This is a genomic window from Geothrix sp. 21YS21S-2 (assembly GCF_030846775.1).
In the GTDB taxonomy this organism is placed as follows: domain Bacteria; phylum Acidobacteriota; class Holophagae; order Holophagales; family Holophagaceae; genus Mesoterricola.
Genome location: NZ_CP132910.1, coordinates 4,719,698 through 4,776,281, shown reverse-complemented (window position 1 = coordinate 4,776,281; position 56,584 = coordinate 4,719,698). Strand labels below are relative to the sequence as shown.

Sequence of the window (56,584 nt, the reverse complement as noted above, 5' to 3'; positions counted from 1 at the left end):
GGCGTCCCCCCCGGGCGGGAAGGGCAGGAGGCTGAGGTCCGCGTCCCCGCCCCCGAAGGCCTTGCCGATCAGCGCGAAGGGCGAAGTGGCGATCTTGGCGAAGACGTTGATGACGGCGCGCCAGATGACCCGGCCCAGCTTGAAGTCGGGGGAGGCCAGGTCCCCGCGCACGGGCACGTCCAGGTCGATGACGCCGTGGCGGTCCCGCAGCAGGGCCAGGCCCAGCTTCACCGGCACGTGCACGGCCTCGGGGCTCTCCACCGCCCCGCCCAGGGTGAACTGGTCCATGCGGATCCGGTTCTCGCCCTCGAGCTTGCGGTCCTGCACGAGGTACTTCATGTCCAGTTCCAGCTTGCCCTTCTCGATGCCGTAGCCCACGTAGCGGCCCGAGTAGGGACTCAGGGGCGACAGGTCCATGCCGCCCATGACCAGGGCCACGTCGGTGTAGGCGGCCTGGGACAGGAGGTTCACGGTGCCCTTGGCGGTGAAGGGCGCGGCGCCGTCCACCAGCGCCTTCAGCTCCATGGAGGCCCGGGACCCGGGGTCCGAGGAGAGCCGGCCCACCTGGCCGTCGATATGGTCCAGGGAGAGGGCCACCACCGGCTGCAGGCTCCGGTCCAGGAACGTGAAGGAGCCTCCCTTGAACCGGAAGGCGCCGATCTCGGCCTTCACCGGGGCACCGGGCGCGGACTTCTCCGCGGGCTTTTCCGCCGGCACCGCTGGGGCCGCGGCGGTGCGCACGAACCTGAAGGCGGGCCGGTCCCAGTCGATGGATGCCAGGGACACGGCCATGGGGCTCGAGGCGGCCCTGATTCCGGCCACGCGCAGGGCTTCCCAGGCCACCTCGGCGTTGCCCGCGACCGCCTTGAAGCCGTCCACACGGGCCTGCCCCCGGAAGGCGTACCTCGCGGCGGGAAGGTCGAAGTCCGCGTGCCCGGCCAGCCCCAGGCGCCCGGAGGCGAGGGTGGCGTCCGGCGCCGCATAGCCGTCCAGGGGCGCCAGGTCCAGGTCGTCCACCTTGAGCTCCAGGGCCCCGGCGGACTTCAGCGGCGCCGCGGTGCCCGCGGCATGGACGCGTCCCCTGCCGTTCCACCGCAGATCCAGGTCCACGTCGCAGAGCCTGGCCGGATCCATGCTGAATTTCCTTACGGTGAGGGCCAGCTGGTCGAGGGTCAGGTCCACGGGGCGTCTGGGCACCAGGTCCCGGAAGGCGACGGACTGGTTCTCCACGCGGAGTTCGTCCAGGTCGAAGGTGAAGGGTTCGGCCTTCTTCGGCTTGGCGGGCACGCGTGGCGTGGCCATGCGCATGAGGTTGATGCTGCCCGCGGCGTTTCGCTCCACCTTGAGCCGGCTGTTGCGCACGGCGAGGGAGGCCACGTGGAATTTGGATTCCAGGAGGTCCGCCTCCAGGCCCTTGACCCGCACCTCGGCCAGGTCGACGGCGGAGCCGGGCACGCCGGTCTCGCCCAGGGAGAGGTTGTCCAGGCCCGCCTCGCCCTTGTGGAGGCGCACGGCGTGGCTGCCTTCGCCCCACCGGAACTCGTAGTCGGCCTTCACGTCCAGCGTGCCGGACATCAGCTCGACGTCCATCCTGTCACGGTAGTACGGGGCGTACTTGGGCAGGTGGAGGCCCCCCACGAAGAAGCTTCCCTGGCTGCGCAGGGGCTCCACGAAGAAGTGGCCCCGCCACCCGAAGGTCTCGCCCCGCTCGGTGCGCCCCGTGAAGGCGTACGGGTTGTTGTTGTCGGGCTTCAGGCGGAAGCCGTCCAGGTCGAGGCTCAGGGGGCCCAGGACCGTGGTGAAGGCGGGGGTGGTGGAGCGGTCCGCGAAGTCCACCCGGGCGCGCACCACGGTGAGCTTGCGGATGCGGATGTCCGGGAGGGGCCCCGCGGGCCTGGGGGGCTCGGGGGAGGCCACCAGCAGGTCCTGGAAGGTGGGGTTGCCTTCCCTGTCCAGCACCACCTGCGCGTGGAAGCCCTCCAGGCGGATCTCCTGGAAGACCGGGGCCAGCCGGAACAGGGTGGCGGCGCCCAGGTTGACGTAGAGCCGGTCCCAGCCCAGCAGGGCCGAGCCGTCCTTGTCCTTCACCAGGAAGCCCTCCAGCGTGACGGAGAGGGCGAAGGGGTTGACACGCACCCGGGCCACCGTAACTTCCCGGTGGAGCATGGGCGCCAGCCGCTTCGGAAGCTGCGCCCGGATCAGGGCCGGTGCGAGGAGGAACCCGGCCGCCGCATAGAGAACGACCAGGAGAGCGAGGGCTTGGACCCACCGCCGTCCCAGGACCTGACGGAGCAATGTTGATGCATTCATGTGGAAAGACTAGCACTTTTCCGGCCCCGGAAATCCTCCTGATCCGGTCATGTATACCAAAAGTCACGATGCATGTGACAAACCGGTTTAAAGGGCTAACATTGCCGCATAACCATGGTCCCGAGACCATGACTACCCATTTCGGGTGTGTCGGTAATTCGGTCGACCCACAAAGGGAGAATTGAATGTCCACCCCGCGTCGTGTCGTCATCCTGGGAGCCGCAGGCCGCGACTTCCACAACTTCAACACCGTGTATCGCGACAACCCCGACTACCAGGTCGTCGCCTTCACCGCCACCCAGATCCCCGGGATCGACGAGCGGATCTACCCCGCCGTCCTGGCCGGGAAGCTCTATCCCGCCGGCATCCCCATCGTCCCCGAGCAGGAGCTGGAACAGATCGTCAAGCGCGACAAGCCCGACGTGGCCGTGTTCTCCTACTCCGACGTGACCCACGAGTACGTCGGCCACATGGCCAGCCGCTGCATCGCGCTGGGCCTGGACTTCGAGCTGCTGGGCGCCGACAAGACCATGATCAAGTCCAAGGTCCCCGTCATCGCCATCACCGCCGTGCGCACCGGCGCCGGCAAGAGCCAGACCACCCGCTACATCTCCAACATCCTCAAGGGCCTGGGCAAGAAGGTCGTGGCCATCCGCCACCCCATGCCCTACGGCGACCTCGCCAAGCAGGCCTGCCAGCGCTTCGCCACCTACAGCGATCTTGACCTGCACGAATGCACGATCGAGGAGCGGGAGGAGTACGAGCCCCATATCGACAACGGCTTCATCATCTACTCCGGCGTCGACTACGAGCAGATCATCCGCAGCGCCGAGAAGGAAGCCGACGTGATCCTGTGGGACGGCGGCAACAACGACCTGCCCTTCTACGCCTCCGACCTGCACATCGTCATCGCCGACCCCCTGCGCGCGGGCCACGAGTCCATCTACCACCCCGGCGAGGCCAACTTCCGCATGGCCCACGTCATCGTCATCAACAAGTGCGACTCCGCGAAGGAAGAGGACATCAAGTCCATCGAAGCCGCCGCGGCCCGCCTCAATCCCAAGGCCGTGGTCATCCGCGCCAACTCGCCCGTCACCTGCGAGAAGCCCGAGCTGGTCAAGGGCAGGAAGGCCCTCATCATCGAGGACGGCCCGACCCTCACCCACGGCTCCATGAGCTACGGCGCCGGCGTCGTCGCCGCCAAGGCCGTGGGCGTCGGCACCATCGTGGACCCCACCCCCTACGCCGTGAAGTCCATCGCCGCCACCTACGCCAAGTATCCCAACGCCAGGGGCATCCTCCCCGCCATGGGCTACGGGGCCGAGCAGGTCGCCGACCTCGAGCGGACCATCGAAGCCACCCCCTGCGACGTGGTCATCTCCGCCACGCCCATCGACATCACCCGCGTCCTGAAGGTCTCCAAGCCGATGGTGCGCGTGGCCTATCAGCTGGCCGAAGTGACCCCCGGACAGCTGGCCGTGCAGGTCAAGGCGGCGGTGGAAGCGGCCGTGGCCGCACACTGACACGAATGAGCATGAAAAGAACGGGCACCTTCGGGTGCCCGTTTTTTTTCTCCGCGTTGTTCGGGAAATGGACAAGTGCACCGGCCGGTTGTTCACAATCGATTCGACCCGTGCGCCTGCTTCTGAAATAAGCACGGGCTAATAAGCACTTTAGATATTGGAACAAGACCTGCATTACCGGACCAGGAGCTTCCCATGACCGATTCCTCCATCCGTGACCAGGTGCAGTGGCTCGTCGACCGCGCCCTCATCAGCGACCTGCTGTTCAGCTTCGCGTCCTGCCTGGACGCGAAGGACTACGAAGGCTATGCGGCCAACTTCGCGGAGGGCGGCTACGTGGAGCTTCCCGACCCCACCACCGGCGGCACGTTCCGCATGCCCAGGGAGCGCATGCCCGAGCTGATGCCCCACGGCCTCGCCAGGTATTCGGGCACCCACCACATCAGCACCAACCACCAGATCACGGTCGACGGCGACACCGCGGCATCCCGCTCCTGCCTCCAGGCCGTCCACGTGGGCGCCACGCCCTTCGAGCACTGGGACGGCGGCGGCTGGTACGACAGCACGTACCGCCGCACGCCCCAGGGCTGGAAGTTCGTGAGCGTCAAGCTGGGCATCCTCTGGCTGACCGGGACGCCCGAACGGATGGAACCTAGAACGTGATGAGCAGGCCCAGGCCCATGCCCGTGGTGTTCGCGCCCGGGGCGACGGTACCCACCGGCGGGAACTCGGCGAGGGTGCCGGAGCGGCCGTTGGTCATGCCGTAGTACGACGCGAACAGGTCCACGTTCTTGGCGATGGCGTAGGAATAGCCCGCGCTCCACTGGGTCCCTTCCAGCCCGTCCGTGGAGGCGGCGGCGCCGCCGTTGCGCTGGGCGGAACCGGCGCTGCCGCGGCCGAAAGCCGCCCACACCTGGTGCCTGCCGAGCTGCTGCTGGACCAGGGTGTACCAATTGGTGCGCTTGTACTGGCGGAGGGCGCCGGCGGCGGTGTCGTCGGTGTCGTACGTGAGCTGCTCCACCACCGCGGAGACCTTGGTGCCGGTGCTGAAGGCGTAGGACGCCACCAGTTCCTGCCCGGTGTCGGAAGAGGCCTTGTTCGTCAGGGTGGCGCCAGCGTTGCCGCCCAGCTGGGACAGGCCGAAGTAGTCGTTGTGCCGCTCGAACCCGTAGCTGACCTTCACGGGGCCCTGGGCATAGGTCACGAGGCCGGAAAGGATCGTGGGACTCACGGAGGGCGCGGCGGCGGTGGCGACGGTCTTCCCCTCGTCCACGGAGACGCCCACGCGGGCGGAGAAGCCGTTCCACACGGGGGACCAGTACTGGATGCTGTTGCCTTGCCGGCGGTTGAAGGCGGCATCGGCCTTGCCGTTGACGCGGCCGCTCTGGGTCGTGGTGCCGGGCACGTTGAAGCCGGGGTTGGCGGTGAGCGCGTTGTCGAAGGGGCTCAGGCCGCGCAGGGGGCCCACGGCCAGGAGAGGGAACTTGTAGGGCGTGTCCCAGTTGCCGTAGAACGCGGTGCCCCAGCTGCCCTTGAGGCCCACGGCGGAGTTGCGGCCCGCCAGGGTGTTGGGGGCGTCGCCGTCGGGGCTGATGGCGTTCTCGATCTGCCAGAACACCTGGAGGTCGTCGGCCACCTTCCACGCGCCCCGGAAGCCCAGGTTGGAGGTGCCGGAGGTGATGCGCAGGCGGGAGGGGAGGTCGAGGCCCGTGTAGGCCGAACCCGGAACCTGGCTGGCGCCGCCCAGGGCGGGCGTGAGGCCCGCGGGCGTGGCGCCCGTGGTCCTCACGCTCTCCAGGAAGGGGAGGAGCGTGGCGTAGATCTGCACGTCGGCGGCCTGGGCGCAGGCGCCGATGGACGCCAGCGCGAGCAGGGACAGGGTTGGGTTGCGGCGCATGGGGGCGCTCCTCGGAAAGTGGGTGGACGTTTCCCCCGGCGGTACAGGCCGCGGCACGGGGACATTCGGAGATCGGGGCGCTTGCCCCGGAAGGAAAAAAATGGGTCACTATGGGAATACGCCCAGTCGGGGATGCGCCCTAATACCGTTTCGCACTGGGGACCATTGCAAGCCGATATGAGGGAAGCCCCATGGACACCAAGCGGCTCACGTACTACTGCACCATCGTCGAGCAGGGCCAGATCAGCCGCGCCGCGCGGCTCCTCAACATGTCCCAGCCCCCGCTGAGCCAGCGCCTCAAGGAACTGGAGGACGAGCTCGGCGTCCAGCTCATCATCCGCGAGGGCCACGCCTGGCAGGTGACGGAGTCCGGACGGATGCTCTACGAGCGGGCCCGGCAGGTCCTGGACCAGCTGGGCGACATCCCCTCCGAAGTCAAGAACGTGGCCGACGGGCTCTCGGGGACGATCCGCATCGGCACCTCCAGCGTGTGCGCGTCCCACTTCCTCAAGCTGCTGCCCGGGTTCAACGCGCGCTTTCCCAGGCTGAAGTTCAGCCTGCTCATCTCCGACAGCTCGGACCTGGCGACCCACGTGGAATCCAGGGAGCTGGACTTCGCGATCCTGCTCCTCCCCGTGCCGAAGGAAGGCAACACGGTGCGCCTGCTTCCCACGGGCAACCTCTGCGTGGTCATGCCGGCGGGGCTGGCACCCGCGGGCCTGCCCGCGCGGATCGGCGTCGAGCACCTGGCCGGGATCCCGCTGATCTGCATGCGGCGCTGGACCGGTGGAGGCACCTTCGAATTCCTGCTGAAGGCCTTCCAGGAGAAGGATATCGAACCCCGCATCATCCTGGATTCACCGGATGTGCGGACCCTGCTGGGCTGCCTTCTGCGGGGTCTGCAGGCCGCCGCCATCATCCCCGCCTCGGAGATCCCCGGGACGCTCGGGGACCGCTTCGAGATCCACCCCCTGGACCTGCCGGGCCTGACCCTGCACCCCGCGCTCATCCACCGCACGGACCGGTACCTGTCGCAGGCCATCCGCGACGTCATCGAGGCGATTGTGGCCGGGTAGCTCCATATCGAAGGACAATGGACCGCAGTTGGAAACGGTATTATCCGCGGGAAATCGTCTGCGGTCTGATGGGGAATCCTAAAAGGAGGACCCAGATGTCGCCAATAGAAACCGCCGTCACCGTCCACGATCTCCGCTCGGCCATCGAGCTCCTGGAGCAGCACGAGGGGCAGCTGCACCAGACCGACGTGGAAGTGGACCCCATCGCCGAGCTCTCCGGCGTCTACCGCTACATCGGCGCGGGCGGCACCGTCATGCGCCCCACCAAGCTCGGCCCCGCGATGCTCTTCAACAACATCAAGGGCTTTCCCGGCTCCCGCGTCTCCATCGGCATGCTCGCCGACCGCAGGCGCGTGGCCCTGCTCCTGGGCACGACCGTGGAGAAGGTGGGTTCCATCCTCTGCGACGCGCTCAACGCCCCCATCGTTCCCAAGGTCGTCAAGGCCGGCAGCGCCGTGTGCCAGGAAGTGGTCCACAAGGCCTCCGAACCCGGCTTCGACATCCGGACCCTCATCCCCGCCCCCACCAATACCCCCGAGGACGCCGGCCCCTTCATCACCATGGGCCTGTGCTACGGCAAGGATCCCGAGAACGGCCAGGAGGACGTGACCATCCACCGCCTCTGCATCCAGGGCAAGGACGAGATCTCCATGATGTTCGTCCCCGGCCGCCACCTGGACGCCTTCCGCATCAAGGCCGAGAAGGCCGGCCAGCCCCAGCCCATCTCCATCAGCATCGGCCTGGACCCCGCGGTGTACGTCGCCGCGTGCTTCGAGGCCCCCTCCACGCCCCTGGGCTTCAACGAGCTGGGCATCGCCGGCGCGCTGCGGGGCAAGGCCGTGGAAGTGGTCGAGTGCCTCACGGTGGACGCCAAGGCCATCGCCCACGCCGAGATCGTCATCGAGGGCTTCCTCCAGCCCGACGTGCGCGTCGTGGAGGACCAGAACAGCCACACCGGCAAGGCGATGCCCGAGTTCCCCGGCTACAACGGCCCCGCGCACCCGAGCCTGCCCGTCATCAAGGTCACGGCCGTCACCCACCGCGTCAATCCCATCATGCAGACCACCATCGGTCCCTCCGAGGAGCACGTGAACCTCGCGGGCATCCCCACCGAGGCCTCCATCAAGATGATGGTCGGCAAGGCCCTTCCCGGCTTCCTGCAGAACGTCTACGCGCACCCCTCGGGCGGCGGCAAGTACCTCGCCATCCTCCAGGTGAAGAAGGCCGTGCCCTTCGACGAGGGCCGCCAGCGCCAGGCCGCGCTCCTGGCCTTCTCGTCCTTCTCCGAGCTCAAGCACGTGATCCTCGTGGACGAGGACGTGGACCCCTTCGACACCAACGACGTGCTGTGGGCCATGACCACCCGCTTCCAGGCCGATGCCGACGTCATCGCCATCCCCGGCGTGCGCTGCCACCCCCTGGACCCCTCCCAGACCCCCGAGATGAGCCCCTCCATCCGCGGCAAGGGCATCACCACCAAGGCCATCTTCGACTGCACCGTCCCCTTCGAGCTCAAGGCGAGGTTCCAGCGCGCCCAGTTCATGGAAGTCGACTACAAGCGCTTCCTCTAGGCCGACCCGCAACCCACCTTCTTCCGGAGCACATATGATCGGTCCTTTCGTCAACGGCGCGTCCGTGGTCCTCGGCAGCCTCACCGGCGCCTCCATGGGCAACAAGATCAGCGAGAACCTGCGCACCAAGATGCCCCTGGTCTTCGGGGTGTCCTCCATGGGCCTGGGCATCGCCATGATCGTCAAGGTCAAGTTCCTCCCCGCGGTGATCCTAGCCCTCCTGGTGGGCACCGCCATCGGCGAGCTCCTCCACCTGGAGGACTACATCATGAAGCTCGCCAGCAAGACCCGCGGCTTCATCGACAAGTTCGCCAAGCCCGCCGAGGGCATCACCCACGAGGAGTTCCTCGGCAAGTTCGTGGCCATCCTGGTGCTCTTCTGCGCCAGCGGCACCGGCATCTTCGGGGCCATGAACGAGGGCATGACCGGGGACACCTCCCTGCTCATGGTGAAGTCCTTCCTGGACCTCTTCACCGCGGCCATCTTCGCCACGGCCCTGGGCTATTCCGTGGCCACCCTGGCGATCCCGCAGTTCGTCATCCAGGGCAGCCTCTTCCTGCTCGCCACCAAGATCCTGCCCATGACCACGCCCTTCATGATCGCGGACTTCTCCGCCTGCGGCGGCCTCATCATGGTCGCCACGGGCTTCCGCATCGCGGGCATCAAGCCCTTCTCGGTGGCGAACATGCTCCCGGCGCTCTTCATCGCCATGCCCATCAGCGCCCTGTGGGTGCGGTTCATGGTGCACTAGGATGACCGGTCCCAAGCGCCTCGTGGTGGGCATCAGCGGCGCCAGCTGCGCGAACCTGGCCATCCGGCTCCTGCACGCGATGCGGGAGCAGGATGGCTGGGAGACCGACCTGGTCACCACCGACGGCGCCCGCCGCACCCTGGAGCACGAGCTCCACCTGCCCCAGAGGGAGCTGGAGGCGCTGGCCACCCGCACCCACGACGTGAGGAACATCGGCGCCACCATCGCCAGCGGCACCTACCGCACCGAAGGCATGGTGGTCATCCCCTGCAGCATGAAGACGGTGGCCGGCATCGCCCACGGCTATTCCGAGAACCTCCTCCTGCGCGCCGCCGACGTGACCCTCAAGGAGCGCCGCAAGCTGGTTCTCATGGCCCGGGAGACGCCTCTCAGCGTCATCCACCTGAAGAACATGCTCGAACTGGCGAAGATGGGCGTCGTGATCATGCCGCCCGTCCTCACCTCCTACCACGGTCCCGCGTCCGTTGAGGACATGGAGGACCACCTGGTGGGCAAGGTGATGGCGGAGTTCGGCATGGAATACGCCCATTTCCGGAGATGGAAGGGCTGAACCGCCCTCCCTGCCTTCCTTGGCGGTCCTCGGCCCCTCGGCCACCTCGGCGATGCATTCCGCCGAGGTGGCCGAGGGGCCGAGGATCGCCGAGGAAGGGCTATTCCCTGGCCAGTCTTTCCAGTGCCTCGCCCTCGACCCGGCAGTGCAGCCATTCCCGCATCACCTTGGCTCCCTGGCGCTCGTAGAAGTCGATGGAGGGCTGGTTCCAGTCCAGGACGGCCCACATGTAGCGCGTGCAGCCCTTCTCGAGGGCGATGGCGGCGAGGCGCTTCAGGAGGGCCTTGCCGATCCCGTGGCCACGGAACTCGGGCCTCACGAAGAGGTCCTCCAGGTAGAGCGAAGGCTTCCCCTCCCAGGTGCTGAAGTTGTAGAACCACAGGGCGAAGCCGGCGGGGCGGCCCTCCCACTCGGCCAGGATCACCCAGGCGTAGGGGTGCTCCCCGAAGATCGCCCCGCGCATGTCGGCATCCGTGGCCACGGCCTTCTCGGGGGCCTTCTCGTACAGGGCCAGCTCCCGCACGTAGGCGAGGATGAGGGGGATGTCCCCGGGGGCGGCGGGACGCAGGGTGAGCATCACTTCACCGGCTTCGCGGCGTCCAGTTCGGCCGCGAGGATCTCCATCTCGGCCTGGGTCAGGCCGGGGGCGCCGTCCTTGAGCAGCGAGACGAAGGCCTGGATCTCCGCGGGGCTGCCGGGATAGCCGATGTTCTCGGCGGGGCCGCCGGCGATGGGGCGGATGGAGGTGGAGCGCGGCGCGCCCTTGCCGTCCAGCACCAGGTAGAAGGGGATCCCGGTCTTCACGCCGCCGGTCCAGGTGGCGTACAGCTCGGCGGCGCCGGGGTTGTCCAGCTCCTTCTTCGGTCCCCGCTCCTGGATGGTCAGCCACTGGGTGACGAAGTGGCGGTCCATGACCGCCTTCACCGCGGGGCGGGCCAGTACGGCCTCCAGGCGCCGGCACCAGCCGCACCAGGAGGCGTGGAAGGCCACCAGGACCGTCCGGCCCGCGGCCGCGGCCTGGGCCTCCTTGAGGAGCTCCTGGGCGGGGCGGGCCTGCGCGTGGAGGAGGGGGCTGGCCGCCAGGGCCACGAGAACGGCTGGGAGCAGGGGCATGCGGGGCACGGGGAGGTCCTTTCGAGGCTTCCCGATTCTAGCCTATCCGGCGGTGCGCGCGTCCAGGTGCGCCTGGAGGTCCCGGATGCCGAAGGGCTTGCCCAGCAGCGAGACGCCGGTGTGGGAGGCCACCAGGTCCAGGGCGTTCTGGTCCACCCTCCCCGTGACCAGGAGGACCGGGACGTCCGGCTCGATGAGGCGGAGACGCGGCAGGGTGGCCCCCCCGTCCAGTCCGGGCATGTTCATGTCCAGGAGCACCACGTCCGGGCGCAGGCCGGCTTCGAGCGTGGCAAGGGCCGCCTCGCCCCCTTCCGCGAGGGCGCAGGCGTGGCCCAGGGCCTCAAGGAGCGCCTCCAGGGACTCCCGCACCAGCTCGTCGTCGTCCACCACGAGCACCTTCAGGGGCCGCCGGGAGGGCCCGAGGGCCCCTGCCGCCGGCGCTCCGGGGAGGGCGGTCTCCAGGCCCGGAAGGCGCAGGCGCACCTGGGTGCCTCGTCCCGGCCGGCTCTGGATGTCCAGGCTCCCCTTGTGGGCCGCGAGGGTCGCGAAGGCGATGGAAAGGCCCAGCCCCGTGCCCTGCCCTTGGGGCTTGGTTGTGAAGAAGGGATCCATGGCCCGCGCCAGGACGTCCGGAGGCATCCCGGTCCCCGTGTCGGCCACTTCGAGGATCACGGTCCCCTCCGGGCCGTTGAAGGTGCGGATCAGCAGGGAACCCCCGCCGGGCATGGCGTCCACGGCGTTGAGGCAGATGTTCATCAGGGCCAGCCCCAGGGCCGCCGGGTCCCCCCGGACCTGGCGGATGCCGTCGCCCAGATCGGTCTCGAGGATCACCCGCCGGAGGGTGGTCCTCTCCAGCAGTGCGATCTGCTCCCGGGCCAGGGCGTTCAGGTCCACGTCCCGCTCCTCCGGCACGCCCTTCCGGGCGAACCCCAGGAGGCCCTTGACCATGCTTCCGCCGCGTTCGCAGGCGAGGCGGATCGTCCCCATGTCCCGCGCCTGGTCCGAGCCCGGCAGCGCCCTGTGCTCGTACACCGAGGCCAGGCCCAGGATCGCGCCCAGGACGTTGTTCATGTCGTGGGCGATGCCTCCCGCGAGGCTGCCGAGGCTCTCCATCTTCTGCGCCTGGAACAGCCGGGCCCGGGACTCCGCCAGTTCCGCCTCGGCCCTCCGGCTGTCCTCCAGGGCCTGGCGCAGCCTCGCCTGCTCCCGGTCCAGCCCGCCCAGGACGTACCCGAGCATCAGGGAGCACACGAGGAGGGAGATGGCATAGCCCGTGGTGAGGTCCAGGAGCCGTCCGGAAGGCCAGCGGAAGGGGTAGGCCAGGTCCGGCCAGGCCCGCTCCGCCAGGAGCAGGGCCGTGACGTTGGCCACCAGCAGGGCGATGCCGGCATACCGGAAACGCCCCCTGAAGAACAGGACCAGTCCCAGCCCGGCCTCGAAGAAATGGAGCCCGACGCTGCCCTGGGAGCCGCCGTTGGGGAACCACAGCAGGTCGAGGCACGCCACGTAGGAGAACAGCATGGTCTTCTTCAGGTAGCGGCCCTGCCGCGCCTCCCAGTAGATGGCCAGGGACACCACGCCGAAGCACAGGCTCACCGCGTCCACCCACGGACCGAGGTCCTGGAAGAGGTCCAGGGGGATGACCACGAAGATCGAGACCAGGGCCGCGAGGAGGCAGAGCCCCTGGAAGAAGCGCTGCTCAAGGCCCAGGGTGCGGTCCGGGAGCAGGCGCTCTTTGAGGGACTCGAGGCGGGGGATCATCGGACGCCTTTCCGGCTGTCGGATCTTGATTGGGTTTATATGCCCAATCTTGATCTTCTCCCTGCGCGGAGGGGAAGGGGCGAGGGCGCCCAATTCCCCGGGACCTTCCGCCGGCACAGGGCCAGATTTGAATTAAATATAACAAAATATTTGTGTTAACTAATTCACACCAAATGCGTGCTCTTTGTGTTGACTTCGCCACAGGTCGCACTACCATTCCTCGAGTTTCCACTTCTAATTGAATGATTTATAAGACCGGGTCTCAATCTCAACACCAGAGGAGGCTGCATGTCTGTTTCACGGGAATCCCTGTGGGAGACCATGAAGGAGAAGGGCTATAGCCGCCGGGAGTTCATGGAGTTCTGCGGATTCGCGGCCGTGGCGGCGGGACTGGGCACGCAGGCCACCGCGGCGGTGGCGGCCACCTTCGAGAAGAAGGGCCGGCCTCCGGTGGTGTGGCTCCACTTCCAGGAGTGCACCTGCTGCAGCGAGTCCTTCATCCGCGGCTCCCACCCGGTGGTGGCCGACGTGCTCCTGGACGCCATCTCCCTCGACTACACCCAGACCCTCCAGGCCGCCGCGGGCACCGCGGCCGAGAAGTGCCTGCACGACACCATGAAGAACTATGCGGGCAAGTACATCCTTCTGGTGGAGGGCTCGGTGCCCACCGGCGCGGACGGGGCCTACTGCTGCATCGCCGGCGAGAGCGCCGAGGAGATCCTCAGGAAGGCCGCCCGGGACGCCGCGGCCATCATCGCCTGGGGCAACTGCGCCTCCTTCGGCTGCGTCCAGGCCGCAAAGCCCAACCCCACGAACGCCACGGCCATCTCCAGGCTGGTAGGAAAGCCCGTGATCAACGTACCGGGATGCCCCCCGATCGCCGACGTCATGGCCGCGGTGGTGACCCACATCCTCATGTTCGGGCGCGGGCCCGAGCTGGACGCCCTGGGCCGCCCCAAGGAGTTCTACGGGCGCCGGGTGCACGACACCTGCTACCGCCGCCCCTACTACGACGCCGGACTCTTCGTGGACGCCTGGGACGACGAGGGCGCGCGCAAGGGCTACTGCCTGTTCCGCATGGGCTGCCGGGGTCCGGTGACCTACAACGCGTGCTCGGTGACCAGGTGGAACGGGGGCGTCAGCTACCCGATCCAGTCCGGCCACGGCTGCATCGGCTGCTCGGAGAACGGGTTCTGGGACAACGGCCCCTTCTACCGGCACCTGCCCAGCACGCCGGGCTTCGGCATCGAATCCACCGCCGACACCATCGGCCTGGGGCTGGGCATCGGAGTCGCGGTGGGGGTCGCGGCCCACGCCGTCACCACCAACATCCGGAAGCGCCCCCTCATCGCCGAGACGGTGAAGGAATCCTCTCCCGCGGGCCAGACTGAAGACGAAGGGGCCAAGTGATGAGCAAGCGCATCGTCATCGATCCTGTCACCCGCATCGAGGGCCATCTCCGCATCGAGGCGGTGGTGGAGAACGGCGTCGTCAAGGACGCCTTCAGCGCCGGCACCATGGTCCGGGGCATCGAGAAGATCCTCAAGGGCCGCGATCCCCGCGACGCCTGGGCCTTCACCGAGCGGGTCTGCGGCGTATGCACCACGGTCCACGCCCTGGCCAGCTGCCGGAGCGTCGAGGACGCCCTGGGCATCGAGGTTCCCAGGAACGCCGAGCTGGTGCGCAACCTCATGTTCTGCGCCCAGTTCGTCCAGGACCACGTGGTCCACTTCTACCACCTGCACGCACTGGACTGGGTGGACGTGGTGAGCATGCTCAAGGCCGATCCCGTCGCGGCCTCGAAGATCGCCCAGTCCCTGTCCGCCTGGCCCAGGTCCAACCCCGGCCACTTCGCCGCGGTGCAGACGCGCCTGAAGAAGTACGTGGAGAGCGGCCAGCTGGGGATCTTCGCCAACGGCTACTGGGGCCACAAGGCCTACAAGCTCCCGCCGGAAGTGAACCTCATCGCCGTGTCCCACTACCTGGACGCCCTCGAATGGCAGAAGGAGATCGTCAAGATCCACGCCATCTTCGGCGGCAAGAACCCCCACCCCAACTACCTGGTGGGCGGCGTCCCCTGCTCGTTCAACATCGACGAGGTCAACGCCATCAACACCGAACGCCTCAATCACGTGGCCAGCCTCATCAAGGACGCCATCACCTTCGTGGAACAGGTGTACGTGCCCGACCTCCTGGCCATCGCCGGCTTCTACAAGGACTGGGCCGCCATCGGCGGAGGGCTGGAGAACTACCTGGCCTACGGCGACCTGCCCACCCGGGGCATCCGGGACGTGGGCTCCTACCTGCTGCCCCGCGGCGCCATCCTGGGCCGCAACCTCAACGAGGTCCATGAGGTCAACGGCAAGGACGAGAAGGAGATCAGGGAATACATCTCCCACTCCTGGTACAAGTACGGCGGCGGCGACGAGGTCGGCCTGCATCCCTTCAGGGGCGAGACCGAGTTCAACTACACCGGGCCCAAGCCGCCCTACGACCAGCTCAACGTCGAAGGGAAGTACTCCTGGCTGAAGACCCCGCGGTGGAAGGAGCACCCCATGGAAGTGGGTCCCCTGGCCCGCATGCTGGTGGCCTACGCCAAGGGGAACACGGACGTGAAGGAGCTGGTGGGCGTCGTGCTCGGCAAGCTCGACGTGCCCGTCACCGCCCTCTTCTCCACCCTGGGCCGCACCGCGGCGCGGGGCGTGGAGACCCAGATCGTGGCCCACTGGATGAAGGGCTTCTTCGACGAGCTGGTGGCCAACATCAGGAACGGCGAGGTGCGAACCCACACCCGCTACCACTGGGATCCCGACACCTGGCCCGCCGCGGCCGAGGGCGTCGGCCTCACCGAGGCGCCCCGCGGCGCCCTGGCCCACTGGATCAGCATCAAGGACAAGGCCATCGACAACTACCAGCTGGTCGTTCCCAGCACCTGGAACGCCTCCCCCCGCGACACCAAGGGGCAGCGGTCCTCCTACGAGGCCTCCCTCATCGGGACGCCCGTGGCCAACGTGGACCAGCCGGTGGAGATCCTCCGGACGATCCATTCCTTCGATCCCTGCCTGGCCTGCGCCGTGCACCTTTACGACCCCAGCGGCAAGCAGATCCACCAGGTGCAGTTCAACTGAGCGGAGGGGGACATGCACGCCACCAACGCCACCTACAAGCGGGTGTACGTGTGGGAGCTGCCCGTGAGGGCCTTCCACTGGATCAACGGTTTCGCCGTGACGGCCCTGGCCGTCACGGGCTACTTCATCGGCAACCCCATCCACGTGGGGTTCGCCCAGGAGGCCTCGGGCCAGTACTGGTTCGGCACCCTGCGCTTCGTGCACTTCGCCGCCGGCTACGTCTTCCTCATCAACTTCCTGGCCCGCATCTACTGGGGCTTCGTGGGCAACCGGTACGCCGACTGGCGGCAGTTCATCCCCACCTCCAGGAAGAACCTCGACGAGATCGTGGACGTGCTCAAGGTGGACGTCTTCCAGACCAAGCTCAAGGGGCCCGTCCACGTGGGGCACAACCGCCTGGCGGGGACCATCTACTTCGCCACCTTCTTCGCCTTCCTGTTCCAGGTGGCCACGGGGTTCGGGCTGTATGCCCCCATGAGCCGCTCCATCGTCGGAAAGGCCTTCGCCTGGGTCGTGCCCTTCATGGGCGGCGACCAGAACACGCGCCAGTGGCACCACGCCATGCTCTGGTTCTACGTGCTCTTCACCCTGGTGCACGTGTACCTGGTCTTCTACCACGACTACATCGAGGGGCGGGGCACCACCTCCTCCATGGTGGGCGGCTGGAAGTTCGAGAAGGACAACCGTGACGCCTGACCGGATCCTGGTGCTGGGCATCGGCAACACGCTCCTCGGCGACGAGGGGGCCGGGGTCCACGTGGTGCGCAGGCTCATGGAGGCCCCCGCCCCGCCCGGCGTCGAGTTCCTGGACGGGGGAACCGGCAGCCTGGTGCTGCTCGAGCCCATGCAGGACGCGCGCCGCATCATCCTCGTCGACGCCACCGCCGACGGCGAGCCCCCCGGCACCCTGCGGCGCCTGGCCCCGAAGTTCGCCAGCGACTTCCCCCCCAGCCTGGCCGCGCACGACATCGGCCTGAAGGACCTGCTGGACAGCTTCTACCTCATGGACCTGGGGGAGCCCGACGTGGTGCTCTTCACCCTCAGCATCGCCCTGCCCCAGGACATGACCGTGGACCTGAGCCCCGCCCTGGCGGAGGCCGTGCCCGGGGCGGCGGCGGCGGTGCTGGCCGAACTCGCTACCTAGGCGCCCAGAAGGCCGGGTCGCTGGCGATGGTGCTGGGCCCCGCGAAGGTGAGCTTCGGGTTGAAGGAGAAGATCTGGTTCTCCACGAACTGCACGCTGTCCCCGAAGACCTTGGAGAGGGCCTTGCGGCCGTCCTCCCCCATGACCTCCAGGAACGCCTTGTCGGCCGCGTCCGCGAGGTCCATGTCGCCCAGGGACTTCATGGGGCGCAGGATCACGAAGGTGGGCGAGGGCTGGCCCGCGACCACCTCGTAGGTGGCGAAGGAGAACGGATACCTGCTCTTGGCATACCCTTCCAGGGCCACCTTGAGGCCGTCCTCGAAGGGCCTGTTCTGGCCCTGCTTGACGCGGAAGGTGCGCACGCGCATGTACCGCATCTTGCCGATCTCCACGTCGGGTCCGAAGCTCAGGTCCTTGCGGCGGGCCCCCACGAAGGTGCGGGCGCCGCTGAGCAGCTCCCCGTCCTGTTCGGCGATCCTGGCGATCTCCTTCTTGAGGTCGGGGTTGGCGTCGAACTCGTTCTGGGCGCCGCCCCATTTCGCGAAGGAGCCGTAACCGGCGAGGAACCAGGCCTCCGAAGGGCCGGTCAAGGCCTCCATGCCCAGGTAATAGTTGGTCGATTTGCCTTTGATCATGGCTTGGGTCCAGGCGGCCTCGGTGGCTTCGTGGGCCGCTCCCTTCCCGGGCTTGACCTCCTCCCGGATGAATACCATCACCGGGGGCGGCGGCTGGGGGCCCGACTGGGCCATCAGCGCGGGTGCGATGAGAAGAGCGAACGTGGGGACATGCGCAGAGAGGGAACGAAGGTTCATGGTTGCCCACCTCCAGAGGGCGGGGTCGATCGTAGCCGCGGATAGAGATCATCCATAGAAAATTAATGTTGTAACATGAAAGTTTATTCGTTTTTTTCCATATGATTCCAACGTATCACGAGGTCTTGACAGCGCCCCATGCCGGATCACCCCTTGAGCTCCCGCCCCACCCTGGATTACGGCGCCGACTGCCTCTAGTCTCATGGGATGACCCATCTCTGGCGTGAACTTACCGTTCTGGCCGCGGCCTTCGCCGCGGGCACCATCAATTCCATCGCGGGAGGAGGCACGCTCATCTCCTTCCCCGCCCTGCTGGGCATCGGCCTCACGGGGCAGCAGGCCAACGTCACCAGCACCCTGGCCCTGTGGCCCGGGTCCATCGGCGGGTTCGTGGGCCACCGGGAGGACCTGAAGGGGACCCGGCGCTTCGCCCTGCGCCTGGTGCCCCCGTCGCTGGGCGGCGCCGCGCTGGGCGCGTGGCTCATGCTGGCGACCCCCGCCAAGACCTTCGACCTGCTCATCCCCTGGCTGATCCTCACCGCCACCCTCCTGATGGCCGCCAACGACTCCATCTCCAAGGCCCTCGGGCACGTGCACGGCGGCGAGCGGAGCCGGACCTGGTGGATGGGCGCCATCTTCTTCCAGTTCCTGGTGGGCATCTACGGGGGCTTCTTCGGCGCGGGCATCGGCATCCTCATGCTCGCGGCCCTGAGCCTGCTGGGCCTCACGGACATCCACCAGATGAACGGCCTCAAGAACTTCCTGGCCCTGTCCATCAACGGCGTGGCCATCCTGCTGTTCCTGGGCGCGGAAGTCTTCTTCCACGGCCGCAACGTGGTGTGGGGCACCGCCGGCCTCATGGCGATCGCGGCCATGGGCGGAGGGTTCTTCGGATCCCACATGGCCCACCGGGTGGGGCGGAAGACCGTGCGCGCCATCGTCGTGGGGGTGGGGTTCATCCTGACGGCATGGTACTTCTACAAGATCCACGGCATTTGAAGCACATGAGTTGAAGTAGGGCCCGTTGGGGTTCGGGAATCATCCCCTTTCATTTCCCGGCGAACCTCGGCCCGCCGAGGAGAAGAAGGAACGGGTTCCCTTAGCGCGGGGGGCCCAGGAACGTCCACGGGTCCTTCAGGAACTCCCGGCCCAGCCAGCTCAGTTCATGGAAGCCCGTCACCCCGCGGGCCCTCATGGCCGTCTTCAGGGCCAGGTGGAACGACACCCCGAAATTGCACACCCCGATGATGACGATGCTGAGGAGCCCCCAGGCGATGTCCCCCCAGCGCGGCACGTCCTCCACGGCGCAGAGGGCCAGGGACGCGGCGTTGAGGGTCACGTGGCGAACCTCCACGGGCAGGCCCGCGAAGGCGAAGGCCACGGGGAGGAAGCCCAGGAGGAGGCCCAGGGCCACGTAGCCCGCCACGCCGCTGAAGTGGTGCTCCACCTGCCTGCCCAGGGCCTCGGCCCGGGCGGGGCCCAGCCAGAGACGGAGGCGGCGGTGCGTCGCCACGGCCTCGGGCAGGCGGCGGAATGCGCTCCAGTTGGCGGCCCAGCCCGCGGCCAGGCTGGACATCCAGAGGAGGACCCCGGTGAGCATGGCGAAGGGGATGGTCCAGGAGCGGAAGGGGTGGAGTCCGTGGAGGCTGTGGGCGGCGGTGGCCGGATCCACGAAGGGCCGGCCCAGGGCCCAGCGCCACGCCAGGGCCAGGGCGAGGGTCGCGGGGATCGCCACCAGGACGTTGCCGGCGGTGGCCATGACCTGGCTGCGGGTGATCCCGGCCACGAGGTCCTTGAGGCCGGCCCGGGAGCGGCTGTCCTCCAGGGCGCCGGCGAGGCTCGCGGCGGTCATGGCGGGCTGCTTGGAAGCGAGGGTCAGGCCCAGGAACTGCATGGCCACGAAGCTGAGGGTGTAGTTGGCGGCGAAGCCCAGGCCGCCCACCAGGGGCGCCAGGGCGGCCGCGGCCAGGGCGTACTTGAAGAGCGCGGTGAAGGCCGTCAGCGCGCCGCCCCCGGCCGCGGACCAGAACGTGCTCGCCCACTCCCCGCGGGACTCGGCGATGTAGTGCTCTCCGGTGCGCCCGGTGTGCTCCACGACCTTCCGGGCCATGAGCCTGACGCTGCCCTTGACCAGCGTGCCCAGGCGCCGGCCCCGGGCCTTGCTCCGGATCAGCTCGGCGGCGAACGCCCGGCCGCCGAGCCTGCCCTGGATGACGTCCACCAGCTTGCCGCAGCGCTCCAGGTAGGCCTCCAGGAGATCCAGGCGGTACACCAGCTCCGAGCTGGTCCCGTGGGTCTCGAGGTGCTCCAGGGCCCTGGCCATGCGCGCGCGGCAGTCCTCCAGGAGCGCGGCCCAGCCCGGATCCCCGCCCACGCGCAGGGCCGCGGCGGCCTCGGGGAGCCTGGCGAAGGGCGAGTCCAGTTCGCGTTCCTGGGGGCCCAGGCCCAGCAGGTCGCGAGCCAGGCCCAGGGCCGCGGCCCGGTAGGCCAGGAGCTGGACGGCGTCCCAGCGGGCCTCGGCAGGCACGGAGAGGAGCCCGTCCCAGAGGCCGTCCCCCTCCGGCAGGGCCTCGACCCAGTCCCCGTCGGCCTCGTCGAGCTCCAGGCGGTGAAGGAGCGCGGAGAGGTCATTCTCGGGATCCAGGCTGGGCACGAACCGGTCGACCAGGAGCTCCACCGCCTCGCGGAGGAAGGAACCATGGGTGGGCAGGCCCGCATCGGCCAGGAGGCCGACAGCGCTGGTATGGCTCCAGACCGCCTGGATTCGGGCCTTCCACTCAGGGCCCGAGGGGCGGAGTTCGAGGTGTTCCTGGAGCTCCTGCAGCCGGCGGAAACGGGCGGAGGTGAGGCCGCCTTCCGGGTCCCCGTCCATCACCCACCTCAGCAGCCCCTCGAACCAGGCCTCGTCGGGGACGGGAGCGGCGAGCACCTTCGTCAGGAGTATCGAGGCCATCAATCATCCTCTCTGGGCGCGCCCTTCATGGCCGTTCATGACATGATGTGGGACGCTTCGGAGAATACCATGCCGCCGGAATGGGGTTCGCGGGAAACCATCCTCGTGGTGGACGATGACCGGGCCGTCAGCGCCGCCCTCAAGCGCCAGCTGGGCCGCGGCGGCTACATCGTCCACTGCGTCGGGGACGGTGCCGCCGCGCTGGCCTTCGCGCAGGGCGGCACGGTCGATCTGGTCATCCTGGACCTCGTCATGCCGGGCATGAGCGGCATCGAGACCTGCCGGGCCCTGCGGCTCCTGCCGGGATGGGGCGAGATCCCCGTCCTGGTCCTCACGGGCTCCTACGACGAGAAGCTCTATGCCGAGGCCCTGGACTGCGGCGCCGACGACTTCCTCACCAAGCCCGTTCGCACGGAGGAACTGCAGCTGCGCGTGAAGTCCCTCATCCGCATCCGGGGGCTGATGACGGACCTGCGCACCAGCGTGGCCACCATCGGGGCGCAGAACGAGATCATCCTCCGGACCCGCGAGGAGCGGGAGAGGCTCCAGGCCTTCCTCCTCCACGACCTCAAGAACCCCATCGCCGGAATCCTCCTTCAGGCGGAGATGATGGTCACCCAGGAGACCCGGCCCGCCGCGGCCTGGAACCGGGTCCTCACGGGCGCCGAGCACCTCCTGCGGCTGGTCACCTCCTGGATGGACCACATCAAGGCCGAGCACACCGGGATCCGGCCCTCCCTCGCCGAGGTGCCGCTCCGGCCCTTCCTGGAGGGGATCCTGGCCCGCCACGACCTCTGGCTGAAGGTGCGGAAGATCCACGGCGTGGTGGAGGTGGAGGACGCCGATCTCCACCACCCCATGGACCCGGTCCTCATGGACCGGGTGCTGGGCAACCTCCTGGACAACTGCCTGCGCTACTCCCCCGACGGCGGAACCCTCCTCCTGGGCGCCGGGCGCCACGAGGGCGACGGGCTCCACCTGTACGTGTCCGACCAGGGCCCCGGGGTTCCCGAGGCGATGCGCGAGGGGATGTTCGACCTCTACGTCCAGCTGGAGACCTCCGCCTCCCACGCCCACAACCGCCACAACCGCGGCCTGGGCCTGGCCTTCTGCAAGGCGGCGGTCGACTCCCACGGGGGCCGCATCTGGGTGGACGACAATCCCGGCGGCGGCAGCCGCTTCAACATCGTGCTCCCTATTCCTCGCCCAGCCGGTCCAGGATGAGCTTCCAGGCCTCGTACCTGGGTCCCACGGCATCCTCGAGGGTTCCCGGGTCCCAGACCCTCTGGACGCCGAACACCTTGCAGTCGCCGACGGCCGTGGAGAGCGTCTCGGCCGCGTGGACGACGCGTTCGGGCGTCATCCCGATGGACGGGCGCGGGCAGTGATGGTGGGCCACCGCCTCCACGACGGCGCCGGGCAGGCCCCATAGACCCAGGAGGTGCGCCCCCGCTTCGCCGTGGTGGACTCCCAGCACCTCCATTTCCGCATCGAGGATCTCCATGGAGCTCGTGGCGAGGAGCCCGGCGATCCGGTGGTACTCGGAGGGGAACCCCGAAGCCAGCAGGAGCAGGCCGACGTCGTGGAGGAGGCCCCCCGTGAAGCAGTCCGCCTCCAGTTCACGGCCCAGGCCCTCCAGCCTGGCGATCTCCCGGGAGGCCGCGGCCAGCTGGAGGCTGTGCTGCCAGAGGTGGGCGCCGTTGAAGGCCTGCGGCAGCGCGCGCACCTGACTGAAGATTCCGTGGACCAGGGCCAGCGACTTGAGGGTGTCGACCCCCAGGAAGGACACCGCCTCGGCCGGGTCCGAGACCCGCTGGCGCAGGCCGAAATAGGCGGAATTGACCAGCTTGAGGATGTTGCCGGTCATCCCCGGGTCCTTCTGCACCACCCTGCCCAGGTCCTCCACGGTCGTGGCCTCGATGGCCAGGAGGGCCAGGATCTCCTGGTAGGCGGCAGGCAGGACCGGGAGGTGGGCGATCCCGCCGAGGACCCGGCGGATCTCCTCGCTGCGCAGGCGGCCTCCGATCTCGCTGGCGGCCTGGATCACGGTGCGCAGGATGCCGGGGTCGCAGGGCTTGGAGATGAACTGGTGGGCCGCGCCTTCCACCTGGAGGATCAGGTCGGAATCCGCCTGGCCCGAGAGCACCAGCCGGATCGTGCCCGGATGGAGCCGCATGACGCGGTTGAGGAATTCGGCTCCATTCATGCCCGGCATGCGCATGTCCGCGACCACCACGTCGAAGGGGGACCGGGCCAGTTCCTCCAGGCCCTCGGCGCCGCTGGTGACGAAGACCATGTCCCACTCGGCCCGCATGTTCCGCAGGAGCCGCTGGAGCCCCTGCAATACGAGCGGTTCATCATCAACAAACAGTATCCGGGTCCTGACGGCCATGGCTGCTTCGCGATCCTCTCTACCTTATCGTGCGGATTTCCTTGGCCCTGAATTTCATTCCCGGGCGGAAGTGGACGATACCATCTAGCAGGTCCCGCCCAAGATGCCCGAAACCCCCCTGGAAGCGCCCCAGCCCCGAACCCTCCTGATCATCGAGGACGACCCTCTGTTTTCGGGCACCCTGGCCGACCTCGCCGCGGCGGGGCTGCCGGGGACGGCCGCCTCCAGCGCCGCGACCCTCGGGGAGGGCCTGCGGAGGCTCCGGGGCGGCGGCATCGACCTGGTGGTCCTGGGCGCAGGCCTGGGTGGCGGTCCGGGCCTTCCCGCCCTGGACATGATCTGGCGGGACGGCGGGGACCTCGCCATCGTCCTCGTGGCGAAGGACGGCGCCGACACGATGGCCCGCCTCGCCATCCGGAGGGGTGCCGAGGACTTCCTGGCTCCGCCGGACCTCTCACCCGGGCGCTTGGCCCACTGCCTCCTCAGCGCCTTCGAACGCAACGCGCGCAAGCGGGAATCGGAGCAGCGCCTGCGCGAGAACGAGGAGATGTTCCGGGTGATCTCCGAGAACGCCGGCGACCTGGTGGCCCTGCTGGACCAGAGTGGCCGGCGGCTCTTCCAGAACTTCGCCCATGCCCGGACCCTGGGCTTCACCATGGAGGAACTCAACGAGTTCCCCCCCATGTTCCTGTTCCATCCCGAGGACCGGGACCGGCTCCAGGCCGAGCTGGCCGAGCTTTTCCAGGGCGGGCGCGAGGACACCACCGAGTTCCGCCTGCTCCACAAGGACGGCACGTGGCGCCATTTCGAGGGCCGGGCGGCGATCGTGCGCGGCAGGACCGCCTCCGGAGACCTGGCCATCATCGTCTCCCGGGACATCACGGCACGGGTGAAGGCGGACACGGAGCTGCTGAAGGCCCACGCCATCAAGAACCTCATCCTAGAGAACTCCACCCTGGGCATCGCCTTCGTGCGCGACCGAGTCTTCGAATGGGTCAACTCCCGGCTGGCGGAGATCCTGGGGCGGCCCCTGGCCCAGCTCCTGGGCGCCCCCACCCGGATCCTCTACCCCGACGGCGCCTCCTACGACGAGATGGCCCGCTCCACCTACGACGCCATGCGGCGCGGGGAGCGCGCCGACGTCACCTGGCAGCTCCTGCGGGGCGACGGGTCCTCGTTCTGGTGCCGGATGATCGGGAGGCCCCTGAACCCCGCCATACCCCACGAAGGGTCGGTGTGGCTGATGGAGGACACCACAGAGAACCGAAAGATCGAACAGGCGCGCCTCTCCCTGGAAGTCCAGCTGCGCCACGCGCAGAAGCTGGAGGCCATCGGCCAGCTGGCGGCTGGCATCGCCCACGAGATCAACACGCCCACCCAGTACATCGGCGACAACACCAAGTTCCTCGCCGAGGCCTTCCAGGACCTGCTCAGGGTGGTGGAAGGGCTGGAGGAGGCCCTCCCGGAGCCTGCGGGTCCCCTGGCTCGGATCCTGGAGGAGGTGGACCTGCCCTACCTCAAGGAGGAGATCCCCAGGGCCATCGAACAGTCCGCGGAAGGCATCGCCCGGGTCACCCGGATCGTCAAGGCCATGAAGGACTTCTCCCACCCCGGCAGCGAGGAACCGGTGGATGTGGACCTCAACCGCTCCATCGAGAGCACCATCACCGTCTCCCGCAACGAATGGAAGTACGTGGCCAACCTCGTCCTGGAGCTGGATCCCAACCTCCCGCCGGTGCTCTGCTACCCCAACGAGATCAACCAGGCCGTCCTCAACCTCGTGGTCAACGCGGCCCACGCCATCAGCGACGCGCAGAGCGCCGATCCCGAGACCAAGGGGACCATCACCGTCTCCACCGCCCTGGACGCGGGCATGGCCGAGATCCGGGTGCGGGACACCGGCACGGGCATCCCCGAACATGTGAGGCCGAGGATCTTCGATCCCTTCTTCACCACCAAGGAGGTCGGGAGGGGCACCGGCCAGGGCCTGGCCATCGTCCACACCGTGATCGTGGAGCGCCACAAGGGCACCGTGGCCTTCGAGACGGAGACCGGGTCGGGGTCCGTGTTCATCCTGCGGGTACCCGTCACCCGGGACCGGGAAGGGGGGCGCCTTGGCTAGGCTTCGCATCCTGCTGGTGGACGACCAGCAGCTGATCCTGCTGGGCCTCGAGCGCATGCTGCGCCGCATGCGCAACCTCTGGGAGGTCGTCGTCGCGGAGTCCGGCCGCAAGGCCCGGGAGCTCCTGGAGGTCCAGCCCTTCGACGTGCTGGTCACGGACCTCAACATGCCGGGCTACAGCGGCGTGCAGCTCATGGAATGGAGCCTGGAGCACCGGCCGGAGATGGTCCGCATCGTGCTCTCGGGGCACCAGGACACCGCCATGCTCCACGGCGCGGCGCGGTACGCCCACCGCTTCCTCACCAAGCCCAGCGAGCCGGGCCTCCTGCTGGCGGCCCTCGTCCAGGTGTCCGAGGTCAAGGACCTCGGACAGGGCGAGATGGACCTGCTTCCGGTGGTGGCCGGCATGGGCCAGCTGCCGGGAAGCCCCGTGACCTCCCACCGGGTCCGCGCGTTCCTGGACGATCCCGCCGCCCAGCCTGTGGCCCTGAGGGGCCTGGTCTGCCGGGATCCCGGACTGGCCGCCAAGGCCCTGAAGCTGGTCAATTCGGCCTTCTACGGACCGCCCAGGCCCACGGTGGACCCCTGGGAGGCCGTGCAGCTCCTGGGCCGGGAGGAGCTGGCGGATCTCGTAATGGGTCCCGCGGCCCCCGAGGCTGAGGCCCGGCTCAGGCCCCTGCGCGAGGCCCACCTCCGCATCGCCCGGCTCGCCCTCGCCATCGCGCGGGCGGAGGGGGCCCCGGCGCCGGTCCAGGATCTCGCCTACGCCGGGGGCCTCCTTTCGGCCGCGGGCCCCATGATCCTGGCCCTGGCCCGGCCCGGGACGGAGGACCGGGACGAACGCCGGGTCTTCGGCGCCGAAGCCCCCGAGGTCTCCAGGCTCTACCTGACCCTCATGGGCCTTCCGGCCCCCCTGCTGGACCTCGTCGGCAACCTGCGCTCCCCGTCCAGGGCCCGGCTCGCCGATCCCCTGGCCATGGCGGCGGTGCACGTGGCGGCGGGCCTCCAGGACGGCGAGTTCCTCGCCGGAGCAGGCCTCCAGGACCGCGTCCCCGCCTGGCTCACCCTCGAACCCGCAGAAAAGGACACCCCATGAGCCCCAAGGTCCTCCTGGTCGATGACGACCCCAACATCCTGGCCGCCTACACCCGGACGCTGCGCAAGCGCTTCCAGTTCGACACCGCCCAGGGCGGCGACGAGGCCCTGGCCTGCATGCGCGATAACGACCCCTACGGGGTGATCCTCTCCGACATGCGCATGCCCGGCATGGACGGCATCCAGTTCCTCTCCCGGGCCAAGGAGCTGTCCCCGGATTCCGTGCGCATCATGCTCACCGGCAACGCCGACCAGAACACGGCCATCGAGGCCGTCAACCAGGGGAACATCTTCCGCTTCCTCACCAAGCCCTGCGACCCGGACACCCTGGCCCTCTCGCTGGAGGCCGGACTCAAGCAGTACCAGCTGGTGACCGCCGAGCGGGAGCTGGTGGAGGGCACCCTCAAGGGCAGCCTCGCCCTCCTGGTGGACCTGCTCTCGATCGCCGACCCCGTGGCCTTCGCGCGGTCCCAGCACCTGGCCCCCCTGGCCCAGAAGATCGCCAAGGTCCTGGAGCTGGAGTCCACCTGGGTGGTGACGGTCGCGTCCATGCTCAGCCAGATCGGCGCGCTCACCGTCCCCCCCTCCGTCATGGCCAAGGTGCGCTCCGGCGGCCTGATCACCACCCACGAGCGCGAGACGGTCACCCGCCTCCCGGAGATCAGCTCGGGCCTCATCCGCCACATCCCGCGCATGGAGGAGGTCGCCCAGGCCATCCTCTTCATGAACAAGAACTACAACGGCTCCGGGTTCCCCCTCATCCACGTCCGGGAGGACGAGATCCCCCTGGGCGGCCGCATCCTGAAGGTCGCCTCGGACTTCCTCGACCTGGAGGAGAAGCGGGGCAACGCCCAGTCCGCGCTGGCCGAGATGAGCCAGACCTCCCTCTTCTACGACCCGAAAATCCTCCAGGCCCTGGCCCGGACCCTGGAGATGCCCGACGAGGCGCTGGCCGAGGACAAGGACCTGCCCCACCTCGCCACCCACGACACCGTCCAGCCCGGACAGATCCTCGTGGAAGGCGTCGAGACGAGGGAGGGGATCCTGGTCTATCCCCCCCTCACCCGCGTCGGGGAGAGCCACCTGGAGCGCCTGAAGAACTTCGCCCGGCTCGTGGGACTGAAGGAGCCCTTCCTAGTCCTTGGCTGAAAGGGGCAGGCGCACCGTGAAGGTGGTGCCCTTCCCTTCCTCGGACTCGAAGCCCACCGTCCCTCCGTGCTTGGCCGCGACGGAGTGGACGATGGCCAGCCCCTGGCCGGTGCCCTTGCCCACGGCCTTGGTGGTGAAGAAGGGGAGGAACACCTGGTCCCGGATCAGCTTCGGGATGCCCGTGCCGGTGTCCTCCACCTGGAGCACCGCCCAGTCGCCTTCCTGGAACGTGCGCACCCGGATCGCGCCCTTGCCTCCCGAGCCGCCCAGGGCCGCCTCGATGGCGTGGGCCGCGTTGATGATCAGGTTCAGGATCATCTGGTTCACCTCGCCGGGGTAGCAGGTGATCTTCGGCAGGTCCGGGGCGAGGTCGGTCTCCAGGACGGCGACGTACTTCCACTCGTTGCGGGCCACGATGCAGGTGGTCTCGACGCACTGGTTGAAGTCCACCGCCACCCGCCCCGCCACGCCCGGGTGGCTGAAGATCTTCATGGCCTTGACGATGCTCGACACCCGCGTGAGGCCCTCCAGGGACTGCTGGATGGCCCGGGGGACCTCGCCCAGGAGGTAGTCCAGGTCCTCCCGCTGGATCAGCTCGCGGATGCCCGCGGCCCGGGCAGCCAGGGCCGCGTCCTTGGCCGCCGCGTCCAGGAGTCCCCCCTGCTCCCTGAGGATCTCGGCGAGGCTGTTGAAGGCCTCCTCCAGGAACCGGACGTTGTCGCTGATGTACTGGGTGGGGGTGTTGATCTCGTGGGCGATGCCCGCCGCCAGCTGGCCCACGGCCTCCAGCTTCTGGGCCTGGCGCAGCTGGACCTCCATGGAGGCCCGCTCCAGCTCGGCCTGCTTGCGGCTGGTGACGTCGCGGGAGATGAGCAGCACCGTCTCGCTGCTGGCCGAGGCCGTCTCCACCACCGCCGCCCGGCCCTCGAAGATGCTCCAGGTGCCGTTCCGGTGGAGGATGCGGTATTCGAAAAAGGGACTGAGCCCCGACTTGAAGGCGTCCCGGATGTGCTTGAGGTAGCCGGCGGCGTCCCCGGGGTGGATGAGCTCCTCCAGCCGCAGCGCCTTCCACTCGGGCTCCGAGTAGCCCAGGACCTTCGGGTGGGAATGGCTCGTGAAGACCACCTTCCCGTCGGTGTCCAGCACCGAGATGAGGTCCAGGGCGTGCTCGGTGGTCGCCTTGAACAGGGTCTCGGCCCTGCGCAGGCGCTGCATGACCACCATGCGTTCGGTGAGGTCGGTGTGGTGGAAGGCCACCATGCCCCCCGAGCGCACCGCAAGGACCCCGAACCACTGGGTGGCGTCCCCCTTGAGGGGGAATTCCAGGCGCAGGCGGGGCACCTTGCCCTTGAGCACGGCCAGGAGGCCCAGGGCCACGATGGAGAGGTTGCCGTCGGCCGACCCGGTCACCTTCTGCACCGCCGCGCCGTAGTCGTTCCCCGGGCCCAGGCCGGCCACGAAGGGGTTGGCCCCCTCGTAGGCGGTCCAGGAGCGGTTGACGACGGTGATCACCCCGGCGGGATCCACCAGGGCGGACCAGGAATCGAGGGAATCCAGCAGCGCCTCCAGCGCGCCGGGAACGGCGTTGCCAGGGGTTTCAGGAAGGCCGGGCCGGGTATCCATGAGCCATTGTCAGGCCGGACAAGGTTCCGGTCCATGCCGCTTCGCCGGATTTCAAGCATCCCCTGGCACGGGATCCGGCCAAAAAGGGAGCAACCGGATGGTTGCCCCCCTTTCCGCGGGACGGACATTTTTTAGCACAATTTGCTATATTTTTCGGGGCAAAATCCCCAAAAGCAGCCGCCGGCTCGGCGGCGGCGGTCATCCCGGCCCTACTTTCCGTCGCCGGCGGGGGCGGTCAGCTCGCGGCTGGCCTTCTTGAACTCCTGGATGCCGCGGCCCAGGGACTTGCCGAGCTCCGGCAGCTTGGAGGGCCCGAAGAAGATCAGCACCGCGACTCCGATCAGGAGGATTTCAGTGATTCCGAGGTTACCCATGATGGTCTCCGGGGTCCGGGCCCAGGGCGCGGATCTGTTGAAGGAATGGAAGGTGGGACCGCGGCCGCCCGGAGGTTTGCGGGCGGCCGCGGCGAAGGGTGCGGGTCAGGGCACCTGGAAGTTGAACGCGTGGCAGGGAAGGCAGAGGTTTTCCGAGGCCGCGTGCTCGTGGTGACAGCGGTTGCAGTCGGCCTCGGTGCCCAGGTGCCGGTTCTCGTGGGGGTTGTTCGGCTTGACGTCGGCCGTGCGGGCCGCAAGGTCCTTGGTCTCCCCATGGCAGGTGAGGCACTGCTTCTTGGGAACCACGGCCTTCTTGCCGGTCTTGCCGTGGCACTGGGCGCAGGTGATCCCCTTGTCGGCATGTTTGGACATGCGGTCCGCCTTTCCCTGGGGCGCCGCGGCGGCGGCACTGGCCGCGCCCATCAGCACCAGGAGCGCCGCGAGGGGCGCCGCAGCCCATTGTCTAGCAGTGATGCGGTTCATATCTTCTCCGATCGGATGGGTGGTTGGCGGGGGGGCCTAGAGCTTCGCGACGTGCCTTCCGGTGAGGTACCCGAAGGTGTAGCAACGGCCCAGCGACAGTCCGAAGACGGTGAGCGGATAATCCACGCCCCCGTAGAACCCGCCCCCGAGGTTGCCCACCAGGAACAGGCCCTTGATGGGCCTGCCGTCGGCGTCCAGGGCCTGGTGGTTCTCGTCCACCAGCATGCCGGAGCAGATGGCCGAGAGGCGGACACGGCGGTGGATGCCGTAGAAGGGGGCCTTGAGAACGGGGACGAGGCGGTCGGAGGGCTTGCCGAAATCGCTGTCCTTGCCCGAGGCGACCAGCTCGTTGTAGCGCTTGACGGTGGCCGCCAGCGTCGCGGGGTCCGCCTCGATCTTGCGCGCCAGGTCCTCGATCGTGTCGGCCACGTGGGTGTTCACCTGGGAGGCGAACACGCCCTTCTTGGCGCCGGGATCATCGGGCATGTAGTGCTTCAGGCCTTCGGGGGGGACCAGCTTGCCGGGCCATTTCGCGGCCTGGGTCATGTAGTCCGCGTCGAAGATCTGGGAGTAGTGGCCGGCGTTCCCCGGGTCCTTCAGGTAGTTGTTCATGAGCGACATCTCCACGGTCTCGTTCACGAACCGGCGGCCCTTGCGGTCCACGGCCAGGAAGGGCATGTCGCACATGGAGGCCGGGCCGGCGTCGAAGTCGTGGAGCATCTTGGTGTGGCCGATGGGCTCGAAGACCCCGCCCGCCCAGTAGGCCAGGACGAAACCATCGCCGTTCCTGTCCAGCTGCTTGCGCCCCAGGTGCTTCACGTCCGGGATGAAGTAGTCGGACATGGCCTTGTTGTTCTGGTAGTCGCCCGTGGCCAGGATCACGCCCTTGGTGGCGAGGAACTTGACGTACTGCCCGTCGGGGTCCTTGGCGATCACGCCCAGGATTTCGCCCGCCTTGTTCTGGACCAGCTGGACGGCCGGCATGTTGTAGAAGAACCGGACGCCCGCCTTCTCGGCGGTCTTCGCGAGGGCGCGCATGCCGTCGCCCGTGGTGTAGGGCTTGGGTCCGAAGAAGGACGTCACGTACCCCATGCCGTAGCCGTTGACCTTCAGGATTGCGCGCTGGGCGCCGCTTCCCTGGTCCACCACCGGGGACCCGCCCTGGCGGGCGCGGTCGACGACCCACTTGACCGCTTCGCCGGAGTGGTAGGCCCACTGCCGAACGAGCTTGGGATTGCAGCGGTGGTTGCTGTCGGCGATGAGCCGCGCCACCAGGGCCTCAACGCCGGCCTTCTCGCTCGTGGCCAGGTCGACGCCGGCCCCGGTATTGCCCTGGGACAGGGCGAAGGGGGCCTTCTGGATCACGGCGACCTTGGCCCCGTTCTCGGCGGCGGAGAGCGCCGCGGGAACCCCGGAGGCGCCAGCGCCGACCACAACCACGTCGAAGGTCAGGGTCCGCTTGATCTCCCGGTCGTGGATGGGCCTCGGCTTGGGGAGGAAGGACAGGGTGGCGCCGCCGTCGGCGCTCTTGCCGAAGGCCGCGTCCGGGCCCGGGTTCGGGGTCTTGGCCGCCCGGGCCCCGGCCGCCAGGGCCGGGGCGCCCGACAGCCCGAAAAGGCCGGCCGCGGCCGCACCGCCCGCAGCGCGGGCCAGGAAACTGCGCCGTGACAGGCCGCTCTCGAGCACCTGCTGCGTATAGGGATCGGGTTCCTTGTCTTCCTTGAGGTGGTCCTGACTCATGTCTCATACCTCCTGAGTGGATGGATTCATGGATGGAGCGAAGGGACGGCCCCGGAAGGCCGCCCCATCGATGCGTTGCCTACCTGGCCTTCTCCCTGGACGCGTCCAGGCCGCCGGCGGGCGCCGAGAGTTCCCGGCCGGCCTTCTTGAATTCCTGGATGCTCTTGCCCAGGGACTTCCCCAGCTCAGGGAGGCGCGAGGGCCCGAAGAGGAGCAGCAGGCCTCCCCCGATCAGAAGGATTTCCGTGATTCCAAGATTGCCCATGGGACGCTCCTCCGGGGGTTCGAACTAGAAGGTGTAGAGGATGCCGACGCCGAAGCCGGTGGTGGAGGCGCCGGGAGCCACCTTCCCCACGGGGGGGAACAGGGCGTAGCTGGCGGAGCGCTCGTTGTTCATGCCGTAGGCGGAGGCATAGAGGTCGACCGTCTTGGCGAGGCTGCGGACGTAGCCCACGCTCCACTGGGTGCCGCCCAGGCCGTTGGTGGTGGCGGGGCCGCCGCCCCGGACGGTGACGCTGCCCGCCCCGGCCTTGCCGTAGGATCCGAACACCTGGTTCATGCCCCAGCGCTGCTGGACCAGGAGGTACCAGGCATCGCGCTGGTAGTGGTCCACCTTGCCGGTCACGGTCTCGTCCGTGTCGTAGGTGAGGCGCTCGACGATGGCGGAGACCTTGGTGCCCGTGCTGAAGGCGTAGGCCGCCACCAGCTCGTGGCCCACGTCCTTGGAACCGGCGTTGGTGGCCGTCGCGCCCGCGCTGCCGCCCATCTGGGCCAGGCCGAAGTAGTTCTTGTGCTCCTCGAAGCCGTAGGTGACGTTGAAGGCGCCCTTCCTGTAGCTCAGCGAGGCCGACCACAGGTCCGGGCTCACCGAAGGGGCCGTGGCGGTGGCCGCCGACTTGCCCTCGTTCACGGAATAGGCGATCCGCCCGGAGAACCCGTTCATGTCAGGGGTCCAGTACTGGACGCTGTTGCCCTGGCGGCGGTTGAAGGCCGCGTCGGCCGCGGTGTTCACCCGGCCGCCCTGGGTGGTGGTCCCGGGCACGTTGAAGCCGGGGTTCGCCGTCAGGGCGTTGTCGAAGGGGTTCAGGCCGCGCAGGGGGCCCACGAACAGGAGGGGGGCCTTGTAGGGAGTGTCCCAGTTGCCGAAGAACACGCGGCCCCAGTTGCCCTCCAGGCCCAGGCAGCTGTTGCGGCTGGTCAGGCTGTTGGGGGCATCCCCGTCGGGGCTGACGGCGCTTTCGATCTGCCAGATGACCTTCAGGTCACCGCTGATGCGGTAGCTGCCCCTGAAGCCCAGGTTGGAGGTGCCCGAGGTGAGGCGGTTGCGCCCGGGCACGTTGCCCAGGTCGCCGGTGTAGGCCGTGGCCGCGACCTGGGTGGCGCCGCCGGTGGCGGGGGAAAGGCCGGGCGCGGTGGCCCCGCTGGTCTTGATCTGGTCCAGCAGGGGCAGGAAGGTGCCATAGATCTGGACCTCGCTGGCCTGCGCGGAAGCCTGGAAAGGCAGCGCGCAGGCGCCGGCCAAGGCGAAGAGAAGGGACTTGGATTTCAAGACAGGCCTCCGGTTAGTTGCCTATTGGCAGCAGTTGTGAGAGTGGTTGAGTTGACTACCTACGGGTCCTTAATTTCTCGGGACTAGGCAAGCGTAAATCCATTCGATCTTTTTTTCTTGGTACCCAGACGCCCAATATTGGTAGATTCCGGACTGGACCGTCCCGCATGGGGCGGTCGCGCGAAAGGGAAGACCCCTGTCAGTCCTTGCCGGGGTTGCCGTCCCGGGCCAGGCTGCGCGCCTTCCGGAAGCTGGTGGGGGTTTCGCCGGTGGCCTTGCGGAAGGTCTTCGTGAAGTTGGACTGGTCCTCCCAGCCCAGTTCCGCGGCGATCTGCTGGATGCTCAGGTCCGAGTGGACCAGAAGGCGCTTGGCCTCCAGCATGCAGCGCTCGATGACGATGAGCTGCGGCGTCTTGCCCAGCACCAGCCTGCAGGCCGCATTGAGCCGCCTGGGGGTGCAGCGCAGGCGCTGGGCGTAGAACCCCACCTCCTTCCCGGTCCGGTAGTGCCCGTCCAGTTCCTGCAGGAACGCGTGGAAGAGCTTGAACTCGCCGGTGAGGTGGGCCTGGGTCTGCGTGGCCTGCGCGTGGATGCGCGGCTGGAGGAGGTGCAGGAATGCCGACATCAGATGGCGCAGCACAGGCCGCGATTCGGCGGTCCCGGACTTCGAGATGTTCCACATGAGCCGCGCCAGGGTCCCGATCTGGCGGCTGAGGGCGTCCCCCGGCAGGGGCAGGTTGGGCGAGGCGAGGAAGTCGGAGAACACCCAGGAGGCGTCCTGGTCCAGGAACTCCTCGCCGAAGTCGATCATCCAGCCTTCGTCCTGGGCGTCGGGCATGTAGAAGTGCTTCTTCCCCTTGGCGACCAGCATCACCCAGGGTCCGAGGATCCGGGTTTCCACCCCGTCCACCAGGTGGGTGCCGGATCCCCTGAGGATGAGGATGACCTGGTGGTGGGGATGGCAGTGGGGCTCCGGCAGCCCCTTCTTCCAGTTCACGTGGCTACGCTCGTCGAGGAGCCAGACCTTGAAAACGGTTTCCATGGCCAAGAGTTTAGAGGATGGTTTCGTCAATTGGCCGATAAATATTGGGATGTCGGAAGTCCGAATTTTTCCCCCCGACGAAAAGGGGAGCCACCGGATGGTTGCTCCCCTTTTGATCTAAGTGGTCGGGGCGAGAAGATTCGAACTTCGGTTCGCTGCCGCTCACCCGCGGCACTGGCTGCGCACGGGAATCCGGCTTCGCCGGACCGGCGGTCACGCAGGGCGTGACCGCCTTTCCCTACCTGCGCGCCATTGCCGATCGGAAGTCCGAATCTTTCCCCCGACGAAAAGGGGAGCAACCGGATGGTTGCTCCCCTTTTGATCTAAGTGGTCGGGGCGAGAAGATTCGAACTTCGGTTCGCTGCCGCTCACCCCGCGGCACTGGCTGCGCACGGGAATCCGGCTTCGCCGGACCGGCGGTCACGCAGGGCGTGACCGCCTTTCCCTACCTGCGCGCCATTGCCGATCGGAAGTCCGAATCTTTCCCCCGACGAAAAGGGGAGCAACCGGATGGTTGCTCCCCTTTTGATCTAAGTGGTCGGGGCGAGAAGATTCGAACTTCCGACCTCTCGGTCCCGAACCGAGCGCTCTACCAGGCTGAGCCACGCCCCGACGAAGCATCGATCTTAACCTGAACCCGCCCTCCGGGTCCATCACCCTTTGTGCCGGGCCCTCAAAAGCTCAAGGACGGCCTTGAAGGCGTCGGGCTCCCGGCGCGCCGGCGCTGGTTTATCGGCCTCGGGCGGGTCGCAGGGGACGATCTCCATGGCGCGCATGTCGAGTTTCCACATGCGCCGCAGGCGCTCCTGGACCTGGGGCCAGACGGCCTCGACGGACTTCCGGAGGCTGGGGATGATCTGCGGCTGCCAGCAGCCCACCACCAGGGTGCCCCGGCTCACGCGCAGGAGCCGTGTGTGCTTGACCAGGGCGGGGCCCACCACCAGGAGCCAGCCGTGGCGCAGGCGGGCCTCGACGCGGGCCTGGGGATCCGCGGGGAGGCCGGAGGCGGCCCGCAGGGGGACGAGGTCCCGGGATCCGGGGCGCCTCATTCCGGAAGCCGGGGCGGAGGGATCCGGGACCGGGCCCGCAGGTCGTTGAAGAGCACGGGGGAGGCCAGCATGGGGATCATGCGGCCCCCGGCCTCGTCGTAGAGGGTCGTGACGAGGTGGTGCAGGTTCCCGGCCTCGCGGAAGAGGACGTCGTCCACGGTGCGCACCCGGCTGGCCGGGATGGCGTGGTGGTCGCAGAAGGTCGTGGCGGCCTCCACCGTGGACCTGCGGAAATGCGCCTCCAGGATCGGCAGGAGCCGCCCGCGGTCCGTGACGCGGCCCCGGTTGGAGCGCCACCCGGGCTCCCGCTCCAGGTCGATGCCGGCCCACATGGCCAGAAGTTCGAACTGGCGGTCGCTGCCGCAGCCCAGGGCGATGTTTCCGTCGCTGCACGCGAAGGTCTGGTAGGGGACGATGTGGGGGTGCCCGTTGCCCATGCGCCGGGGGGCCTCCCCGGTCATGAGGGTCTCGGCGGCCACGTTCACCAGGGAGGCCAGGGCGGCTTCCATCAGGGGCACCTCCACGTGGATCGCCTCGCCGGTGCGCTCCCGGTGGAGCATGGCGGCCTGGATCCCGTTGGCGAGGTAGAGGCCCGCGATGACGTCCACCACGGCCACGCCGGTCTTCATGGGGGCGCCGGGGGCCTCGCCGGTGATGGACATGAGGCCGCTCTCGGCCTGCAGGACGAAGTCGTAGCCGGGGCGCCTCGCCGCGGGCACGTCCGAGGCGAAGCCGCGCACCGAGGCCACGATGAGCTTGGGATACCGGTCGTGGATCTGCTCCCAGGTGAGGCCCAGGGCCTCCGCGGAATCCGGGAGGAAGTTCTCCACCAGCACGTCGGCGGTGGTCATCAGCTCGGCCAGGATGGCCTTGCAGCCCTCGTCCTCCAGGTCCATGGCCAGGCTCCGCTTGCCGCGGTTGGCGCAGCGGAAGTAGGCGCTCTCGCCCGTGCCCGCCTCGAAGGGCGGGCCCCAGCCCCGGGTGGGGTCCCCCGAGGGGGGCTCGATCTTCAGGACCTCGGCGCCGAAGTCCGCCAGCAGCTGCGTGGCGAACGGTCCCGCCAGGATGCGGGAGAAATCCAGGATCTTGTAGTGGGAGAGGAGGTGTGACACGGGGCTCAGGGGAGAGTCTTGAGGATACGCTGGATCGACTGCGCTTTCCGCCCTTCCGTGACGACCAGCACACCGTGGAGCTGGGGATCCCCCTCCGCCACCTCCCACTTGTCCCCCTTGGCCTTGAGGAAACGGCTGAGGCTGGACTCCTTCGTCATCCCGATGACGCCCGCGTAGGGGCCCGTCATGCCCACGTCGGTGACGTAGGCGGTGCCCCCGGGCAGGACCTTGGCGTCCAGGGTGGGCACGTGGGTGTGGGTGCCCAGCACCGCCGCGACCCGGCCGTCCAGGTACCAGCCCATGGCCTGGGCCTCGCTGGTGGCCTCGGCGTGCATGTCCACGATGACGATGTCGGCCCGCTCCCGGGCCAGGATGGCGTCCGCGCAGCGGAAGGGATCGTCGCACACGGGCATGTGGACCCGGCCCATGAGGTTGACGACCAGGATCTCCTGGCCTCCGGGGGTGTGCAGCTTGACGTACCCGTTGCCCGGGGTCCCGGGGGGGTAGTTGGCGGGCCTCAGGAGCCGCGATTCCACCTGGAAATAGGGGACGATGTCCTTGACGTCGAAGGCGTGGTTCCCGGTGGTGATGACGTTCACCCCCAGCTCCTCGAACCACTGGCGGGCGATGCGCTCGGTGATCCCGTGCCCGTGGGCGGCGTTCTCCCCGTTGACCACGATGAAATCCAGGGCGAGCTCGCGCTGGAGCGCGGGCAGATGCGCCTCCACCAGCCGCCGGCCGGCCTCACCCACCACATCTCCCAGGACGAGAATCCTCATCCGAAAACCTTAACAGGCGGCCCTCCCTAGGACTTTTCCAAAAATTTTCAACTTTTTCAGGCACCGGACTGTCCATGGCGGCACCAGAGAGGGAACATCCCCCTGCCGGTCCGCCCGGGCCGATCCTGCTAGGCTTAGACTTTTAAGAGTGCCGCATGCCCTTCCCCTTGAGATCCTTGATCATTTCATCCTTCCTGGCCTTCACCTGGCCCCTGGCGGCCCTCGCCGCTGAACCTCCGGCCACCATGGGGATGAACGAGATCCGCACCGGCATGAAGGGCGTGGGCCGCACCGTCTGGCAGGGCGGGAAGATCGAGACCTTCGAGTTCGAGGTCCTGGGCCTCCAGAAGAACTTCGCGCCGGGCCGGAGCCTCATCCTGGTGCGCGCCAGCGGGGGCCCCCTGGCCAACACCGGGATCCTCGCGGGCATGAGCGGCTCCCCCTGCTACATCGGCGGCAGGCTCATCGGGGCCCTCTCCATCGGCTTCGCCTTCGAGAAGGAGCCCATCGGCGGCATCACCCCCATCGGGGAGATGCTGGACGGCCTCAAGGATCTGTCGGAGGCCCCCTCCACCCGCACCCCCCTGATCCTGCCCCGGATGGAGCCGCCCAAGGTCCTCAAGTCGGCCCTCCTGGGGCACATGGTGCCCATCGGCGAGATCCTGGGCACCACCGAGGCCCCCGAGGGCGGCCAGCTGCTGCCGATCCCCGTGTTCGGGGCCTCCACCGCCCCCGAGCTGCAGTCGCTCTGGGCGGGGCTGCCGCTCCGGCCCATGGGCGCCATGGCGGCCGGGACCGGCACCGGCGAGGCCAGCCCCCTGGAGCCCGGCGGCATGGTGGCGGTGAACCTGGTGCAGGGGGACCTGGAGATGTCCGCCTCCGGCACCATCACCTACGTCTCGGGCCGGAAGGTCCTCTGCTTCGGCCACCAGCTCTTCAACCTGGGCGCGGTGGACCTGCCCCTGTGGTCGGCCTCGGTGGCCGTGTGCGTGCCCAACTACAACAGCTCGTTCAAGCTCTCCCAGTCCGTGGCCCCCGTGGGCGCCCTGCGCCTGGACCGCAGCATGGGCATCGCCGCGGTCCTGGGCGCCGAGCCCCGGATGGTCCCCATGCGCGTGGGCCTGAACCTGGGCGGCAAGCGCACCCTCAACTTCAAGTTCGAGCTCATGGACCACCCGGTGGTCACGCCCAACCTGGCCGCCATGGTGCTGGGCCAGACCATCTCCACCTACGTGCGGGGCGCCGGCTTCCAGAGCCTCTCCCTGCAGGGCAACATCAAGCTCGCCGGCCACCCGGCCATCGAGATCGAGAACATGGTGGCCGACCTCAACGCCAACCGCATGGCCATGTATCTGGGCGGCATCCTCCAGATCCTCACCATGAACCCCTGGGAGCGCCCGGTGGTCGAGGGCATCAGCCTCACCGTCAAGGCCGAGGAGCGTCTCGACCTCACGGCCATCAGCGGCGTGCGCACCCTGAAGGCCCGGGTGAAGCGGGGCCAGACCCTGCCGGTGTACGTGGTGCTGCAGAACATCCAGGGCACCAAGGAGACCACCACCATGAACCTCTTCGTGCCGCCCTCGGCCCGGCCCGGCAAGGCCACCCTGCTGGTGGGCGACGGGTTCAGCCTCATCAACGCGGACCCCGACGAGAGGGCCATCGACATCGCGGGCCTGGGCGACCTGGTGCGCATGCTCAACGGCGGCATGCGGAACAACCACGCCTATGCGCTCCTGGTGCAGACCCAGCCCGGCGCCGGGTTGCGGGGCGCGCGCATCGAGGGCGTGCCCCCGACCATCACCGCCATGCTGGGGGCCGACGGCGACCTGAACGCCAACCGCCTCCAGCGCCAGATCATCAGCCGCGGCGTCCTGCCCCTCGAGTCCGAGGTGCGGGGCCTCATCAGCATGGAACTTGAAGTCGAATAGGCGCACGTGGAGACCATGATGAAGAACCTCACCACCGTACTGGGCTCGATCCTCCTCGCCTCGGCGGGCATCGCCTCGGCCCAGCAACCCTCGGCCACGTTCGCCTCGTTCAACGACTGGCTCACCTCCGACGCCAAGGGCGTGCGAATCGGCGCGGACGGCAAGCTCCGGCTCGCCCCCGGCCTCCGCCGCGTGGGCACGCTCCCCGAGGGCATCGTGTGGGCGGCGGTGTCCGACGGGGCCGCGGGCGCCTACCTCAGCGCGGGCAACGAGGGCAAGCTCTTCCACTACACCGCCGGCCAGGTGAAGCCCCTGGCCCAGGTGAAGGGCGGCATCGTCTTCGCCATGGCCCGCCTGGGCCAGGACCTCATCGTCGCGCCCAGCGGCGAGGCCAAGCTCTTCCGGGTGACGCCGGGCGGCGAGGTGAAGCCCTTCGCGGACATCGAGGCGCGCCTCGTGTGGGCCATGGCCGTGGACGGCACCGAGCTGGTGCTGGCCGGGGGCGGCGAGAAGGGCGCGGCCCTGGTGCTGGCGCGCGAGGGCCACAGCCGCAAATTGGCCGAGCTCCCCGAGGAGACGGCCTTCACCGCCCTGGCGCCGGACGGCAAGGGCGGCTACTACCTGGGCTCCCACGGCCGGGGCCTGGTGCTCCACTACACCGGGGTCCGCACCGGGGACCGCATGGAGACCCTCATGGCCACGGGCTTCGAGGAAGTGCGCGCCCTGGTGGTGAACGAAGGCGAGGTGTTTGCCGGGGCCACCAACGGGATCTCCAGCAAGTTCGCCGCCGGCAGCCTCGAGCGCCGGGAGGGCTACCTGGCCGAGACCGGCACCACGACCAGGTCGGCCGTCATCCGCCTGGACAAGGACCGGGTGCCCCAGACCCTCTGGCAGAGCGCCCAGAACCAGATCTTCGCCCTGACCGCCTGGAACGGCCAGCTCCTGGTGGGCACCGGCAACCGCTCCCGGCTCTTCGCGCTGCCGCTTTCCGGGCGGGCCCGGGGCGAGTCCCCCTTCAGCGTCCTCCAGGACCTGGGCGCCGCCCAGGCCACGGCCTTCCTGCGCGCCGGGTCCGACCTGATGGTGGTGGCCTCCAACCCCGCCGAACTGCACATCCTCAACGAGAGCCAGGCCACGGAGGGCACCATCGAGAGCAAGGTGCTCAAGGCCTCGCCCCTGGCCGACTGGGGCCGGGCCTACGTGGAGGCCGAGACGCCCCAGGGCACCACCGTGGACTTCCAGTTCCGCACCGGGTCCACCGAGACCCCCGACGGCACCTGGTCCCCCTGGACCCCGCCGCTACTCAGCGGCGAGCGCCCCCACCTGGCGCCGGCCCGCTTCGCCCAGTTCCGCCTCAAGCTCGCCAGCTCCCGGGGCGGCGCCACGCCCACCGTGGAGGGCGTGCGCATGCATTGGGCCAACCGGAACCTGGCGCCCATGTGGGAGTCCGCGGAGATCATGCCCCCGGGCCTGGTCATCACGCGCACCGCGCCCCCCGACGACATCGGCATCGAGCGGGTGCCCCTGGAGACCCAGAAGCTCATCCCCGCCCTGGGCTACGCCGGAAGCGAGAAGCGCAGCTTCCGCCGGGGCGCCCAGGCCTTCGTCTTCCACGTCTCCGACCCCAACGGCGACCAGCTGGAGTTCGGCCTCCGCCTCCTGCCCGAGACCGGCGCCCCCATCGAGCTGGAGCGGGCCTGGAAGGAGCGGTTCTTCACGTTCGACACCCTCGGGGTCCCGGACGGCAGGTACCGCCTGGAGATCACCGCCTCGGACGCCCCCAGCCAGCCCCTCAATTCGGCCCTGGCGTCCGTCCTGCGCACCGCGCCCTTCCTCATCGACCACACGCCGCCCGTGATCAGCGACCTCACCGCCACGCCCGAGGGCGAGGGCGTGCGGGTGCGCTTCAGCGCGAAGGACCAGACCTCCGTGCTCAAGGACGCCGCCATCTCCGCCGACGGCGACGGCTGGGTCCAGGTGGCCCCCGAGACCCGGGTCTTCGACACCAAGGAGGCCACCTTCGACGTGCTGGTGCCCCGCGCCCGCATCAAGGGCAGCCGCGTGATGGTGAAGGTGGCCGATCTGTCCAACAACGAGCAGACGGCCAGCGTGGCGATCGGGGAAGTCCGGAAGAAGTAGCGGCTGGACAGGGTCAAGCCCCTTACAGGAGAAGCGCTTCCTTGAAAGGGAATACGAATCAGGCCAGTTCCACCACCGCCAGCACGCCCCGGCCCAGGACCTCCGCCCCGCCCTGCAGCTCCAGCAGGTCCCAGGGCCCCAGCGCCTGCCCCGCGATCTCGACCGCGCCCTCCAGGCACACCACCACCAGCACCGGCGCCACGGGCAGCGCCGCGGGCGCCGTGACGACGCCGAGCCGGTGCCGGGCCCGGCCCCTCGCGGACATGACGTTGAAGTCGCGGCAGGGCCCGTCCAGGAGGCGGCCCGTGGTGGCCCAGTCCCCGGAGAAGGTCACCGGCCGCAGGGGTCCCTCCAGCTTCTGGAGGCCGTGCCCGCCGTGGTCCAGCTCCAGGCTGCCCGACAGCAGCATCAGGCTCCGGTCCACCCCGGGGAAGGCGGAGAAGGGCCCGGACGCGGGCACGTCGGCCATGCTGATGCGCCACAGGAAGCCCTCCGCCAGCGTGGCGCCCGGGGGATGGATGAGGAGCTCCGTGGTGGAGCCCCCTCCGTCCTTCCAGGGCATCACGCGGTAGTCGGCGGGGCCCAGCCTGCGCATCACCGGATGGTGAGGTCGTACGGCATGCGGGCGTAGATGCCGCGGGGGTCGCTGAAGGCCTCCAGGCCGCTGATGACGTGCTGGACCTGCCCCTGGAGCGTGTCGGCCGAGCTGCGCGTGAACTGGCGCTTGCCGCCGCTCAGGGCCTTGAGGAGCTTCTCCACGGCGGTCCTGGGCTCGGAGGGACCCTCCAGCCGGTAGTCGGACTCGATCTTCGCCTTCTTCGCGGCGTAGGACACGGCGTCCTGCAGGCTCCCGATCTCGTCCACGAGGCCGATCCGGATCGCGGAGGACCCGGACCACACGCGGCCCTGGGCGATCTCCTGCACCTGGTCGCGGGTGAGCTTGCGGCTCTCGGCGACCTTGGTGACGAACAGGTCGTAGATCCAGTCCACCATGACCTGGGCCCGCGCCAGCTCGGCGTCGCTCTTGGGACGCGAGATGGTGAGGGAGTTGGCCAGCTTCGCGGTCTGGACGCCGTCCCAGGTGATGCCGTGCTCGTTGGCCAGGGACTTCACGTTGGGCAGCAGGCCGAAGACGCCGATGGAGCCGGTGATGGTGGTGGGCTCGGCGAAGATGCGGTCCGCATAGGTGGAGATCCAGTAGCCGCCCGAAGCCGCCAGGTGGCCCATGGACACGATGACGGGCTTGTCCTTGCGGGCCAGCACCAGCTCGCGCTGGATGAGCTCGGAGGCCGGGGCGCTGCCGCCCGGGCTGTTCACGCGCAGGACGATGGCCTTGACGCGCTTGTCCAGGCGCAGGCGCCGGAGCTCGTTGCTCAGCGATTCCCCGCCGATGCTGCCGGTGGTGCCGAAGCCGTCCACGATGGAGCCTTCCGCGAACACCAGGGCGATGCGGTTCGAGCCGGTGGCCTCGGGGAGGGTCTTGGCGTAGGTGGCCATGTCGATCTGTGGGAAATCACGGTCGCTGGCCTTCTTGCCCGCGACCTCCTTGAGCTCGTCCAGCACCTGGTCGTTGGCCAGGAGCTTGTCCACCAGGCCCGCCTTGAGGGCCTCGGGGGAGGTGAGGGTGCCCTGCTCGTCGGCGATGGCCTGGAGCTGGTCGGGGGTGAGCTTGCGGTCCGCGGCCACGGCCGACTTCCACTCGGTCCACAGGTCGCCCATGAGGACCTGCAGCTCCTCCCGGGCGGGATCGCTGAGCTTCTCCAGGACGTAGGGCTCGACGGCGCTCTTGTACTTGCCCACCCGGGTGACCTGCACGTCCACGCCGTACTTCTTGAAGGCCTTGCCGTAGAAGGTGATCTCCGAGGCATAGCCCGTGGCGTCCAGCACCCCCAGCGGGTTCATGTAGACCTTGCCCACGCCGGCGCAGAGGTACAGTTCCCGCTTGGTCCAATACTGGTTGTAGGCGATCACGGGCTTGCCGGAGACCTTCCTGAATCGCAGGATGGCCTCCCTCAGTTCCTTGAGGGCGGCGGGGCCGGAACCGACGCCCTCGGGACGCACGATGCCGGTGATGTAGAGGGCGCTGAGGCCGGCGTCATGGGACGCACGGTCGAGGGCCTGGACGAGCACATGGAGGGGGATGCCCTCCGCCTGGCCGCCACCCGCGGCCTTCTGCAGGAGCTCCGCAGGTCCCGGTTCGGGGTAGGAATCCGTGAAGTTGGTGTTCAGGTCCAGGATGAGCACGGCCTTGGCGGGGACAACGGGCTTGGTGGGCCCCATGGACGCGGCGATGATCACCAGGAGCACCAGCCCGCCCCCCACGAAGAGGGACAAGGCCACCAGCGACGCCAACAGCGACTTGAAAAAGTCTTTCATGAATCTACCCCCGGTCCGTTTCCACCATGGTAATGCCCCCACACGCCCGTTTGATACCTCTTTGGCAATGGTGACAAAACAGGTAAACTATCGGAGAACGAGGAGACCCCGTGGCAAACTACCCCGAGTACATGGTCGCTCCCATGAGGGAGGAACTGAGTCAGGCCGGCTTCCAGCACCTCATGACCCCCGCCGAGGTGGACGAGGCCCTCCAGCGCCCCGGCACCACCCTGCTCATCGTGAATTCCGTATGCGGCTGCGCCGCGGCCGGGGCCCGCCCGGGCGTCGTCAAGGCCCTGCGCGAGAAGGGGCTCCGGTTCGACCATCTGGTCACCGTGTTCGCCGGCATGGAGACCGAGGCCACCCAGCGGGCCCGCGAGTATTTCGAGGGCGCCCCGCCCAGCTCCCCCCAGGCCGCGATCCTCCGGGACGGGCGGCTGGTCCACCTCATGGGCCGCATGTCCTTCCTGGACCGCACGCCGGACATGATCGCCGAGGAGCTCTGCGCGTCCATTTCGTGACCGCTGACCGTTCGCCCGTGCTTACCATGGTTCCATGCGCATGTGGCGACTCCTGGCCCTGATCCCCTTCTGCCTCCACGGGCAGGAGCTTCCGCCCCCGTCCACCCTGGCGGCCCCCATCCGGGTGGACCTGGCCCCCATGTTCGCCGCCGCGGAGCGGACGACCCCCGTGACGCCGCAGGGGGTGGAGACCTGGACCAACCTGCCCGGGGTCGCCCAGGGGAGCCCCGCCTACCGGTTCAACCTCTACCGGGAGCCGCTGTACTTCGTCCTGAAGGGCAACCGGGTCTTCATGCACACGACGGTGAACTACTGGTTCGAGGTGGGTCTGCGCATGGGCACCTACGTCAGGGGCATGGGTTCCTGCGGGCTGCCGCCGGAGACCTTCCGCAAGGCCCGGCTGGGCATCCAGGCCGAGGTGGCCCTCACACCGGACTGGGGCCTCGACCTCAAGCTCACGCCCGAGGAACCCCTGCGCATCGACGGCTGCCAGATAACGTACCTGGGCTACGACATCACCGACAAGGTGCTGGCGGGCATGAAGGAGAACCTCGCCAAGGCCACCCAGGCCCTCCAGGGGCAGCTCCAGGAGGCCACCCGGCTCCGGCCCCGGGCCGAGGCGGCGTGGCTCCAGGCCCAGCAGCCCGTGGAGCTCGCCCCGGGGGTGTTCCTCATGCTCAACCCCGAGCGCGTGCGCCTCAGCCCCTGGTCCAGCCTGGGCAAGGTGCTCACCCTCACGCCCGAGATCCAGATCCGGCCGACGGTGTGCCTGGGGGAGCGCCCCCAGCGCGTCCCCCGGCCCCTGCCCCCCCTGGACCTCTCGCCCCAGCCCATCGCGCCGGGCTTCAGCCTCCAGATCGACGCGGACCTGAGCTTCGAGCACGCCTCGCGCCAGCTCACCCAGCAGCTCGGCGCCCAGCCCCTGGAGACCGACAAGGGCCGGTTCGAGGTCACCCGCGCCGCCGTGCGCGGCAAGGACGGCTGGGCCTACCTGGACCTGGACATCAAGGGGAAGATCACGGGACGGCTGACCCTCAAGGGCCGCCCCGTCTTCAACGAGATCCTGGGCACCCTCCACCTGGAGGACCTGGATTACACGCTCGAGACGAAGAGCTGGATCACCAGCTTCGGGGAATGGATCTACCGCGGCACCCTGCGCAAGACCCTCGCCGAGAAGTGCAGCTTCTTCCTGGACAAGAGCCTCAAGGACCTGAAGGAGCGCACGCAGCAGGGCCTCAACCGCCCCCTCACGCCCCAGGTGGCCCTCACCGGCGTGGTGGACGCATTCCGGGTGGGCAGGGTGGAGGTGCTGGAGGACCGCTTCAAGGTGGTGGCCCGCATGGAAGGCATGGTGCAGATCGGGGTCACTCCCGATGCGCGCTGAGGAGGCCAGGGAACTCGCCCTGCGGGTCCTGGCGCGGATCCGGGCGCTGGCGGTCCCTGCGGGCTCCCGGCTCTGGAACCGGATCCGGGGGTTCCTGGACGAAGTGGGCCAGGGGCTCGCCGCCCACCGGTTCCGCAGCACGGTGGCCCTCCTGATCCTCGCGACGGCACTGCTGGCCGGAGCCCGTGCCCTGCCGGTGGTCTACGGGCACTATGCCCTGCGCCATGCCGCGGGGATCGCGGCCCGGCAGTCCCGCATCAAGGGCGAGGAGGGCGCGCGGGCATCGCTGCGCCGCCGCGCCTTCGACCTGGGCCTCACGGAGGCGGCCCTGGATGCCGACAGCTTCAAGCTGGAAACCGGCCTCACCGAGGAGGGGCCCGTGTGCACCGTCTCGTACGATTTCACCCACCAGGTGGATGTCTACGGCGTCTTCACGCTGCCCGTGCGCTTCCGGGGCAAGGTCACCGGCATCCAGGTGGATCCCCTCCCCAACCCCCTGGCCGTGGACGGGGACGAGAAGGAGCCGCGTCGATGAGTTTGATTTATAAATTATGTGACTAGCCTGGGGCGTTCCAGCGGACCGGCAGGAGACGCCCATTCCCCGAAACCTTCCCATTCTCCCGCGGCGCCTTCGCCAAGGGGCTGGTCCGGTCCGCGGCGGCGGGGGGGTCCTAATCAACGGCGACTGGGAGGTTATCAGCCGCTTCGTGAAGTTCGTGAACGACGGCCGGGCCGAGGATCCTGTCCTGAAAACCTAGAAGTCCAGCACCTTGCGCATCCCGGCCAGCACCTTCTCGGTGTTGGGCAGGATGGCCCGCTCCAGGATGCGGTTGAAGCCCACGGGGGTGAAGGCGGATCCCACGCGGCCCACGGGCGCGTCCAGCCACGGGAAGCACGTCTCGGAGACCTGCGCGGCCACCTCGCCGCCGAATCCGCCGAAGACCTTGTCCTCGTGCACCACGATGGCGCGGTGGGTCTTCCTGACGCTGGCGAAGATGGTCTCGGTGTCCAGGGGGCTGAGGCTGCGAAGGTCGATCACCTCCACGCTGCGGCCCTCGGCCTCCAGCTTGTGCGCGGCCTCCAGGGCGAAGTGCACGGGGGTGCCGTAGGCGAGCACCGTGAGGTCCGTGCCTTCCCTGCGCACCCGCGCCTTGCCGAAGGGCACGGCGAAGTCGGCGGGGATGTGGGCCTTGCTCTGGGCGGCGTTGTAGAGGAACTTGGGCTCCAGGAACAGGCTCACGCCCCGGCTCCGGATGCAGGTGCGCAGCAGGCCCGCGGCGTCGTCGGCGAAGGCCGGCACCACCACGCGGATGCCCGGGATGGTGGTGAGGAAGCCCTCGATGTTCTGGCTGTGGTAGAGGCCGCCGCCGATGTAGCCGCCCGAGGCCAGGCGGATGGTGATGTTGGGCACCTGCTTGCCCATGCTGCGCCAGGACTCGTGGGAGATCTCGATGAGCTGCTCGGTGGCGGGCCAGAAGTAGTCGGCGAACTCGGCGCCCTCCACGACCACGCGGATCTTGTCGTCCAGCCGGGAGAAGCCGTTGGCGGTGCCGGTGATGAAGTCCTCGGCGATGGGCCCGTTGAAGACGCGCTTGCGTCCGAACTCCTGCTGCATCCCCTTGGTGATGTTGAAGATGCCGCCCTTCTCCTTGTTGGCCACGTCCTGGCCCCAGATGTAGGTGTCGGGGTTGGCCCGGAACTCCTCCTTCAGGGTCTGGTTGATGGCGTGGAGCATGGTCTCCTTGGCGCCGTCCTCGTCGTGGGTCCCGTCCGGGAACAGCGGCGTCACCCAGGGCTCGGGCACCAGGTGCTCGAAGATGGCCGCGGGATCGGGATCCTTGGAGGTGATGGCGGTGTCGGAAGCCGCGTTGTAGATCTCCATGTTGGCCTTCTCGATCCCGGCCAGGTCCTCCTCGGCCACGCCGTGCTCGAGGCAGTAGCGCCGGAAGCGCGGGAGCGGGTCCTGGGCCCTGGCGGCGGCCAGCTCCTCCGGGGACCGGTAGAGCTCGTGCTTGTCGCTGTTGGAGTGGCTGCCGATGCGCACGCAGTCGGCCTGGATGATGGCCGCGCCCGCGCCGGACTTGGCGTAGGCCACGGCTTCGTCCATGGCGCGCATGGAGTCGATGGGGTCCTTGCCGTCGCACTTGAGGATCAGCAGGTTGGGGAAGCCGCTGAAGTTGTCGCACACGAACTCGTTGGCGGTCTGGTCGGACTTGGGCACGGAGATGCCGTAGCCGTTGTCCTGGAACACGAAGACCACCGGCAGCTTCTCGAGGCTGGCACCGTTGATGGCCTCGTACACGTAGCCCTCGGAGACGCTGGACTCGCCCTGGCTGCTGAACACCACGGCGTCCCGGCCGTAGGTCTTGACGGCCCTGGCCAGGCCCACGGCGTGCTGGGTGTGGTTGCCGGTGCAGCTGGAGACGTTCTGGATGTGGATCTCGGGCTTGCCGAAGTGGTTGGACATGTGGCGCCCGCCGCTGGCGGGGTCCCCGGCCTTGGAGATGCCGTTGAGGATGATCTCCAGGGGCGTCAGGCCCCCGGCGAGGCAGGTGAGCAGGTCGCGGTAGTAGGGGAACAGGTAGTCCTGCCCGGCCCGGAACGTGAGGCCCAGGGCAAGCTGGATGCCGTCGTGGCCCGCGCAGGGGGCGTGGTAGGACCAGCCGATGGCCTGCTTCAGGTAGTTGGGCGCCTTGTCGTCCAGGACCCGCCCCATGTGCATGGTGCGGTACCACCCCTTCAGGGTCTGGGCGTCCGGGCCCTCTGCCACCTGGGCCCCGGGGCCCGCATTGTTCGCCTTCGTCTCGATCATCGCCGGTCCTCGTTCAGACTACACTCGGTCCATCGGCCGCTGACGGCCGTTCAATAACTAATGACCCGGATCTGGGGGTCCACTTCGTCCTGCAGGAGGCCCTCGATGAAGCGCAGGGTCCCCCCGCCGGAGCTGGGGCAGGAGCCGCAGGCTCCGTGGTAGCTGATCTGCAGGGTGTTCTCCTCGAACGAGAGCACTTCCACCCCGCCGCCGTCGCCGGCGAGGCCGGGCCGGATGCGCTCGTCCAGGATCTTGTTGATGCGCGCCAGCTTCTCGTCGTCGGCCAGCGAACTGCCCGGGGCCGGCGCGTTGCCGTCCACGGCCTCCATCTCCAGGTCCTCGATGGCCTCGCAGATGGGGTCGATGAGGCCGCTCCATTCGTCGTCCGGGGCCTTGTTCACGGTGACGAAGCGGTCCATGTAGAAGACCGAGGTGATGCGGCCCAGGGCGAAGAGGCTGGAGGCGAGGGGATCCCCCACCGCGGCCCCGAAATCCCGGAAGGAGCGCGTCCCCGACCGGAGAATGGGCCGCTGCACGATGAACTTGAGCGCATCGGGATTGGGAGTGGGTTCGATGTTGACGACCTTGGGCATACGGTAACCTCGCCACTGACTTGAATAGTTTACTAGAAATGTCGGGATTATCCAGTCCAAACTGTGGGAAAGCCCCAGGAGAAGTGCGGGCAATCTGAAAGATGGAGAATCCCAATGCTCGAAGCCGAACGTGAAGCCTGCATAGCTGCTGCCCAGGCGGGTGGAAGAATCCTCCTGACCTATTTCCGCAAGTTGGATCCACGCACCATTTCCGAAAAATCGAAGAACGACCTGGTGAGCGAAGCCGATCGGGCAAGCGAGGCCGCCATCCAGAAACTTCTGGCCGATCGTTTCCCCGCTTATGGCTTCCTGGGCGAGGAAACCGGGGCCACCGGTCCCGTGGAAGGCCGCGTCTGGATCGCCGATCCCCTGGACGGCACCCTCAACTTCATCCAGGGGTTCCCCCACTGGTGCGTCTCCGTGGCCCTGTGGGATCCCCAGGGGCCCCTGGCGGGCTGCATCTACGATCCCCTGCGGGAGGACCTCTTCGTGGCCGTGCGGGGCGGGGGCGCCACCTGGAACGGACAGCCCATGGCCGTCTCCGGTCAGCCCGGCCTGACGGGGGCCTTCCTGGCCACCGGCTTCGCCTGGCAGCTGGGCGACCGCTTCGAGCTCTTCGCCCGCACCCTGCCGGCCATCTTCCACCGCGCCAAGGCCATCCGCCGCGGCGGTTCCGCGGCCCTGGACCTGGCCCACACGGCCTGCGGCATCTACGACGGCTACTACGAGATGGGCCTGCGCAAGTGGGACTTCGCCGCCGGCGTGCTCCTGCTGCAGGAGGCCGGGGGATGCGTCACCGACTGGCGGGGAGGCGACGCCTGGGTGGAGACGGGCGACGTGGTGACCGGCAACCCCCAGGTCCAGGAGGAGCTTCTGGAAGCCCTGCGTCACTGAACCGCCGCAGGCCTCCCCAGGGTCGCCACCAGGGCGCAATAGGGCCCCAGCGTCGCGGGCAGGCCCTTGGCCGGGACGCGGCCCGTGGCCAGGAGCACCTGCGCCGGTCCGCCCAGGCCGAGGTCCAGCCTGCGCTCCCGGCCCGAGAGGTTCACGGCCACGAGGATCGTCTCCTCCTCGACCACCCGGAGGTAGGCGAGGATGTCGGGGTCGTCCGGGGCCAGGGGCCGGTAGGCGCCGTCCAGGAGGGCCTTCCTCGACCTGCGCAGGGCCAGGAGCGCGCGATGCCAGTTCAGCACGGAGCCGGGGTCCCGGCGCTCGGTGGCCACGTTGTGGGAGCGGGCCCCGGGAGGCACCGGGAGCCAGGGCCGGCCGGTGGTGAAGCCCGCGGCCTCGGTGGCGTCCCACTGCATGGGGGTGCGCTCCCCGTCCCGCCTCTTGGCGCCGGGCCAGCCCGCGCGGCCCATGGGGTCCATCACGTCCTCCCGGCGCGTGGGGTCGGTGTTGACCATGCCCAGCTCGTCGCCGTAGTAGAGGATGGGGGTGCCCCGCAGCGTGAGGAGCAGCGTCCCCAGGGCCTTGGCGATGGCGTCGTCGTGGACCTTGTCGCCGTAGCGGCTCACGGCCCGCGCCAGGTCGTGGTTCCCCAGCACCCACACGGGCCAGAACCCCGTGGCCTCCGTGGCCGCGATGCGCCTGCGGAAGTCCGGGGCGGACAGCTTCTCCGCCATGGCCAGCATGTGGCCCGTGGGCATCTGGAGCTGGTCCCGGCCGTCGCCGTAGTAGCCCCGGAGCTCCTCGGTCGACTCGGTGTAGGTCTCGCCGATGAGCACCGCGCCGAAGGGGTCCGCCTCCCGGCGCAGGGCACGCATGAGCCCGCGGCCCTCCTCCAGCTTGTAGTTGTGCACGTTGCGCATGTTCGGGTCGCCGAAGGCGTTGCGGCCCGGCAGGAGGGGGTTGTCCGGGAGGGCGGGATCCTCGTAGACGGTGTCCAGGGCGTCCAGCCGGAACCCGGCCGCGCCGCGCCGGTACCACCACCGGGTCACGTCCAGCATCTCGTCCCGCACGGCCGGGTTCCGCCAGTTCAGGTCGGGCTGCGAGCCGTAGAAGAAGTGGTAGTACCACTGCCCCGTGACCGGGTCCAGCGTCCAGGCCGGCCCCCCGAACAGCGACACCCAGTTGCAGGGCGGCGCCGCCCCCTTGCCGTCCCGCCACACATACCAGTCCCGCCGCCGGGCGCTGCGCGAGGACCTGGAGTCCTTGAACCAGGGGTGCTGGTCCGAGGTGTGGTTGAGCACCAGGTCCAGCACCACCCGGATCCCCCGCCGGCGCCCCTCGGCCACGAGCCGGTCGAAGTCCCCGAGCGTGCCGAAGCGCGGATCGATGTCCCGGTAGTCCGACACGTCGTAGCCGAAGTCCACCTGCGGCGACGGGAAGACCGGCGTGAGCCACACCGCGTCCACGCCCAGGTCCTGGAGGTAGTCCAGGCGGGCCGTGATTCCGGGGAGGTCGCCCACGCCGTCGCCCTTGGTGTCCTGGAAGCTGCGGGGGTAGATCTCGTAGAAGACCGCATGGCGCCACCATTCGGCGGGCGCCTGGGCCCCGAGGGACAGGCAGAGGAAGGCGTAGAGGACGGCGCGGGGGATGCGGAGCATGGGCGTCTCGGAAAAGGAGTCTGAAAAGGGGTCGGGCTGAAAGGCATCCAGCTTAACCCCGATCCGGTTTCCGACGAACCCGGGAATTCGCTAACCATATGCATAAACAATGAATATATATCAATCTGGACAGACTCTGGAGGGTGTTCTGTTGGAGGACCCCGTTGAAGGCTTTTCTCCTTGAACCTCCACGAGCCCTCAGCGCCGCGTTCAATCCTTTTCCCAACCCACCGGCGTCATCAAATAAGCGGACGGCATGCACCCGGAAAAAGCCTAAACGCGGAGGCGCGGAGAACGCGCAGAGGCTCGCTGAGGAAAATAGGAAAGGCACTATAGGCTGTCGGCAAACCCGGGACTTCCTGGACACAGGATTTAGGGGCCAGGTCAAGGCAAGAAGATCCCCATCCATCCCCTAAATCCGATTCATCCATGTTCCAGCAGGGATGAATCGGATTGACGGGAAAGGGCAGGATAAGTCCTGGCAAGTCCTTTCCTTGGGTTTGCCTACAGGGCCTATTCTTCGGCCGGTTTCGCGGCGCGGCTGTAGATCACCACGAAGACGCAGAGCGCCGTCATGGCCGCGATGGCCAGCCATTCGCCCAGGGCCCCTTCCACCGAGGCCACGCTGAGGATGGGGAAGCCGTCGGGCCACTTGATCTTGAAGGCGCTGGCGATCACGCCCACGATGCCGCCGCCGGCCATGAGGCCGCTGGCCACCAGGATGCCCCGGTTCTCCCGGGCCTTCACGACGGCGTCCGTGTCGCCGGAGCCCTTGCGGTTCACGACCCAGCTGATCAGGCCGCCCAGGAAGAGCGGGGTGTTCACCTCGATGGGAAGGTACATGCCCAGCGCGAAGCCCAGGGCCGGCAGCTCCACCATGCGCAGGACGAGGCTGAGCACCACGCCGAGGGAGAACAGGAACCAGCGCAGGGGCATGGCCGTGGTGCCGAAGATGCCGTCCAGGATCTCGCGCATGGCGCTGGCCTGGGGCGCGGGCACGGCGGCGGTGCCGAAGCCCTGCTTGCTCATGATCCACATCGCCAGGCCCGTGAACAGGGCGGCCACGAAGGTGCCCAGGAACTTCAGCCACATCTGCCGGGCGGGGGTGGCGCCGATCCAGTGGCCGATCTTCAGGTCCGTGGCGAAGGCGCCGCTGGCGGACAGGGCCGTGCACACGACGCCGCCCACCATCAGGGTGATGAACATGCCCACCCCGCCGCCGAAGCCCAGCTTGAGCATCACGAGGCCCGTGATGATGAGGGTGAGCATGGTCATGCCGCTGATGGGGTTGGTGCCGATGGTGGCGATGGCGCGGGCGGCCACGGGCGCGAAGAGGAACGCGATGACCATGACCACGACGGTGCCGACGAAGGCGGCGAAGAAGGCCCCCTTCATGCCCACGCCGAAGGAGAAGAAGAGGAAGGAGCACAGGCAGAAGATGAGCAGGCCCACTCCCACGAAGGAATTGGGCAGGGTGCGCGCGGGCCGCGGCACGTGGCTGGAGACCTCCACCTTCTCGGTGCTGCGCAGGCCGGCGATGTTCTTGCCGATGGACCTGATCATGGCGGGCATGCCGGCCAGGACGCCCATGATGCCCGCGCCCGCGATGGCGCCGATGCCCATGATGCGGACGTAGTTCTTGAAGATCATCTCAGGGGCCATCTGGGCGATGGGCATCGTCCCCGGCGGCAGGACCCCGGGCACGTGCTGGCCGATGGCGTGGATCATGGGCACCAGCACGAAGGTGGAGAGGATGCTGCCGGCGGCGATGACGGCCGAGTAGCGCAGGCCGATGATGTAGCCGATGGACATGGTGGCCGCGCTGTTGAGCATGTTGAAGGCCATGAACTGCTCGCGCAGCTTGGCGCCCACGTACGCGTGCCGGAGGGTGATGGTCTCGGACATGGCCCGGAACAGCGAGGAGGCGCCGTCGTAGAGCATGCCCAGCGCGGCGGACCCGGCCAGGATCTTGGCCTGGTTGCCCACGCTCTCGCCGCTGGCGAGGATCTCGGCGGTGGCGGTGGCCTCGGGCCAGGGGAACACGCCGTGGTTGTCCACCATGAAGTTGTGGCGCAGGGGGATGAGGAACAGGATGCCCAGGCACCCGCCCAGGAAGGAGACGATGACCACCTGCCACAGCTGCGGGTAGGGCACGTTGGAGCCCGGGACGCCCGCGAGCATGTAGAGGGCGGGAATGGTGAACACCGCGCCCGCCACCACGTGGCCGGAGTTGGCGCCGATGCTGGTGATGATCACGTTCTCCAGGATCGTGCTGCGGCGCAGGTAGAACCGGGAGATGCCGATGGCCAGGATGCTGATGGGAATGGCCGCCTCGATGCCCTGCCCCACCCGCAGCGCCAGGTAGGCCGCGGCCATGGAGAAGATCGCGCAGAAGAGCATCCCGTACATCACGCTCCGGGTGGTGACCTCCAGTACGCCGTCCTGGGGCACCAGCGGGACGTAGTCCTCCCCGGGTTCCAGGACGCGCCGGTAGTTCTCCGGCAGCCCCTTGATGGGCGTCGATTCGGTGGCATCGGACATCGGTTCTCCTTGGAAGGTCAGGCGGGATGCTTGTCGAGGACGCCCTGGACGACCCGGCGCGAAAGGCCGTGGTAGCCCTTGGAGGCCTGGGCGAAGATCTCCCTGGCCAGGGCGCGCGTGGCGGGGGTGGCGCCCAGCGCGGAGTAGAGGGGCCGGAGGTACTTCATGCGGCCCACCCGGAGGAGCACCTCCCGGATGCGGGGGAAGGCCGGCTCGTAGCCGGAACCGGCGGCGATCGTCAGCCACTCCACCAGGATCTCGTAGTTGCCCCGGCCGGTGAGGCCCAGGGTCCCGTCCAGCCAGGCGCAGTCGGCCTGGGGGAGGGCGCGGGGGAGGTTCTGGAGGTAGACCAGCAGCTCGGTGGGGCTCCAGGCGTCCATGACCGCCTTCTCCGGCCGGGCGCAGGCCTTGCCCAGGGCTTCCAGCGCCTCCAGGGCCGCGGAACGGAACACGGGGGCGTTGGCGGGCATGCCGGGCCGATGGAGCCACGCGTCGGCGTCCACCCTGGCCAGGAGCCCCGGGTGGACCTCCTCGGCGAAGGCGCAGAACATCTCGGTGGTGATGGAGGTGAAGCGGAAGCGCCTCATGTAGGCCAGCACGAAGGCGTCCATGGCGGGCCGGCCGAGGTCGGCCTCCAGCAGCGCCACCAGGCGCGCGCCCTTCTCGTAGGGGATGCTGGAGAAGGCGTCGTCGGGGTCCACGCCCTCGAGGTGGGTGCGGAGCACGGTGAGTTCGGGCTGGTCCTTGAACCGCGCGAGGGATTCGTCCAGGGCCTTCTGGCCGATGGCCCAGCCCATGGCGGCGGCTTCGGGCCCGCGGATGGCCTCGAGGATGCGGCGCTCGGCCCAGACGGTGAAGCCCTCGTTGAGCCAGAAGTGCTCGGCGGTGGCGTTGGTGACGAGGTTCCCCGTCCAGCTGTGGGCCAGCTCATGGGCCACCACGTCCACCAGGGAGCGGTCCCCGGCCAGGAGCGTGGGGGTGAGGAAGGTCATCCGGGGATTCTCCATCCCGCCGTAGGGGAAGGAGGGGGGCAGCACGAGCATGTCGTAGCGGTCCCAGTCGTAGGGCCCGAAGAGCCCCTCGGCGCGCACGATCATGTCCTCCACGCCGGCGAATTCCCAGGCGGCCTTCTCGATCGTGGCGGGTTCCGCCCACACCCGGGCGCGCCGGCTCAGGTCGCGGCTCTCCAGCTCGCCCACGGCCAGGGCCAGGAGGTAGGGGGGGATGGGCTGGGGCATGGAGAAGCGGAACACGCGCGTGCCGGGCACCTCGCCGGCGCCGTCCCAGGCGGGCCCGGCGGACATGACCGCGGAAAGGCCCTCGGGCACGACCACTTCGGCGTCATAGCTGACCCGGGCGTAGGCCGAGTCCTGGCAGGGCACGAGGGTGCGGGCGTGGATCGCCTGGCACTGGCTGAAGAGGAAGGGGTGCCTGCCGCCCTCGGTCTGGGCCGGCTCCAGCCACTGGAGGCCGATGGCCTCGGGGCTCGTCTCGTAGGCGAGGACCACCGCCCCGGTGCCCGGTGGAAGCTCCAGGCGCAGGCGGCGCCCCAGGATGGGGTCCTCCGCGCCCAGTTCGAAGGGCACGTCCTGGTCCAGGGCCGGCACCCAGGCCCGGAAGACGGTCAGCCCCTTGGTGTCCAGGTCCAGGGTCCCCCCGGCGGGGGCCTTGAACACCAGCGTGGCCTCGCCGTTCAGGACGCGGCGGTCGAAGTCCACCAGGAAGCGCAGGTGCCAACGGTCCGTGCGGGGCTGGCGGTCGTCGTAGTACGAATGGGGATCGAGGCGGGGCATGGACGTTCCTCGTGGAAGGGCTGGAGTTGGATTTTCGCGAGGGCGATCGGAAGTTCCAAGGGGTCCGGTCATTATCCACCGGGGACGGCGGCTTGTGGATCACATTTCGAGGTAGCAGGGGAGCCTGCCCCCGGGTGGGTGAGGCCGTTTTCTCCAGATGCGGTCGCTGGGGTTGGGGCGGTTCACCGATTTCCAGTTAGGATGCTTCCAAATCCCGCATGAACCCACCTGGCATGGAGGTCGGAATTGAGAACCTGGCAACCGTCATCAAGAATTTCATTCGCCGCCCTGGCGATGCTGAGCCTGATTCCCGCCCAGATTTCATGCCGCCATGGGGTTTCGCCGTCGGACCCGCTCTCGGTAGCAGCATTATTGAAGCAACAAGCGGATCGCTGGGACCAGGACATCATTCTGAAGAACCGGCCCGCCATTTCCGACAACATGAGTGAAGACTTCCGGCACATCAGCAACAAAGGTGTCATTTCAGATAAGACGGCATTCCTCCAAGGGATCGTCTCCGCCGACCTGGTCATCAATCCCTACACCGTTGAAGACCTGGATATTCGAATCTATGGAACCTGCGCTTTGATTTGCGGAAGGACCAATATGACAGGCTCCTACAAGGGCTCCCCTTTCCGATCCCACTACCGGTATGTCGATACCTATGTTCTGAAAGACGGGCGCTGGAAGGTGTGCAATGTCCAGATCACCGCGATGCCGGACTAGGGTGCGGTACCAGTCGGGGTTGTAGCCCGGGGGTGATGCAAAGCGGCATGGGTTTGGCGATTTCGAGGTGGTCAGGGGGCCATGAGGGCCAGTCCCTTCTCCAG

48 protein-coding genes and 1 tRNA gene (2 of these 49 cut by a window edge) are annotated in these 56,584 nt (G+C 68.5%); 22 read left to right on the top strand and 27 right to left on the bottom strand.

Features of this window, described 5'->3' with window-relative positions:
- Positions 1-2,295 carry the 5' portion of a DUF748 domain-containing protein gene (locus RAH40_RS21015; RefSeq protein WP_306599592.1) on the bottom strand. Its footprint begins 468 nt before the window's first position, so 2,295 of the gene's 2,763 nt are visible here — the first part of the coding sequence; the start codon lies at positions 2,293-2,295; its stop codon lies beyond the left edge, outside the window.
- A 200-nt stretch (positions 2,296-2,495) separates the two neighbouring features.
- Here RAH40_RS21015 and RAH40_RS21010 point away from each other — a divergent pair, with 200 nt between their 5' ends.
- Positions 2,496-3,833 carry a cyclic 2,3-diphosphoglycerate synthase gene (locus RAH40_RS21010; protein WP_306599591.1) on the top strand — a complete coding sequence of 446 codons (1,338 nt, stop codon included), beginning with the start codon at positions 2,496-2,498 and terminating at the stop codon, positions 3,831-3,833.
- A 195-nt stretch (positions 3,834-4,028) separates the two neighbouring features.
- Complete coding sequence (locus RAH40_RS21005; RefSeq protein ID WP_306599590.1) at positions 4,029-4,496, top strand: nuclear transport factor 2 family protein; 468 nt, start codon at positions 4,029-4,031, stop codon at positions 4,494-4,496.
- Here RAH40_RS21005 and RAH40_RS21000 read toward each other — a convergent pair.
- Positions 4,486-5,730 carry a porin gene (locus tag RAH40_RS21000; RefSeq protein WP_306599589.1) on the bottom strand — a complete coding sequence of 415 codons (1,245 nt, stop codon included), beginning with the start codon at positions 5,728-5,730 and terminating at the stop codon, positions 4,486-4,488. The genes RAH40_RS21005 and RAH40_RS21000 overlap by 11 nt on opposite strands.
- A 191-nt stretch (positions 5,731-5,921) precedes the next feature.
- On the opposite strand from RAH40_RS21000, the gene RAH40_RS20995 reads away from it, so the two are divergent.
- The 4 genes from RAH40_RS20995 (at position 5,922) to RAH40_RS20980 (ending at position 9,699) form a co-directional block, all read left to right on the top strand.
- Entirely contained in the window at positions 5,922-6,806 is an 885-nt protein-coding gene (locus tag RAH40_RS20995) for a LysR family transcriptional regulator (protein WP_306599588.1), read from the top strand.
- A gap of 95 nt (positions 6,807-6,901) precedes the next feature.
- Entirely contained in the window at positions 6,902-8,377 is a 1,476-nt protein-coding gene (locus RAH40_RS20990) for a UbiD family decarboxylase (RefSeq protein ID WP_306599587.1), read from the top strand.
- Positions 8,378-8,411: 34 nt separating this feature from the next.
- Entirely contained in the window at positions 8,412-9,128 is a 717-nt protein-coding gene (locus RAH40_RS20985) for a DUF554 domain-containing protein (RefSeq protein ID WP_306599586.1), read from the top strand.
- 1 nt (position 9,129) lies between these two features.
- Complete coding sequence (locus RAH40_RS20980) at positions 9,130-9,699, top strand: UbiX family flavin prenyltransferase (RefSeq protein WP_306599585.1); 570 nt, start codon at positions 9,130-9,132, stop codon at positions 9,697-9,699.
- A gap of 100 nt (positions 9,700-9,799) precedes the next feature.
- Here RAH40_RS20980 and RAH40_RS20975 read toward each other — a convergent pair whose 3' ends face one another.
- Genes RAH40_RS20975 through RAH40_RS20965 form a run of 3 tightly spaced genes read right to left on the bottom strand, consistent with a single transcriptional unit; the run spans position 9,800 to position 12,573 of the window.
- On the bottom strand, positions 9,800-10,276 hold the full coding sequence (locus RAH40_RS20975; protein WP_306599584.1) for a GNAT family N-acetyltransferase: 477 nt from the start codon (positions 10,274-10,276) through the stop codon (positions 9,800-9,802).
- A complete protein-coding gene (locus RAH40_RS20970; RefSeq protein ID WP_306602315.1) occupies positions 10,276-10,812 on the bottom strand; it encodes a thioredoxin family protein in 537 nt (178 codons plus the stop codon). The genes RAH40_RS20975 and RAH40_RS20970 overlap by 1 nt, the downstream gene beginning before the upstream one ends.
- Positions 10,813-10,854: 42 nt before the next feature.
- A complete protein-coding gene (locus RAH40_RS20965; protein WP_306599583.1) occupies positions 10,855-12,573 on the bottom strand; it encodes an ATP-binding protein in 1,719 nt (572 codons plus the stop codon).
- Positions 12,574-12,861: 288 nt separating this feature from the next.
- On the opposite strand from RAH40_RS20965, the gene RAH40_RS20960 reads away from it, so the two are divergent.
- From RAH40_RS20960 to RAH40_RS20945, 4 genes are read left to right on the top strand one after another with little or no spacing between them, the layout of a single operon-like run.
- Positions 12,862-13,983, top strand: a complete 1,122-nt coding sequence (locus RAH40_RS20960; RefSeq protein ID WP_306599582.1) for a hydrogenase small subunit — start codon at positions 12,862-12,864, stop codon at positions 13,981-13,983.
- Complete coding sequence (locus RAH40_RS20955) at positions 13,983-15,701, top strand: nickel-dependent hydrogenase large subunit (RefSeq protein WP_306599581.1); 1,719 nt, start codon at positions 13,983-13,985, stop codon at positions 15,699-15,701. The genes RAH40_RS20960 and RAH40_RS20955 overlap by 1 nt, the downstream gene beginning before the upstream one ends.
- Positions 15,702-15,713: 12 nt before the next feature.
- Positions 15,714-16,397: a Ni/Fe-hydrogenase, b-type cytochrome subunit gene (gene cybH / locus RAH40_RS20950; protein ID WP_306599580.1), complete on the top strand. Its 684-nt coding sequence runs from the start codon at positions 15,714-15,716 to the stop codon at positions 16,395-16,397.
- Positions 16,387-16,845, top strand: coding sequence for a hydrogenase maturation protease (locus RAH40_RS20945; RefSeq protein WP_306599579.1), 459 nt, complete (start codon positions 16,387-16,389; stop codon positions 16,843-16,845). Before cybH ends, RAH40_RS20945 begins: the two co-directional genes overlap by 11 nt.
- Here RAH40_RS20945 and RAH40_RS20940 read toward each other — a convergent pair.
- Complete coding sequence (locus RAH40_RS20940; RefSeq protein WP_306599578.1) at positions 16,838-17,656, bottom strand: hypothetical protein; 819 nt, start codon at positions 17,654-17,656, stop codon at positions 16,838-16,840. The genes RAH40_RS20945 and RAH40_RS20940 overlap by 8 nt on opposite strands.
- Positions 17,657-17,863: 207 nt before the next feature.
- On the opposite strand from RAH40_RS20940, the gene RAH40_RS20935 reads away from it, so the two are divergent.
- On the top strand, positions 17,864-18,655 hold the full coding sequence (locus RAH40_RS20935) for a sulfite exporter TauE/SafE family protein (RefSeq protein WP_306599577.1): 792 nt from the start codon (positions 17,864-17,866) through the stop codon (positions 18,653-18,655).
- 100 nt (positions 18,656-18,755) lie between these two features.
- On the opposite strand, the gene RAH40_RS20930 is transcribed toward RAH40_RS20935, so the two are convergent.
- Positions 18,756-20,609, bottom strand: a complete 1,854-nt coding sequence (locus RAH40_RS20930; RefSeq protein WP_306599576.1) for a hypothetical protein — start codon at positions 20,607-20,609, stop codon at positions 18,756-18,758.
- A 69-nt stretch (positions 20,610-20,678) separates the two neighbouring features.
- Between RAH40_RS20930 and RAH40_RS20925 the strand changes: the two genes are divergently transcribed.
- Positions 20,679-21,833: a response regulator gene (locus RAH40_RS20925; RefSeq protein WP_306599575.1), complete on the top strand. Its 1,155-nt coding sequence runs from the start codon at positions 20,679-20,681 to the stop codon at positions 21,831-21,833.
- On the opposite strand, the gene RAH40_RS20920 is transcribed toward RAH40_RS20925, so the two are convergent.
- Positions 21,805-23,001 (bottom strand): response regulator, encoded by a 1,197-nt coding sequence (locus RAH40_RS20920; protein WP_306599574.1) that lies wholly within the window; start codon positions 22,999-23,001, stop codon positions 21,805-21,807. The genes RAH40_RS20925 and RAH40_RS20920 overlap by 29 nt on opposite strands.
- A 103-nt stretch (positions 23,002-23,104) precedes the next feature.
- Here RAH40_RS20920 and RAH40_RS20915 point away from each other — a divergent pair, with 103 nt between their 5' ends.
- From RAH40_RS20915 to RAH40_RS20905, 3 genes are read left to right on the top strand one after another with little or no spacing between them, the layout of a single operon-like run.
- Positions 23,105-25,123, top strand: coding sequence for a PAS domain S-box protein (locus RAH40_RS20915; protein WP_306599573.1), 2,019 nt, complete (start codon positions 23,105-23,107; stop codon positions 25,121-25,123).
- Positions 25,116-26,219 (top strand): response regulator, encoded by a 1,104-nt coding sequence (locus tag RAH40_RS20910; RefSeq protein ID WP_306599572.1) that lies wholly within the window; start codon positions 25,116-25,118, stop codon positions 26,217-26,219. Before RAH40_RS20915 ends, RAH40_RS20910 begins: the two co-directional genes overlap by 8 nt.
- Positions 26,216-27,367, top strand: coding sequence for an HD domain-containing phosphohydrolase (locus RAH40_RS20905; protein WP_306599571.1), 1,152 nt, complete (start codon positions 26,216-26,218; stop codon positions 27,365-27,367). Before RAH40_RS20910 ends, RAH40_RS20905 begins: the two co-directional genes overlap by 4 nt.
- Here the strand turns inward: RAH40_RS20905 and RAH40_RS20900 are convergent.
- The 11 genes from RAH40_RS20900 to RAH40_RS20850 all read right to left on the bottom strand — a co-directional run bounded on the left by RAH40_RS20900 (position 27,353) and on the right by RAH40_RS20850 (position 37,118).
- Positions 27,353-28,990 (bottom strand): ATP-binding protein, encoded by a 1,638-nt coding sequence (locus tag RAH40_RS20900; protein WP_306599570.1) that lies wholly within the window; start codon positions 28,988-28,990, stop codon positions 27,353-27,355. The two genes, RAH40_RS20905 and RAH40_RS20900, sit on opposite strands and share 15 nt — an antisense overlap.
- Before the next feature lie 209 nt (positions 28,991-29,199).
- Positions 29,200-29,364: a twin-arginine translocase TatA/TatE family subunit gene (tatA, locus tag RAH40_RS20895; protein ID WP_306599569.1), complete on the bottom strand. Its 165-nt coding sequence runs from the start codon at positions 29,362-29,364 to the stop codon at positions 29,200-29,202.
- Positions 29,365-29,469: 105 nt separating this feature from the next.
- Positions 29,470-29,847 (bottom strand): cytochrome c3 family protein, encoded by a 378-nt coding sequence (locus RAH40_RS20890; RefSeq protein ID WP_306599568.1) that lies wholly within the window; start codon positions 29,845-29,847, stop codon positions 29,470-29,472.
- Between the two features lie 36 nt (positions 29,848-29,883).
- Entirely contained in the window at positions 29,884-31,587 is a 1,704-nt protein-coding gene (locus tag RAH40_RS20885) for an FAD-dependent oxidoreductase (protein WP_306599567.1), read from the bottom strand.
- A gap of 79 nt (positions 31,588-31,666) precedes the next feature.
- Positions 31,667-31,852, bottom strand: coding sequence for a twin-arginine translocase TatA/TatE family subunit (gene tatA, locus RAH40_RS20880; protein WP_306599566.1), 186 nt, complete (start codon positions 31,850-31,852; stop codon positions 31,667-31,669).
- 24 nt (positions 31,853-31,876) lie between these two features.
- On the bottom strand, positions 31,877-33,136 hold the full coding sequence (locus RAH40_RS20875) for a porin (RefSeq protein WP_306599565.1): 1,260 nt from the start codon (positions 33,134-33,136) through the stop codon (positions 31,877-31,879).
- A 199-nt stretch (positions 33,137-33,335) separates the two neighbouring features.
- Positions 33,336-34,178, bottom strand: a complete 843-nt coding sequence (locus RAH40_RS20870; protein WP_306599564.1) for a helix-turn-helix transcriptional regulator — start codon at positions 34,176-34,178, stop codon at positions 33,336-33,338.
- Positions 34,179-34,713: 535 nt separating this feature from the next.
- Positions 34,714-34,790 (bottom strand) — tRNA-Pro (locus tag RAH40_RS20865).
- Between the two features lie 41 nt (positions 34,791-34,831).
- Positions 34,832-35,227: a DciA family protein gene (locus tag RAH40_RS20860; RefSeq protein WP_306599563.1), complete on the bottom strand. Its 396-nt coding sequence runs from the start codon at positions 35,225-35,227 to the stop codon at positions 34,832-34,834.
- Entirely contained in the window at positions 35,224-36,339 is a 1,116-nt protein-coding gene (locus tag RAH40_RS20855; RefSeq protein WP_306599562.1) for a CaiB/BaiF CoA-transferase family protein, read from the bottom strand. The genes RAH40_RS20860 and RAH40_RS20855 overlap by 4 nt, the downstream gene beginning before the upstream one ends.
- Positions 36,340-36,344: 5 nt before the next feature.
- Entirely contained in the window at positions 36,345-37,118 is a 774-nt protein-coding gene (locus tag RAH40_RS20850; protein ID WP_306599561.1) for a TIGR00282 family metallophosphoesterase, read from the bottom strand.
- A 176-nt stretch (positions 37,119-37,294) separates the two neighbouring features.
- Between RAH40_RS20850 and RAH40_RS20845 the strand changes: the two genes are divergently transcribed.
- Positions 37,295-39,046 carry a hypothetical protein gene (locus tag RAH40_RS20845; RefSeq protein WP_306599560.1) on the top strand — a complete coding sequence of 584 codons (1,752 nt, stop codon included), beginning with the start codon at positions 37,295-37,297 and terminating at the stop codon, positions 39,044-39,046.
- Positions 39,047-39,064: 18 nt separating this feature from the next.
- Positions 39,065-41,185 carry a hypothetical protein gene (locus tag RAH40_RS20840; protein ID WP_306599559.1) on the top strand — a complete coding sequence of 707 codons (2,121 nt, stop codon included), beginning with the start codon at positions 39,065-39,067 and terminating at the stop codon, positions 41,183-41,185.
- Positions 41,186-41,243: 58 nt separating this feature from the next.
- Here the strand turns inward: RAH40_RS20840 and RAH40_RS20835 are convergent, their stop codons facing one another.
- Entirely contained in the window at positions 41,244-41,780 is a 537-nt protein-coding gene (locus tag RAH40_RS20835) for a HutD family protein (RefSeq protein WP_306599558.1), read from the bottom strand.
- Positions 41,780-43,561, bottom strand: a complete 1,782-nt coding sequence (gene sppA / locus RAH40_RS20830) for a signal peptide peptidase SppA (RefSeq protein ID WP_306599557.1) — start codon at positions 43,559-43,561, stop codon at positions 41,780-41,782. The genes RAH40_RS20835 and sppA overlap by 1 nt, the downstream gene beginning before the upstream one ends.
- A gap of 131 nt (positions 43,562-43,692) precedes the next feature.
- Between sppA and RAH40_RS20825 the strand changes: the two genes are divergently transcribed.
- The 3 genes from RAH40_RS20825 to RAH40_RS20815 are packed head-to-tail and all read left to right on the top strand — an operon-like array spanning position 43,693 to position 46,001.
- Positions 43,693-44,082, top strand: coding sequence for a BrxA/BrxB family bacilliredoxin (locus RAH40_RS20825; RefSeq protein WP_373432587.1), 390 nt, complete (start codon positions 43,693-43,695; stop codon positions 44,080-44,082).
- Positions 44,083-44,116: 34 nt separating this feature from the next.
- Positions 44,117-45,466 (top strand): DUF4403 family protein, encoded by a 1,350-nt coding sequence (locus RAH40_RS20820; RefSeq protein WP_306599555.1) that lies wholly within the window; start codon positions 44,117-44,119, stop codon positions 45,464-45,466.
- Positions 45,456-46,001: a hypothetical protein gene (locus tag RAH40_RS20815; protein ID WP_306599554.1), complete on the top strand. Its 546-nt coding sequence runs from the start codon at positions 45,456-45,458 to the stop codon at positions 45,999-46,001. Before RAH40_RS20820 ends, RAH40_RS20815 begins: the two co-directional genes overlap by 11 nt.
- Before the next feature lie 219 nt (positions 46,002-46,220).
- Here the strand turns inward: RAH40_RS20815 and RAH40_RS20810 are convergent, their stop codons facing one another.
- Together RAH40_RS20810 and RAH40_RS20805 are read right to left on the bottom strand one after the other, a co-directional pair.
- Positions 46,221-48,278 (bottom strand): thiamine pyrophosphate-dependent enzyme, encoded by a 2,058-nt coding sequence (locus RAH40_RS20810; RefSeq protein ID WP_306599553.1) that lies wholly within the window; start codon positions 48,276-48,278, stop codon positions 46,221-46,223.
- 50 nt (positions 48,279-48,328) lie between these two features.
- Positions 48,329-48,871: a NifU family protein gene (locus tag RAH40_RS20805; protein ID WP_306599552.1), complete on the bottom strand. Its 543-nt coding sequence runs from the start codon at positions 48,869-48,871 to the stop codon at positions 48,329-48,331.
- Positions 48,872-48,985: 114 nt separating this feature from the next.
- On the opposite strand from RAH40_RS20805, the gene RAH40_RS20800 reads away from it, so the two are divergent.
- On the top strand, positions 48,986-49,765 hold the full coding sequence (locus RAH40_RS20800; protein ID WP_306599551.1) for an inositol monophosphatase family protein: 780 nt from the start codon (positions 48,986-48,988) through the stop codon (positions 49,763-49,765).
- Here the strand turns inward: RAH40_RS20800 and RAH40_RS20795 are convergent.
- The 3 genes from RAH40_RS20795 to RAH40_RS20785 form a co-directional block, all read right to left on the bottom strand.
- A complete protein-coding gene (locus tag RAH40_RS20795) occupies positions 49,759-51,420 on the bottom strand; it encodes an alpha-glucosidase (protein ID WP_306599550.1) in 1,662 nt (553 codons plus the stop codon). The genes RAH40_RS20800 and RAH40_RS20795 overlap by 7 nt on opposite strands.
- A 513-nt stretch (positions 51,421-51,933) precedes the next feature.
- Positions 51,934-53,961, bottom strand: coding sequence for an OPT family oligopeptide transporter (locus tag RAH40_RS20790; RefSeq protein WP_306599549.1), 2,028 nt, complete (start codon positions 53,959-53,961; stop codon positions 51,934-51,936).
- Between the two features lie 17 nt (positions 53,962-53,978).
- The gene (locus tag RAH40_RS20785) at positions 53,979-55,754 is read right to left on the bottom strand and encodes a M1 family metallopeptidase (protein ID WP_306599548.1); all 1,776 of its coding nucleotides are present in this window, start codon (positions 55,752-55,754) and stop codon (positions 53,979-53,981) included.
- 246 nt (positions 55,755-56,000) lie between these two features.
- Between RAH40_RS20785 and RAH40_RS20780 the strand changes: the two genes are divergently transcribed.
- Positions 56,001-56,480 carry a nuclear transport factor 2 family protein gene (locus tag RAH40_RS20780; RefSeq protein ID WP_306599547.1) on the top strand — a complete coding sequence of 160 codons (480 nt, stop codon included), beginning with the start codon at positions 56,001-56,003 and terminating at the stop codon, positions 56,478-56,480.
- Between the two features lie 71 nt (positions 56,481-56,551).
- Here the strand turns inward: RAH40_RS20780 and RAH40_RS20775 are convergent, their stop codons facing one another.
- Positions 56,552-56,584: the 3' end of a S41 family peptidase gene (locus RAH40_RS20775; RefSeq protein WP_306599546.1), read on the bottom strand. The gene runs 2,220 nt beyond the window's last position; the window shows 33 of its 2,253 coding nt (coding positions 2,221-2,253); its start codon lies off the right edge, out of view; its stop codon occupies positions 56,552-56,554.

Bases quoted from the DNA above. Each gene is read 5' to 3' on its own strand.
- RAH40_RS20915 (WP_306599573.1), top strand. From the start codon at position 23,105: ATGCCCGAAACCCCCCTGGAAGCGCCCCAGCCCCGAACCCTCCTGATC.
- RAH40_RS20975 (WP_306599584.1), bottom strand. From the start codon at position 10,276: ATGCTCACCCTGCGTCCCGCCGCCCCCGGGGACATCCCCCTCATCCTC.
- RAH40_RS20905 (WP_306599571.1), top strand. From the start codon at position 26,216: ATGAGCCCCAAGGTCCTCCTGGTCGATGACGACCCCAACATCCTGGCC.
- RAH40_RS20920 (WP_306599574.1), bottom strand. From the start codon at position 23,001: ATGGCCGTCAGGACCCGGATACTGTTTGTTGATGATGAACCGCTCGTA.
- RAH40_RS20835 (WP_306599558.1), bottom strand. From the start codon at position 41,780: ATGCGCAGGCTGGGCCCCGCCGACTACCGCGTGATGCCCTGGAAGGAC.
- RAH40_RS20990 (WP_306599587.1), top strand. From the start codon at position 6,902: ATGTCGCCAATAGAAACCGCCGTCACCGTCCACGATCTCCGCTCGGCC.
- RAH40_RS20885 (WP_306599567.1), bottom strand. From the start codon at position 31,587: ATGAGTCAGGACCACCTCAAGGAAGACAAGGAACCCGATCCCTATACG.
- RAH40_RS21005 (WP_306599590.1), top strand. From the start codon at position 4,029: ATGACCGATTCCTCCATCCGTGACCAGGTGCAGTGGCTCGTCGACCGC.
- RAH40_RS20890 (WP_306599568.1), bottom strand. From the start codon at position 29,847: ATGAACCGCATCACTGCTAGACAATGGGCTGCGGCGCCCCTCGCGGCG.
- RAH40_RS20900 (WP_306599570.1), bottom strand. From the start codon at position 28,990: ATGGATACCCGGCCCGGCCTTCCTGAAACCCCTGGCAACGCCGTTCCC.
- RAH40_RS20960 (WP_306599582.1), top strand. From the start codon at position 12,862: ATGTCTGTTTCACGGGAATCCCTGTGGGAGACCATGAAGGAGAAGGGC.
- RAH40_RS21010 (WP_306599591.1), top strand. From the start codon at position 2,496: ATGTCCACCCCGCGTCGTGTCGTCATCCTGGGAGCCGCAGGCCGCGAC.
- RAH40_RS20860 (WP_306599563.1), bottom strand. From the start codon at position 35,227: ATGAGGCGCCCCGGATCCCGGGACCTCGTCCCCCTGCGGGCCGCCTCC.
- RAH40_RS20790 (WP_306599549.1), bottom strand. From the start codon at position 53,961: ATGTCCGATGCCACCGAATCGACGCCCATCAAGGGGCTGCCGGAGAAC.
- RAH40_RS20980 (WP_306599585.1), top strand. From the start codon at position 9,130: ATGACCGGTCCCAAGCGCCTCGTGGTGGGCATCAGCGGCGCCAGCTGC.
- RAH40_RS20985 (WP_306599586.1), top strand. From the start codon at position 8,412: ATGATCGGTCCTTTCGTCAACGGCGCGTCCGTGGTCCTCGGCAGCCTC.
- RAH40_RS20870 (WP_306599564.1), bottom strand. From the start codon at position 34,178: ATGGAAACCGTTTTCAAGGTCTGGCTCCTCGACGAGCGTAGCCACGTG.
- RAH40_RS20995 (WP_306599588.1), top strand. From the start codon at position 5,922: ATGGACACCAAGCGGCTCACGTACTACTGCACCATCGTCGAGCAGGGC.
- RAH40_RS20810 (WP_306599553.1), bottom strand. From the start codon at position 48,278: ATGATCGAGACGAAGGCGAACAATGCGGGCCCCGGGGCCCAGGTGGCA.
- RAH40_RS20970 (WP_306602315.1), bottom strand. From the start codon at position 10,812: ATGCCCCTGCTCCCAGCCGTTCTCGTGGCCCTGGCGGCCAGCCCCCTC.
- RAH40_RS20805 (WP_306599552.1), bottom strand. From the start codon at position 48,871: ATGCCCAAGGTCGTCAACATCGAACCCACTCCCAATCCCGATGCGCTC.
- RAH40_RS21000 (WP_306599589.1), bottom strand. From the start codon at position 5,730: ATGCGCCGCAACCCAACCCTGTCCCTGCTCGCGCTGGCGTCCATCGGC.
- RAH40_RS20955 (WP_306599581.1), top strand. From the start codon at position 13,983: ATGAGCAAGCGCATCGTCATCGATCCTGTCACCCGCATCGAGGGCCAT.
- RAH40_RS20925 (WP_306599575.1), top strand. From the start codon at position 20,679: ATGCCGCCGGAATGGGGTTCGCGGGAAACCATCCTCGTGGTGGACGAT.
- RAH40_RS20935 (WP_306599577.1), top strand. From the start codon at position 17,864: ATGACCCATCTCTGGCGTGAACTTACCGTTCTGGCCGCGGCCTTCGCC.
- RAH40_RS20820 (WP_306599555.1), top strand. From the start codon at position 44,117: ATGCGCATGTGGCGACTCCTGGCCCTGATCCCCTTCTGCCTCCACGGG.
- RAH40_RS20930 (WP_306599576.1), bottom strand. From the start codon at position 20,609: ATGGCCTCGATACTCCTGACGAAGGTGCTCGCCGCTCCCGTCCCCGAC.
- RAH40_RS20965 (WP_306599583.1), bottom strand. From the start codon at position 12,573: ATGATCCCCCGCCTCGAGTCCCTCAAAGAGCGCCTGCTCCCGGACCGC.
- tatA (WP_306599569.1), bottom strand. From the start codon at position 29,364: ATGGGTAACCTCGGAATCACTGAAATCCTCCTGATCGGAGTCGCGGTG.
- RAH40_RS20785 (WP_306599548.1), bottom strand. From the start codon at position 55,754: ATGCCCCGCCTCGATCCCCATTCGTACTACGACGACCGCCAGCCCCGC.
- RAH40_RS20940 (WP_306599578.1), bottom strand. From the start codon at position 17,656: ATGAACCTTCGTTCCCTCTCTGCGCATGTCCCCACGTTCGCTCTTCTC.
- RAH40_RS20815 (WP_306599554.1), top strand. From the start codon at position 45,456: ATGCGCGCTGAGGAGGCCAGGGAACTCGCCCTGCGGGTCCTGGCGCGG.
- RAH40_RS20840 (WP_306599559.1), top strand. From the start codon at position 39,065: ATGAAGAACCTCACCACCGTACTGGGCTCGATCCTCCTCGCCTCGGCG.
- cybH (WP_306599580.1), top strand. From the start codon at position 15,714: ATGCACGCCACCAACGCCACCTACAAGCGGGTGTACGTGTGGGAGCTG.
- RAH40_RS20850 (WP_306599561.1), bottom strand. From the start codon at position 37,118: ATGAGGATTCTCGTCCTGGGAGATGTGGTGGGTGAGGCCGGCCGGCGG.
- RAH40_RS20795 (WP_306599550.1), bottom strand. From the start codon at position 51,420: ATGCTCCGCATCCCCCGCGCCGTCCTCTACGCCTTCCTCTGCCTGTCC.
- sppA (WP_306599557.1), bottom strand. From the start codon at position 43,561: ATGAAAGACTTTTTCAAGTCGCTGTTGGCGTCGCTGGTGGCCTTGTCC.
- tatA (WP_306599566.1), bottom strand. From the start codon at position 31,852: ATGGGCAATCTTGGAATCACGGAAATCCTTCTGATCGGGGGAGGCCTG.
- RAH40_RS20825 (WP_373432587.1), top strand. From the start codon at position 43,693: ATGGTCGCTCCCATGAGGGAGGAACTGAGTCAGGCCGGCTTCCAGCAC.
- RAH40_RS20800 (WP_306599551.1), top strand. From the start codon at position 48,986: ATGCTCGAAGCCGAACGTGAAGCCTGCATAGCTGCTGCCCAGGCGGGT.